Below are 57,671 nucleotides of genomic sequence, written 5' to 3' on the forward strand. Positions count from 1 at the left end.
TCAAGGTCACGGCGAAGGTACTGGAGGGCGGAACACCCCCGCCTGCGCGGGGAGCACTCAACGACCTCGATCGCCGGTTGATCCCAAGGCGGAACACCCCCGCCTGCGCGGGGAGCACTCGCCCTGCCCGATGTCACTGCCGTCCGGCTCCGGAACACCCCCGCCTGCGCGGGGAGCACGTCCAGTACCGCGCCTCACAGAACCCGTCGTCCGGAACACCCCCGCCTGCGCGGGGAGCACGACCAGTCCGGCCGCAAGGTCGGCGCCGGTCGCGGAACACCCCCGCCTGCGCGGGGAGCACGTGGTGGCGTTGTCCTCCAGCGCGGTGAACGACGGAACACCCCCGCCTGCGCGGGGAGCACGACTTCACGGGCGGTGTTGTCGTACAGGTCGGCGGAACACCTCCGCCTGCGCGGGGAGCACCCGGTGCAGGTCGTCCAGCATGTCCTTCAGGGCGGAACACCCCCGCCTGCGCGGGGAGCACGGTTCCGGACCCCTATCATCGCCGCTACCAACGGAACACCCCCGCCTGTGCGGGGAGCACGTTGTCGCGGACGCCGTCGCAAGGGTGTTCCACGGAACACCCCCGCCTGTGCGGGGAGCACCCTTCTCGACCTGCGGCGTTAGATCAGCTTTGCTGCTGCTTGACCATCGGTCGTCCTCATGCCTCCATGCTGTCAGAGGCGTGTGGTCGGTGGGGCCGCCTTGTCGTCGTAGCTCGATGGAATGCCCAATCGGATCGCTCGACAAGCCGCCGGCCAATCAACCCGGCCCACGCGGAGCAGAACCCCCGCCGGACACCGGTTCATGGCGCACGTTGCATGCGCCATGCATGTATATATGTTCAGGTATGTCCGGCTCGTCCGGCGGAAGCCGCGTGTTCGAAATATGATGGGGGTGAGGCTTGAGCGAGAGCCCTCTGTACTCCGTTGCGAGGAACAACTCACAGCGGTCCACCAACGGACGTACCTCGGAGCGGTGCATGACCCGGCGTCGTCCCGTCCGGTCGGCGAGCGCCGACGACCTGCTGACCACACTCGGCCGGCTCACCGCCCAGGCGCGGCGGCGGGTGGAGTTGCAGCATGCCCGGGTGGAGCTGGCGGAGGCCCTGCAACGTGCGATGCTGCCGCCTTTCCTGCCCGCCGTACCGGGGCTGCGGACCGCCGCCAGGTACGCGCCCGCGCGGGACGGGCTGGATATCGGCGGCGACTGGTACGACGGATTCGTGCTGCCCGACGGCGCGCTCGCGTTCTGTGTCGGTGATGTGCAGGGGCACGACGTCGAGGCGGCCGTGATCATGGGGCAGGTGCGGATCGGTCTGCGGGCGGTCGCCGCGGCGGCCGGTGACCCCGGGCAGGTGCTGAGCCGGGCCAACGATCTGATGCTGTCGGTGGACTCCACCCTCTTCGCGACCTGCACGTTCCTCCGCTTCGACCCCGTCACCCGGGTGCTGGAGAGCGCCCGCGCCGGCCATGTGGCCTCGGTGTGGGCCGCGGCGGACGGCAGCTCGGGTGTCGACGAGGACCCGGGCGGTCTGCCGCTGGGCATCCTGCCGGGGGAGACGTATCCGGTGATCCGCCGCCGCCTGACGGACACCGGGGCGTTCGTGCTGGTCACGGACGGTGTGGTCGAGGGGCCGTCCTTCCCGGTCGAGAACGGTCTCGGGCGGGTGGCCCGGCTGACCGCCGAGGCGGTCCTGGCCGCCGAGGACGCCCGTACCGGGGTGGACCCCGGCCAGCTGGCCGCCGAGGTGCTGAAGGTGGCCGAGCTGACCGGTCACTCGGACGACGCCGCCGTGCTCGTCCTCTGCCATGACTCCGTACCGGACGGCCCCGTCGGCGCGTACCCGTCGTGCCGCTGACCCGGAGGCCCGGCGTCCGCGCGTACGGTCCGGGGTGACGCGAGCCCTCCGGCAGTGCGTGTCACGGCGTACCCGGGCGGTGGGCGTTGTCTGATGGCTGATGTGGTGCGTACCGAGGAAGTCCAACGTCTGTCCCTGGCGGCTCTCCGGATTCTCGGCGTCGCCGTCGCCTACTACGGGGTCGCACAGCTCGGTCTGCTGAAGCAGCTGGTGATCGAGGGCGCGGTCGTGACGGCTCTCTGGCCGTCCACGGGCATCGCGCTGGCCGCGCTGCTCTTCCTGGGCCTCGGTGTCTGGCCGGGGATCACGCTCGGCGCCCTCTTCACCGTCGTGACGCTCGGTTCCGTCCACCTCTTCGACATCGGGATCATCGCGGCCAGCACCCTCGCCCCCGTCGGTGCCTGTCTGATGCTCCGGCGCGTGGGTTTCCGTACGGAGCTGGACCGGCTGCGGGACGGGGTCGCCCTGGTGTTCCTCGGGGCCCTGGCCGGGATGCTGATCAGCGCGACGCTGGGCGTGTTGATGCTGGTGCTCGGCGGCAAGCTGCGGCTGGCGGGATTCTGGCCGACCTGGTCGGCGTGGTGGGTGGGCGACGCCATGGGCGTGCTCGTGGTCACGCCGGTGCTGCTGATGCTCCGCAGGGCCCGGCGCCCGCGGGCCAGGGACTTCCGCCGCTGGCCCGAGGCGGTGGCCCTGCTGATCACCGCCGTCGTCGTGACGCCGCTGGCCACCATGAGCAGCCTCTCCCTGCTCTTCCTCGTCTTCCCGGTGCTGATCTGGGCCGCGCTGCGCTTCCAGCTTCCCGGGAGCGCGCCGTACGCGCTGTTCGTGACCGTACTGGCGATCTCGGAGGCGACCGACCTCGTCGGGGCCTTCGCCCATCACAACCTCATCCAGCGGATGGTCAGCCTCCAGGCCCTCAACGGGTCCGTCGCGCTGACCTCGCTGCTGCTGGCGGCGATCGTCACCGAGCAGCGGAACGTCCGGCTGAAGATCGAGGAGGCGTGCGTGGAGCTGGCCGATCTGGTGGCGCACCTCAGCCCGGTGGAGCCGCCGACAAGGTGGGGGCGGGACCGTGGGACGAACGCCAGGGGCGGCTGATCCCCGCCGCCCGGCCCCGCCCGACCACGGCCAGCCACGCCCGACCACGCCCGGCCCCCGGCCACGCCCGGCCCCCGTCGCCCTCGCGACCGCACAGCGCGCGGCGTACCGGCGTACGGCGTACGAGGCAACGATCCGGACGAAGCCCGGACAGGGCCCAGAGAGGTGAGGTAGCGCACCATGCCCCTGACAGGAGCGATGTTCCTCGGCGCCGAGCGGCGGACCGGCCGCGGACCGGTCGTCGCCTCGGTCGATCCCCGTACGGACACCCCGCTGGAGCCCGGCTACGGCTCCGGCACCCCCGAGGACGTCGCCCGCGCCTGCGAACTGGCCGAGCAGGCGGCCCCCGGCTACCGCGCCACCTCCCCCGAGCGGCGGGCGACCTTCCTGGAGCGGATCGCGGACCGTATCGAGGCGCTCGGCGAGGAGCTGACCGTCCGGGCCGTCGCCGAGAGCGGCCTCCCCGCGGACCGGGTCACCGGTGAACGGGACCGTACGACGGGGCAGTTGCGGCTCCTCGCGGCGGAGGTGCGGTACGGCTCCTGGGCGGAGGTACGGATCGACCGGCCGCTGCCCGACCGCGTCCCCGAGCCGCGGCCCGATCTGCGGGAGCGTCATATCGGCATCGGGCCGGTGGCGGTGTTCAGCGCGAGCGACTTCCCGCTCGGGTTCTCGGTGGCGGGCGGCGACAGCACCGCCGCGCTCGCCGCGGGCTGCCCCGTCGTGCTCAAGGCGCACAGCGCCCACCTGGGCACCTCGGAACTGGTCGGCTCGGCCGTGGCCGCCGCCGTACGCGAGAGCGAGCTGCCGGAAGGCGTGTTCTCGCTGCTCTTCGGCTCCGGCGCGGAACTCGGCAGGGCCCTGGTCGCCGACCCCCGGATCCGGGCCGTCGGCTTCACCGGATCACGGGCGGGCGGCGAGGAGCTGATGCGTACGGCCGCCGCCCGCCCGGAACCGGTCCCCGTGTACGCCGAGATGAGCAGCGTCAACCCGGTGTTCCTGCTGCCCGGCGCCCTCCGCGACCGGTCGGCCGCGCTGGTCGAGGGGTTCGTCGACGCGCTGACGGCGGGGGCCGGGCAGTTCCGTACCCGGCCGGGGCTGCTGGCCGGGGTCAACGGACCCGAGCTGGCAGAGTTCCTGGCGGCGGCCGGCCGGGAGGTGTCGACGCGGACCGCGCAGACGGTCCAGACCCGCGCCCTCCACGACGCGTACGAGAGCGCGGCGGCGGCGCTGACGGCGGTCGAGGACGTACGGGAGATCGCCGCCGGACAGCCGGGCGAGGGGGCCAACACCTGTGCGCCCCGGCTGTTCACGGTCCCGGCCGAGACGTTCCTGAGCCGGCCGGAACTCCAGGGTCAGACGTTCGGCGCCGCCGCGACCGTGGTGACCTGCCGTGACACGGCCCAACTCACCGAGGTGGCCCGTGCCTTGCGGGGCCAGCTGACGGCCACGGTCCACCACGGCCCGGGGGACCAGGACACCGCCGCCGCCCTGCTGCCGCTGCTGGAGACCAGGGCGGGCCGCGTGCTCTACGCCGGCTGGCCCACGGCGGTCGAGGTCAGCCACGCCATGGTGCACGGCGGTCCGTACCCCGCCACCTCGGACGTCCGCACGACCTCGGTCGGCACCCTGTCCGTCCGCCGCTTCCTGCGTCCGGTCTGCTACCAGGACGTCCCGGCCGACTTCCTGCCCGCCGATGTCTCCGACGGCAACCCCCGCGATCTGCCGCGCCGGCTGGACGGCGCCAGGGAACAGCGCTGAGCGCTTCCGCCGCTGCCGCCGCTTCCGCAGCGCCCGCCGCTTCCGCCGCTGCCGCCGCTTCCGCAGCGCCCGCCGCCGTCCGCCGCCGTCCGGACCCCGGCTCTCAGTGGTAGACGGGGAACGGCGTGGTCGCGGGGCTGATGAGGGCCGCGTACGGGTCCTCGTGGCGGCGATGACGGCCGGACTGGCCGCTGTCGGACGGCGGGGTACGCGGGGTGAGCAGCCCGTCGTTGGCCAGGGTCTGTACGCGGAGCAGCAGCGCCCGCAGATCCAGGCCCAGTTCGGCGGCGACCGTCTGGAGGTCGAGGCCGGACTTCCAGCTCCACAGCAGGACGGAGTCCATGCTGGCCGACCAGACCACGGACTCCTCCACGGCGGGGGTGTGGAAGACCGTGGGCGCGGCGGCGGCCGTCTGCGCGTCCTGGGGCATCGCGTCCGGCTGCGGGGGCATCTCGGCCCGGGGCTGCGGCAGCTGGACATCCGACACGGGGAAGGCGTCGGCGGCGGGATCGTGCATCGGCGGGTGCCCCTGCCCCGGTGCCTGCCCCTGCCCCTGCCCGTGCCCTTGCCCCTGTGCCTGCGGCGGGGGCGGCGGCGTCTGCGGTGGCTCCTGCGGGAACAGCGGTGCCAGCGGCGCGAGCGGTGGTGGCGGTGGCTGCGCTCCGCGGATCAGGAGTTCCTCGGCGACCGACCGGGCGTCCTCCCTGCCCACCGTGCGCCGCGCGACCCGCACTTCGCGTTCGTTCAGGCCCATCAGATCGGCCACCGCGCCGTCGTTTCCGACCGTCACGGAGAAGGCCGCGAGCGTCCTGCTCCGCTCGGCCTGCGCCTCGTCCAGCACTGACTGCGCCTGGCGCACACGGTCATCGCTGGCGCAGAACGCTTCGGCCAGGACAGTGTTCCGCTCCCAGAGTTCACGTGGATCCACGTGCGTAACAACGCCCGTGGCCCGGACAGGCATGGACTATGTGTTCAATTGCACCCAAAGGGCCTAAAGATAGAATAAGGGCCAGTTGGATCAGATCTCTCATGGAGATCTCATGGAATGACAATCTCCGGCAGCGCTTCGGTGGCGGTCCAGCCGGCGACTCAGGTCGACAGCCTGGCGGCGCGCGTCCGCAGATACCGTGCCTCGGGCACGCTGAGCGTACGCCCGGCGGCCAGCCGGTAGGCGGCTCGCGCGCCGTCGATGTCCCCCGATTTCTCCAGCAGATGCGCGCGTACGGCGTCGAGCCGGTGATGGCCCGCCAACCGGTCCTCCAGTACGGCGACCTCGGCCAGCCCCGCCCGGGGGCCGCGCACCATCGCGACGGCCACGGCCCTGCCGAGTTCGGCCATGGGCTCGGGCGCGCGGCGCACCAGAATGTCGTACAGGGCCAGGATCTGCGGCCAGTCGGTGTCCTCGGCGCGGGCCGCCTCGTCATGGAGCGCGGCGATCGCGGACTGCAACTGGTAAGCGCCGGCCGGGCCCTGGGACAGCGCCTCCGTCACCAGCGCGGTGCCTTCCGCGATCGCCTTCCCGTCCCAGAGGGAACGGTCCTGCTCGTCCAGCGGGATCAGTTCGCCCTCAGGGCCCGTACGCGCCGCGCTCCGGGCGTCGGTGAGCAGCATCAGCGCGAGCAGCCCGGTCACCGCGCCCTCCCGGGGCAGCAGCCGGCGTACGGCCCGGGTCAGCCGGATCGCCTCACGGGCGAGATCCGCGCGGTGCAGATCGCTGCCGGAGGTCGCCGTATACCCCTCGTTGAAGATCAGATAGAGCACCTGGAGCACGGGCGCGAGCCGTTGGTCCCGGTCCTCGGGGCCCGGCTGCCGGAAAGGCACCCCCTTGATCCGCCGCTTGGCCCTGCTGATCCGCTGCGCCATCGTCGCCTCGGGCACGAGATGGGCGCGGGCGATCTCGGCCGTGGTCAGACCGCCGACGGCGCGCAGCGTGAGCGCGATCTGCGCGGCCGGGGCCAGTGCGGGGTGGCAGCAGAGGAAGAGCAGGGTGAGCGTGTCGTCCTGGGACGGCGCGCGGCTCTCACCGGGCGGCGGCGCCGTGAACGCGTCGCGCGGTGCGAGCGCCGCGGCCGTCTCCTCGCGCAGGCGCCGTGCCTCGTCGGCGCGCAGCTGGTCCATGAGCCGCCGGGAGGCGACCCGGATCAGCCAGCCGCGCGGGTTGGCGGGCACCTCTGTCTCCGGCCACTGCCGCGCCGCCGCGAGCAGCGCCTCCTGTACGGAGTCCTCGGCCGCGCCGAAGTGTCCGTACCGGCGTACCAGCGCGCCGAGGACCTGCGGCGCGTGCAGCCGCAGCAGGTCCTCGATCTCCGTTCCGGGCCTCATTCCGTACGTCTCACACGTCGCCCCCGCCCATGTCCGGGATGGGCCGGATGATCACGGGGTAGACCGGGGAGCCCTCGGGCGCCGGGCACCGCAGGAAGCGCTCGGCGATCTCCGTCACGCGCTCCAGGCTCTCGCAGTCCAGTACCCAGTAGCCGGCGAGCAGTTCCTTGGTCTCGCCGTACGGGCCGTCCGTGATCACGGGCCGGCCGTCGTCGCCGACTCCGACGACGCGCGTGGCGGCGGGCTCGGCCAGACCGTTCCCGTCCACCATCTCGCCGCTCTCGGCGAGGTCGTTGTTGAGCTCTTCCATGTAGGAGAACATCGCCCGCAGATCGTCCTCGTTCCAGGCCGGGCTGTGGGCGGACGCCTTGCCCGCCATCGCGTCGTAGTCGGCCTGCGCGCCCTGCACCATCACCAGGTACTTCATGATGTCGTCTCCTCTGTTCCTCGGTGGACCGTCACCCCTCGTGGGCGACTCTCACAGGGGACGTCGGAGCGGGTCGCGCGTTCTCGACAGCTCACGGGACGGACTGGCGAAGATTTTTCCGCAACCCCTCTCACGGCGGAAGTCTTCCGGGGGCGGAACCGCTCCGGAACCGCTCCGGGACCGGAACCGCAGCGGTCAGCGGGCCGTCTCCCGCGCGGGAACGGCGCGGGACGTCTGCGAGGGGGTCCGGTCGGGCGCGTCGGGCGCGGTGTCCAGCGGCCGGCGGGCCCAGCGGCCCGCGAGGACCGCGCACACCATCAGCTGCACCTGATGGAAGAGCATGAGGGGAAGGATCACCGGGCCCGCCGAGGCCCCGAACAGCACCGCCGCCATGGGCAGTCCCGTCGCCAGGCTCTTGTTGGAGCCGCAGAAGACGATGGTGATCCGGTCCTCCTTGCTGAACCCCAGCCGTCGCGCGACGAACGAGGTCACCGTGAGGGCCACCGCCAGCAGAAGCACGGCCAGCGTCACCAGACCGGCCAGCCGCGCCGGGGTGATCTGCCGCCAGATGCCTTCCGCCATGCCCTGGCTGAAGGCCGTATAGACGACGAGAAGGATGGAGAACCGGTCCAGCAGGCCGATCTGCTTCTTGTGCCGTCCGATGAACCCGCCGATCCAGCGGCGCAGCAACTGCCCGGCGACGAAGGGAAGCAGGAGCTGGGTGGTGATGGCCACCGCCCCGTGGGCCGAGAAGCTGACGGTGGAGCCGATCAGCCACGCCGCGAGCAGCGGGGTGGCGACCATGCCGAACAGGCTGGAGTACGTACCGGCGCAGATGGCGGCCGGGACATTGCCCCGGGCGGTGGAGGTCAGCGCGATCGACGACTGGACGGTCGAGGGAACGACGCAGAGGAAGAGGAGGCCGGTGTAGAGCTGGTCGGTGAGGAGGAACGGTACGAGTCCGCCCACGGCCAGCCCGAGCAGCGGGAAGAGCGCGAACGTACTGGCCCCCACCACGAGGTGGAGTTTCCACTGCCGCAGGCCGTCGACCGCCTCGCGGGTGGAGAGCCGGGCGCCGTAGAGGAAGAAGAGCAGCGCGATGGCGAGATCGGCGGCACCGCCGACGGCCACGGCCGCCCGGCCGGTCGCGGGCAGCAGCGCCGCGAACACGACCGTGCCGAGAAGGGCGACGACATAGAGGTCGACCGCCCTTCCCAGCCGGCCTGGCCAGGCCATCAGCCAGGACGACGTCAGCCAGGACTTAGAGGTCACGTCATTCACCGTTCTCGCCTTGGTACGGCGGATGCCCGATCTGCCCGATCTGCTCGATCACACCACGTGAGCCGGAGCCCGCGCCGGAGCCCGAGCCGGAGCCGGAGCCGGAGCCGGTGCCCGCGCCCGAAGCCGCGCCCGAACCCGAGCCGGGGGACTGGCCGGAGGACGGGGCGGGCGACGCCTCGGAGCCGGAGGACGGGCGCGGACACGAGCAGGACCCGCCCGGGTCGCCGCTTCCGGTCCCGTTGTTCCCGGTCTGGACGTCGATGGCGCCACCACCCCCGTCGTGGTCGCTGCCCGCCGTGCCCTTGCTCCTGAACAGCATGTTGAGCGTCCGGTCGACCTCCAGCCACGAGTCGGCGTGGGAGTTGTCGACCACCAGCAGACCGACGTTGCGTCCGGCGACCGGCCCCGACTTCTCCGGCTCGTCGTCGTCGGCCTGTGCGGTGCCCGCACCGCACAGGACGCTCGTCGTCGCCGCGACGAGGACACTCGTCGTGGAGACTCCCCTCAGCAGGGGTGATTTCTTCGGAAGACGGTGCCGGCCGGTGCCGGACCGAAGGAAATGAGATGACAAGAGGGAATTCCCGTGGTCACACCGACACCGAAACGCGACTGTCGTGGTGTCTGCTGATGTTCTTTTCCAGCAATTCCGTCGATCCCTTGACCCCGATCGCCCCCGTCTCCCTGGTGTCCGGCAGTCGGCCGTCGGCCATTTTCAGATCGACCAGCGCGCCGTCGATCGCGCCGTGCGCGGCGAAAAGACACGGCGTGCTGTAGATGGCGAGATTCACGCCCAGGTCGGAGAGTTCGGAGAGGGAGAGCCTCGGCGACTTTCCGCCCGCGATCTGGTTGAACAGCAGCGGCTTGTCGCCGACGACCGAGCGGATCTTACGAATCCACTCCACGCTCCGCACACCGTCGACGAGGACGACATCCGCGTCCGTCTCCGCCAGCGCGGCGGCCCGCCGTACGATCTCCGACTCCTCCGTGGCGTCCGTACGCGCCACCACGAGCATCTCCTCCCTGCTGCGCAGCACCAGGTCGAGCTTGGCCAGGTACTCCTCCAGCGGCAGGATGAGCTTCCCGTCCGCGTGCCCGCACCTGCGTGGCCGCTTCTGGTCCTCCAGGATCACCCCCGAGGCCCCGGCGCGCTCCAGCCGCTGGACGACATGGCACGCGACCTCCGGGTCCACGTACCCGTCGTCGATGTCGACAAGCATGTGATGGCGTGGGAACGCCAGACGGAGCCGTTCCGCGAAGGCCACCATGTCGGGCCAGGCGATGAAACCGATGTCCGGCAGCCCGTAATGGGAAGCGGCGAATCCGAAGCCGGAGACAAAGAATCCGTTGTAGTGCTGGGCCGCGATCGAGGCCGAGTACATGTCGTAGATGCCGATGAGAGGTGTCGTACGAGGCGATTCGACCGCTTCTCGCAAGGCATTGCCGTAGCGCATGGTTCTCCCTCATTCCAGAACCCGCCCGGTCACGAGTTCAGGCGACGTGCTGACGGGCACACATTTACAGAAGACCAAGACTTCGTAAAACGACACACCGTGTCGTCGCCCGATCTGGCAAAAAATTCGGAGTGATCGATATGTATGACATTTCAACGAAGTGACGATTCCTCGTCCGGCGCGCGGGGCTCAGTGGGCGAGCCGGGTCTCCAGGCCGTCGAGTACGCAGGCGAGTCCGCCGTCGAAGCCGTCCTCGCGGGCACCGCCCATGTCCTGTCCGCGCTGGGCGGCGTACAGCCTGCGCAGGCGCGGGTACGGTGCCACGGCCCGCTCGGCGGCCGGCCACAGCCGCTCCGTCCACTCCCGCTCGCTCTGACCGCTGCGGGCGAGCATCGTCAGCCACGCGGCCTCGCTGGTGGACACCCCGATGACGAACGAGACCACGGTGTTCACGGCCTGGTCGGCCTCGGGCAGCGGGAAGCCCGCCTCCTCGAAGACGGTGAGCAGGCTCTCGAACAGCCGCATCATGTTCGGACCCAGGTAGGCCATCCCCACCTCACCGAGCACGGAGACGATCCACGGGTGCCGCAGGAACGCGCCACGCAGACTGTGGGCGCAGCGGGTGGCGGCCTCGCGCCACCGCTCCGGGTCCCCGGCGTCCGGCAGTTCGATCTCGCCGTAGACCTCGTCCACGACCAGCTCGATCAGCTCGTCCTTGTTGGCGACGTGCGAGTACATCGAGGTGGCGCCCGCGTTCAGCCGGGTACCGAGCTTCCGCATGCTCAGCGCGTCGATGCCCTCGGTGTCCAGCAACTGGAGGGCCGTGGCGACGATCTGTTCCCGGCTCAGGGCCGGCTGCTCCCGCCGCTGCCTGCGCGGACGGGTCCACACGGACGGGAACGGCTGGTCGTCGGCCGGCATACGCACTCCACTCTCGGTGCTTGGCACTCCTCCGGGTCCCCGGCGGCCCAGGATAGCCCAGGGCGCGCACGGCGTACGGTCCTGCGTACGGTGTGCGGACCGGTGATCGGTGATCAGTGGCCGGTGACTGGTGACTGGTGACTGGTGACGGTGATCGGTGGCCGGTGACCGTCCGGAGGGCCCGCGGCTATGCGGCGGGTCCTCCGGGGGAGACCAGGCCCGTCTCGTAGGCCAGGACGACGGCCTGGGCACGGTCGCGCAGGGCGAGCTTGGCGAAGATACGGGCGACATGGGTCTTCACGGTGGCTTCGCTCAGGGTCAGTCGGCGGGCGAGTTCGGCGTTCGAGAGGCCGCCGCCCATGAGGGTCAGGACCTCCAGCTCGCGAGGCGTCAGGGCGGTGAGATCGCGGTGGACGGCGGGGAGTTCGGGCGCGTGCGCGGGCCGGTCGCCGCCGGAGGCGAACCGTTCGACGAGGCGCCGGGTGATCGAGGGGGAGAGCAGCGCGTCACCGGTGCTGATGAGGCGTACGGCGGCGGCGAGGTGCTCCGGGGTGACGTCCTTCAGCAGGAAGCCGCTCGCGCCGAGGGCCAGGGCGGCGTAGACGTAACGGTCGAGGTCGAAGGTGGTCAGCATGAGCACCCGGCAGTCCGGGTTCTGCTCCAGTACGCGCCGGGCGGCCTCCAGACCGTCCATGTTCGGCATACGGATGTCCATGAGGACGACGTCCGGGCGCAGTCGGCGGGCCGCTTCCACCGCCTCGGCCCCGTCGACGGCCTCGCCGACCACGTCGATGCCGCGCATGGTGAGGATCAGCCGGAAGCCGGTACGGACCAGGGCCTGGTCGTCGGCGATGAGGACACGGGGGGCCGACTCGTTCGCGGGCGCGGGCGCGGGCGCGGGCTCGTTCGCGGGCGCGGGCGCGGGCCGAGGTGTGGGTCCGGGCGCGGGTGCGGACGGAGGCCGGGACGGCGGGGTGCCGGGGGCGGTGCTCATGGCCGGTCCAGCGGTATCGGCCGGTCCAGCGGTATCCGTGCCCGTACGCGGTATCCGCCGCCGAGGCGCCGCCTGGCGTCCAGCTCGCCCCCGTACACGGCGACCCGTTCCCGCAGCCCGAGCAGGCCGCGCCCCGCTCCGCCCCTTTTCTCCGGGGCCGGTTCCCTCGGCGCGGGCCGGTCTCCGGCGAGCACGCTCGGCCCGCTGTTCAGCACCTCCACCCGCAGACTGCGGTCCGCGTACCGCACCGTCACCTCGGCCTTCCCGCCGCCGGCGTGCTTGAGCGCGTTGGTCAGGGCCTCCTGGACGATCCGGTACGCGGTGAGATCGATCCCGGCGGGGAGCGTGCGCGGCTCTCCGGAGACGCGCACCTCGACGGGCAGTCCTGCGAAGGCGATCCGGTCGATGAGCGGGCTCAGCCGGCTCAGGCTCGGCTGCGGCGCGAGGGCGCCCGCGCTGTCGTCGTCCCCGTCCGCACCGTCCTGCGACGGTGCCAGCAGCCCCAGCAGATGGCGCAGTTCGGTCATCGCGTCACGGCCCGCGCCCTCGACGGCCAGCAGCGCCGCGGCGGCCTCGTCCGGCAGCGTGTCCAGCACCTCGCGGGCGGCTCCCGCCTGGACGACCATGACGCTCACGTTGTGGCTGACGATGTCGTGCAACTCCTGTGCGATCCTGGCCCGTTCGGTGTCCACGGCGGTACGGGCCGCGCTCTCCCGTTCGCGTTCGAGGAGCCAGCGCCGGTCCTCCAGCGCCTTGCGATGGAGCCCTCGCGCCCGTACGAGCGCCACGCCCAGCCAGCCGACGGCCGCACAGGCCGCCACGAGGGCGGCGATCAGTCCGCCCGTCCCGGATATCCCCACGGATCTCACCTTCGCAGACGGCCCCGTGGCACGCATCAATCCCCAGGTCCAGCACCGTACATCCGTGGGATGACGCGACCGGGAGGTTACCTCCAGGGAGGGACGTGCGGCCCGTACCGCTCCTCCAAGCTTCATGCCATGGCTACCGAAACCGAAGAGGACAGCAGACCGGCCGCCGGGGCGGCGGCCGTCGTCCGGCTCACGGACGTGCGCAAGGAGTACGGCGACACCACGGCGCTGAACGGCGTATCGCTGGAGATCGGCGCGGGGGAGTCGGTCGCGGTGATGGGACCGTCGGGCTGCGGCAAGTCCACGCTGCTCAATATGGTCGCGGGGCTGGACCGTCCGACGTCCGGGACCGTCATGGTGCACGGCGAGGATCTGGGGCGGCTGAGCGAGAAGGGGCTCGCGCTGTTCCGGCGCCGGCGGATCGGCATGATCTTCCAGTTCTTCAACCTGCTCGACGATCTGCCGGCGCTGGACAATGTCGCGCTGGCCGCGCAGCTGACGGGCGTACCGGCCTCGCGGGCCCGCAAGCGCGCACTGGAACTCCTCGACGAACTCGGCATCGCCGACCGGCGCAACGCCTATCCGGCGGTGCTGAGCGGCGGCGAGCGCCAGCGGGTCGCCGCCGCCCGCGCTCTGATGAACCGGCCGGCCCTGCTGCTCGCCGACGAGCCGACCGGCGCCCTGGACAGCCGCGCGGGGGAGCAGGTGATGGATCTGCTGCTCGACCTCAACCAGATAGGCCAGACACTGCTGCTGGTGACGCACGACGAGCGGATGGCGACCCGGTGCGCGAGCCGGGTGATCCAGGTCGCGGACGGCCGGGTGGCGGGTGAACGCGGCTTGGAGCGTACGGAGCGTGCAGTGCGCGCGGACCGCACGGAGCGTTCGGAGCGGGCCGTATGAGCGCCGTATGGCACGCTTCGCGCGCGGCCGTCCGGCGCCGCAGGCTCCAGACGGCCGTCATCGGTCTCGTCGTCTTCGCCTCCACGGTGGCGATCGTGGTGGCCCTCGGGCTGCTCGAAGCCGCCTCGGCGCCCTTCGACCGTGCCTTCGCTCAGCAGCGCGGCGCCCATGTCGTCGCGTCGTTCGACCGGGCAGGGGTCTCGGACGCCCAACTGGCGGCGACGGCGCGACGGCCGGGGGTGGAGGCGGCGGCGGGTCCGTTCGAGCAGGCCGTCATCACCCTCCCCGACGCCGGTGCCGCCGCTGACAAGGGATCCGCTGAGAAGGGACCCGCTGAGAAGGGATCCGCTGACAAGGGATCCGGGCCGCCGGCCGCTCCGCGCACGATCACCGGCCCCCTCACGGTCGTCGGGCGCGCCGATCCGGGCGGCCCTGTGGACCGGGTGCGCCTTCTGGCCGGACGCTGGGCCACCCGCCCCGGGGAGATCGTCCTGCACGCACTGGGCGCCGAACGGGATGTCGGTACGGTGATCAGCGTCCCCGGCGGTCCTCAACTCACCGTCGTGGGCTGGGCCAGCAGTCTGAGCCGGTCCGCCCAGGGCTGGGTCTCCCCCGGCCAGATCGCGGCCCTGCACCCGACCGCGGCGCAGATGCTCTACCGCTTCAGCGGCCCGTCCTCCAGCACGGACGGCCGGATCGAGAAGGCGCTGGCCTCGGCCACGGCGGACCTGCCGGTGTCGCCGCTCGCCTCGCAGTCGTACCTCGGCATCAAGCGGGACGTCGGCCGCGCGGCGGCGGCCTATGTGCCCTTCCTGCTGGCCTTCGGGGTCCTCGGTCTGGTGGTGGCGGTCCTGATCGTCGCCAATGTGGTGAGCGGGGCGGTCATCGCGGGGCTCCGGCACATCGGGGTCCTCAAGACGCTCGGTTTCACACCGAACCAGGTCGTCTCCGTCTATCTCGTGATGGTGCTCGTTCCGGGGGTCGTCGGCTGTGTCACGGGCACGGTCCTCGGCGGCGTCGCGGCACAACCCCTGCTGAAGAGCGTCTTCATGGGGATCGGGACCCAGGATCTCGTCGTGGGCATCAGCCCGTGGGTGTACGGCGTGACGCTGCTCGGGATGCCCGTGCTCGTCGTCCTCGCCGCGCTCGTCCCCGCGCTGCGCGCGCACCGGTTGTCCGCTGCCAGGGCGATCAGCGCGGGCAGCGCGCCGCGCGCCGGACGCGGGCGCCGGGTACAGCGCGCGCTCGCCGGCACCCGGCTGCCGCGCCCGGTCAGCCTGGGCCTCGGCCTGCCGTTCGCACGGCCGGGCCGTACCGCCCTGACTCTGGCGGCCGTTGTCCTCGGCGTGACCACGGTGACGCTGGCCACCGGACTGTCCAGCACGATGGCCGCGTACGGCGAGGCCGTGCAGCGGGTCGGATACGTACACACCGTGGTGTACGTGGGCAAGCCCCAGTTCGGCGAGCCCGCGCCGCGGCAGGGCGACGCCGGGACGGAAGCCCTGCTGCGCTCGCTGCCGGGCACGGTCCATGTGACCGCCGACGCGTGGATCGACGTCAAACTCGCCGGGTACGCCGAGAACATCAGCTGCCAGTTCTTCCGCGGCGATTCCGGCACCCTGGGCGAGACGGTCGCCAGGGGCCGCTGGCTGGAAGGGCCGGGCGAGGTGGTGGCGCCGCCGGCGTTCCTGAGGAAGCGCGGCCTGGACGTCGGTGACCGGGTCACCTTCACGCTGGGCGGCGAGAAGGCGTCGGCCACCATCGTCGGCGAGTCCATGGACGGCATGCCCGACCTGCTCCGGTCCAACTGGGAGACGCTGACCGCGTTCGCACCGGACCGCGAGGCCAATCAGTACGAGATCCGGCTCGCCCCGGGCACCGATGTCGGCGCCTACAACGCCGCGGTCAGGGCGGCGGACCCCGGGCTCAACCCCGTGGCCCTCCCGGAGACGAACCGCGACGCCGTCATCATCATCGGCTCGGCCTCGGCGCTGACGGTGCTCCTCGCGACGGTCGCGGCGCTGGGCGTCTTCAACACCGTCCTCCTCAACACCCGCGAGCGGAGGCGGGATCTGGGCACGCTCAAGTCCCTCGGGATGACACCGCGTCAGGTGAGCGTGATGGTGGTGACCTCGATGGCGGCGCTCGGCGCGGTCGGCGGTCTGCTCGGCATCCCGGCGGGCATCGGCGCGTACGGTCTGATCATGCCCGCCATGACGGACGCGGCGGGTGTCTCGCTCCCCGCTTTCATGACGGACGTCTGGCACGCCCCCGTACTGGCCCTGCTCGCGCTGACGGGTGTCGTGATCGCCGCCCTGGGCGCCCTGGTCCCGGCACGTTCGGCGGCCCGTCTGACGATCGCGAAGGTGCTGCACAACGAGTGAGGACGGTGGGGACGGTCATCGGCCCGAAGCGGCGTGCCGGCTCTCGGCGGGCGGTTCGGGAAGCTCGCGTCGCGTACGGACCGGGGAGAGGAAGGTCGGCAGAAACGCCCCGGCCAGGACGGCGCCGCCGATCCAGAGCGTGCTCTGTACGGAGAGCAGTTCGCCGAACAGGCCGGCCAGGGCGGAGCCGACGGCGAGCGCGCCGGTGAGGAGGAAGCGGAAGGTGGCGTTCATGCGGCCGAGCAGGGCGTCCGAGGTCATCCGCTGGCGCAGGCTCACGCCGAGGACGTTGTCCATGCCCGTCTTGAACATGGCCAGCAGATAGCCGGTACCCGCGAGCCACAGACCGGCGCCGTCGTCGATGAGCGGTACGAGGAGTCCCGCGGGGGCCAGCCACAGGCCGGCGACGGCGAGCGTGCGGCCGTGGCCGAGCCGGGCGGCGAGGGGGCGGGCGCAGCGGGCGCCCAGGAGCAGACCGGCGCCGCCCACCGCCCAGAACAGTCCCAGCGCACCGGCCGGAAGGCCGAGTTCGCGGATGAACAGCACCGGCAGCATGGTGTTGATGATCTGCGAGCCGAGGTTGGCGAGGGCCGCCGTGAGGGCGAGGGCGCGCAGTTCCTTGTTGCCGAGGACATGGCGCAGACCTTCCGCTATCCGGGCGCTCAGCCGGGTGGGCCGCCCCGGGGGCGGGGGAGGCGCCGGGGCGCGGCGCAGGGCGGTGAGCCGGAGAGCCGAGGCCAGATGGGCGACGGCGGTGCAGACGAGGGCCACGGGCGCCGTGAGCAACTGGACGAGCCCGCCGCCCGCGCCGCGTCCGCTCACATTGCCGACGGCGATGAGGGTCATCACGGCGGCGTTCGCCTGGACGAGCCCTTCGCGGCCGACCAGCCGCGGCAGCACACTCTGCGAGCCGATGTCGAAGAAGACGGTGGCGCAGCCGGTCAGTACGACGACCACGTACAGCTGCGTGAGCGTGAGGGCGTCGAGCCACCAGGCCACGGGAACGGAGGCGAGCAGCGCCGCCCGCGCCAGATCCGCGGTGATCAGCACGCTGCGCTGGCGCATCCTGTCCACCCAGGCCCCGGCGGGCAGTCCGATGAGGAGGAAGGCGACCGTGCTGAGGGTGGCGAGGGCTCCGACCTGGCCGGGGGACGCGTCGAGTGTGGTGACGGCGATGAGCGGGACGGCGACGTAGCCGATGTTCGTACCGAGCTGGCTGAGGGCGGTCGCGGTGAAGAGCGTGCGGAAGTCGGCCATCCGCCAGGGGGAATGGGGCTGCATGATCCGTTCTTTCGGTGGTGGGTCGGCGCGAGGCGGTATGAACATCGGGCCGTACGCGGGGTGGGCCGTGTGAGCATCGGGCCGTGTACGGGTCGGGCCGTACGCGGGTCAGGCCGTGCGCACGCGCTCCGCCGGGCCGCGTTCCCGGCCGCGCGTCATACCCACGCCCGTCAGCACGATGACCATGCCGGTGAGGACGCGGGCGCTCAGCTCCTCGCCCAGGAAGATCGCGCCGAGGGTCACCGAGACCACCGGCAGGAGATAGCCGACGGTGGCGGTCGTGGTGGGGCCCTCGGTCTCCAGGAGCCGGTAGTTGAGGTGGAACGTGACGCCCGTGCCCAGAACGCCCAGGATGACGACGGCGATCACCGCGCTGAGGGTGGGAGCGCCGGAAGCCGCCGGTGCCATGGGAAGCGCGAGGGTCGTCAGGCCCGTCGCGGCGAGGAGCTGGGCCCCGGAGAGGGCGAGCGGCGCGGTGTCCCGGCCCGTGAGATGGCGGGCCATGTAGGCGAAGGCCACCGCGTAGCCGGCGGCGGCGCCGAGCAGGACCAGGGCGCCCCAGCTGGTCAGTCCGCTCCGCTGCCAGGGCGCGAAGATGAGCAGGGTGCCTGCGAAGCCGAGGAGCAGACCGGCCAGCCGGAGCGGCCGGAGCCCGCGTTCCGTGCCGAGCCCGAGGCCGATCAGCAGGGACCAGAGGGGTGTTGTGGCGTTGAGCACGCCCGCGACGCTGGAATCCACGGTCTGTTCGCCGACGCCGAAGAGAAAGAACGGCAGGGCGTTGCAGAAGAAGGCGGCCACGATGAGATGGCCCCAGGTCCCGCGGTCGCGGGGGAGGCGCTGGCGGGCGGAGAACGCCAGGGCGAGCAGGACCGTGGTCCCGAGCGCACAGCGGATGACGGCGATGTGGAGGGGGGACAGGCCCCCGGTCAGGGCGACCTTGATCCAGAGGAAGCCCGATCCCCACAGCAGGGCGAGAACGGCCATGCGGAGAAGGGTGGTGCGTGAGCCGCCGAGCATGGTGCGCCTCCTGCGCGTCGGGACGGGACAGGACCGGACAGGACCGGACAGGACCGGACGGGACCGGATGGGTCGGGACGGGGGTGGGGCGAGGTGGGGGTTTTACGGTGTCCCAGGAGGCTGTCGTAAGACAAGCGAAAAGAACTGCACTCACCGTTAAGCTCTTCTGCATGCTTGATATGCGGCGCATGCAACTGCTCCGGGCGGTGGTGACCAGTGGTTCGGTCACCGCGGCGGCCCGGAATCTCGGCTACACGCCCTCCGCCGTCAGCCAGCAGATGGCGACGCTGGAGAAGGAGGCGGGGATCACGCTGCTGGAACGGTCGGGCCGGGGAGTGCGGCCCACCGACGCCGGGCGGTTGCTCACCGAGTACGCGGCTCTGATCGGCAGACAGGTCGCGGAGGCGGAGACCGCTCTGGCGGACCTGCGGGCCGGGCGGACCGGGCGGGTGGTGGTCCGCTACTTCGCGACGGTGGGAGCCACTCTGCTGGCCCCCGCGCTGGCGGAGCTGCGCGGTGAACACCCGGGCATACAGGTCGACTTGAGGCTCACCGGTTCCGACGATCCGCTGCCGGAGGTGAGGGAGGGCCGGGCCGATGTGGCGCTCGTGGTCCGGCCGAGGGGCGGGGCGTTCGTCGACGGCGTACGGTTCGTGCACCTTCTCGACGACACCTACCGTGCCGTACTCCCCAAGGGGCACCGGCTCGCCTCGAAGCGGGTGCTCGACCTGTCCGATCTCGCCGAGGAGCCATGGGTCGCCAGCGAGTGGCCGGGCCCGTGCCTCGACGCCATTCTCACCGCGTGCGGCGCGGCCGGCTTCAGCCCGGACTTCGTGGTGGAGAGCGAGGACTACGCCACGGCGCAGGGCTTCGTGGCCGCCGGGCTGGGCGTCAGTCTGGTCCCGGTCACGGGGCTGGCCGGCCACCATCCCGCCGTGGTCGTACGCAAGGTCAGGAACCCGGAACCGGTCAGGGCGATCTACGCGGCGGTACGGGGACCGGGCCCGGACCCGATCGCGCTGCGCGGGCTGCTCGACGCGCTGCGGAGGGCGGCGACGCCGTAACGCGCGGAGTGACGCCGTAACCCGCGGAGTACGGGGCCGTCCTCGCCGGATCCGTACCCCGTACCCTCACCGCGTGCGGCGCGTCGGACCGCCGGGTCAGACCGCCGGGTCTCCGACCAGCTGGTCACCCGGGATGCCCGCCTTGTCGGGGTGGTAGTAGTCCCTGATGGCCTCGGCCCAGGTCGCCCGCGCGATCCGGTCCGCGTCCGTGGGGCCGAACGCGTCGAAGAGGGCGTGGATGTTCGCCAGCCGGAAGCCGATGGCCGTCATGAGCGCGGCGAACGTGGGCCGGCGGATCAGTCCGTCGCCCTCCAGATCGCCCAGGGCGGTCAGTGATTCGGCGAATTCGGTGACCGCCTCGTCGAAGCGTTCCGGAGAAAGGACGCAGGCCGTGTACTCGTCGAAACCGACCTTGCCGTCGCGGTCGGCGTCCAGTTCGGCGGCCAGGGTCGTCCAGTAGGTCCGGAACGCGGCCACCATCGCGCTCTTCGCGGTCTCGTCGGCGCCGGGCACCGCCCGGATGACGCGGGTCGCCATGAGGTCGAAGTCGTCGGCTTCGAGGTGTCCGTTGCCATCGACGTCGAAGAGGGTGAAGACGAGCTTGACCCGGTTGAGTGCTTCCGTACGCATGGTGTCTCGTCCTCCGTGAGGCAGTGACCGGCGTGCATGCGTTTTCACTATGCGAGGCGGAGGGCGGTACGTCCGTAAAAGTATCCGTATTCATCAGATGGGGTGAACGCGACGTCTCAGAGGGTGAGTTGAACGTCCCTCGCCGCATCGAGCGCCGCTCGCGCGAAGACCTGGACGGCGCCGGTGTCGTTCCCGGCCCGCCACACCAGCCCGTACCCGATGGGGTCGGCGTCCGCGAACGGGAGGTAGGTGACACCGGGCCGCGCGTAGTACGTGGCGGAGTGCGCGGCCGCCAGCAGGGCCCCCTTGCCGCCGGCGACCAGCATGAGCGCCTCTTGCATCTGGGTGACGGCCGGGCCGCGGCGGATCGGTCTGCCGCCGGGCGTGCGCGCCGGCACGCGCTGCTCCAGCCGGTAGCCGGGGAGTTCACCGGCGATGGTCAGCAACGGCACGTCGGCCAGGTCTTCGAGCGACACCTTCCCGTCGGCGGACAGCGGATGCCCGGTGGGGACCGCCAGCACGCGCCCCTCCGTGAGCAGGGTGGGACCCCCGCCCAGATCGTCCTCGCGTACGGGGAACTCCGTGAGCTGGACATCGAACTCACCGCTGCGCAGCTGTCCGAACGGATCCGAGAGCGGCACCTCACAGATCTCCACGCCCAGCTCGGGGTGGCCGGCGCGCAGCGCCTCGGCGGCCTTCATCACGATCTCCCCGGCCAGCGGGGCGGAGAAGCCGACGTGCAGCACTCCTCCGATGCCCCGCGCGGTGGCGGCGGCCCGTGCGACGGCGGCCCCGATCGCGCGGTGGTGCGGTTCGAGATCGTCACGGAGCTGCCGGCCGAGGGCGGTGAGGGCGACGCGGCGGCTCGTACGGACGAACAGCGGGGCGCCGACGCGGCGCTCCAGGCGCTGCACGAGCTGGCTCACCCGGGCGCGGGACAGCCGCAGCCGGTCCGCCGTGCGGCCGAAATGCAGCTCCTCGGCGAGGATGAGAAAGCACTCCTGTTCAACGCGCTCCATGGATGCCCCCGGTTGATGAGCCTGCCGGATCGGTGAGCCCGCGGGATCGGTGAGCCCGCGGGATCGGTGAGCCCGCCGGATCGGTAAGCCTGGCTTGACGAACGTTGCGATCTTCGCCGTTGTTCCCCCGTAGCCCCTGATCGATGGTGGCTGAGCCAAGAACTTCCCTACACCATCGAGGAATTCAGATGAGTGCGCGTGACTGGGGCGTGCTGTTCGTCCTGTGCGGTGCGATCTTCCTGGAAGGCATCGACGTGGCCATGCTCAATGTGGCCCTTCCCGCCATCCGCTCCGAACTGGGTCTGTCCACCGGCGAGTTGCAGTGGATCATGAGCGCGTACGTCCTCGGATACGGCGGCTTCATGCTGCTCGGGGGACGGGCCGCCGACCTCTTCGGCCGGCGCAGGATGTTCGTCTTCTGGCTCACCGTCTTCCTGCTCTTCTCGGGCCTCGGCGGATTCGCCACCGACGGCTGGACGCTGATCGTCGCGCGGTTCGTCACCGGCGTCGCCGCCGCCTTCATGACCCCGGCAGGACTGTCGCTCATCACCACGAGCTTCGAGGAGGGCCCGCGGCGCGACAAGGCCCTGCTCGTCTACTCCGGCACGGCGGCGGGCGGCTTCTCGATCGGTCTGGTCGTGGGCGGACTGCTCACCGCGGTCGACTGGCGGTGGGTGTTCTTCGCGCCGGTCGTCCTGTCCTTCCTCGTCCTGACGGCGGCGCTCGCGCTGCTGCCCAGGCCGCCGCGGCCGGACCGGACCGGAGAGCGTGTCGACCTGGCCGGTTCGGTCAGCGTCACGGCGGCCATCGTGCTGCTCGTCCTCGGCGTCGAACGCGCCTCCCACACCGGGATCGGAGGGACACTCGGCACGCTCGCGGCGGGCCTCGCGCTCCTCGCCGTCTTCGTCGCCGTCGAGCGGCGCTCGGCCTCCCCGCTCGTACGCCTGGGCATCTTCCGCAGCGGACCGCTGGTGCGCGCCAACCTGTCCGCGCTGCTGTTCGCGGCCGGCTTCTTCGGATTCCAGTTCCTGGTGGTGCTGTACCTCCAGGAGCTGCGCGGCTGGTCGACGCTCCAGACCAGCTTCGCCATGATCGTCATCGGCATCGACGCGATCCTCTCGCCCACTCTCACGCCCAGGCTGGTGGCCAGGTTCGGCAACGCCAGGGTGATCTTCGGCGGGCTGCTGCTGGCCGCGCTCGCCTACGCGCTGTTCCTGCCGGTCGGCGCCGACTGGACGTATCCGGCGATGTTCCCGAGCCTGATCATCCTCGGGCTGGCCTTCGCGCTCGCGTACGGCCCCCTGACCATCGCCGCCACGGACGGTATCGAGGAGCGCGAGCAGGGTTTGGCCGGCGGTCTGCTCTACACCTCGTTCCAGTTCGGCGCCGCGCTCGGCCTCTCGGCGGTCACGGCCGTGAACGTCGCCGCCACCGACGGGGACGCGCCAACGGCCCTGCTGGACGGGTACCGGGCCGCGCTGGTCGTCCCGTTCGCGGCGGCTCTGATCGCGGCCCTCGTCAGCGCGTTCGGGCTGCGCTCGCCGAGGAGGGCGGCGGCGGTCGTCACACCAGGATCAGCACCCCGATGAGCACGGCGATCACGATCACGCCGATGCCGGTTCCCATCACGCAGCCCGGGTTGGTCGCCAGTTCGGACAGGCGGGTCGTGAGGGTGGGGGGCGCCGGGTGGCCGGGGGAGTGCGGCGGGGGTGTGGTGCTCCCGGGGACCGCCTGCGGCAAGCGGGGCAGCTGAGGAAGTTGCGGCGGCTGGGGTGGCTGGAGTGCCTGGTGGGTGACGGGTGGTGACTGGGGTGGCTGGGGCGGCTGGTGGGTGACGGGCGGCGCCTGGGGTGTGGCGGGTGGGGGCACCGGGGCCGTGTTCTGGCTGATGACATCGCGCAGGATCTGCTGCCAGACGACGGGGGGCAGATCGGGGGCCAGGCCGTTCCTGGGCGTGATGACGCTCTGCCAGAGCCAGTTGCCCGCCGTGGGGTGGCGGTCGCGGACCATGCGGTGCAGCAGTTCCTGGAGATCGCGCAGATAGCGTTCGTCGCGGGCCAGGGGGGCGACGGCCCAGGTGAACAGCTCGGCCGCCCGTCTGGCCATGGCAGTCCTCGAAAGAGGCTCCGTGTCCTGCCTGTTCGGCGTGGAGTACAGGCCGTTGCGGAGCACCTCCGCGCACAGCTCGTGCTGGACGCTCGTCCGGCGTACGCGGACGCGGTGGTCGCCTCCCAGCTCGTCCAGCAGCAGTTCCACGGAGTCCTGCGGCAGTTCGGGGGAGCGCAGCTCGTCCAGGAGCAGTTCGTCGGACAGCGTGCGCAACCGGTCGGCGAGCAGGCCGCGTTGTGTGATGTTCCCGCGCCGGTGGACGCGCAGCTCCGCGTGGAGCGAGCGCGCTTCGTGGGCGGTCAGCGGATGGCCGGCGGCGAGCGCGGGCTCCGACGTCGGCCTCGGTGTCGGTGTCGGTGAGCGTGTCGGTTCCGGTTCCGGTTCATGTTCCCATTCCCGCTCCCGCTCCCGTTCGCGTTCCCGTGCGGATACGGGTACGGGCGCGGGTTCCGGCACCGGTTCCGGTTCCGGTGCCGTCGGTGTGGGGGTGGGTGTGGGCGCGGCGGTCGCGGGCCGGGGCGGTTCACGGCGGTCGGCGTACAGGATCTCCTTCAGCAGGAGGCGCCGCCGCGCCCACTCCAGCCCCGCGCCGTCCCTGAGCCCGTCGATCAGCTGCGGTACTCCCGGGCCGTCCGCCGGGTGGGCCAGGACGTGGTCCACCAGCCGGGCCGCCGCCATGTGCTCGAACTGGGGGTTGGCCGGTGAGCGGCCCATGACCCGGGCCAGCGGACCCGATCCGCCCGCGTCCGGCTCCCAGCGCGGGACGGACGTCAGACGCAGCTGATGCGTGTCGACCGTGTCGTACGTGGCGAACGTCCACTCGTGGCCCAGCCAGGAACCGAAGAGCATGAACAGCCCCAGGTAGACCAGCTGCGCCGCGTCCTGGTCCGGCCAGCCCGGCTGCTTCCCCCCGTCCGTGAGCAGTGACACCCGCTGTGCCGGATCGCGCAGCCACTCCGCGGTGACCAGGATCAGCGCGTTGCGGACCGTCGGCAGCTGCTGCCGCATCCCGGGCAGCCGCTTGCGCGCCACCGCGTCCAGCGCCGCGGGCTCCACCGCGCGCAGCCGTCCGGCGGCGTTCTCGGCGGACTCCCTGCCGCCCCAGCCGCCGTGCGCCAGCCCGAGACACAGACGGGTCTTGAGGGTCTTCGGGTCGCCGATCAGGACATGGCTGACGGTGCTGGGCCGGCCGCCCCGGTCGGTGGTGGGCCAGCGCTGTACGAGCATGACGTCGCCGTCGCGGGACAGCACCCGTACGACGCTCTGCCGCGGGGCCGCCGTACCGGACACCCACAGCAACGGGCCCAGTTCCCGGCCCAGTTCCTCGGCGCGTCCGGCCGGGCAGGAGTGGGCGACGGCCGTCATTCCGGTGCCCTGGCGGCCCTGGTTGCCGTCCCACCGGAAGACCACCTGATGCACCGGGCCGGAGCCCGCGGCACCGCTGCCGCCCGCCCCGCTCATGCCGCCCGCCGTCCGCCGGGACGGCCGCTGCTCCTCGAAGTCGTTCACGTCACTTCGCTCCCTCTCTCACAGAGCCCACAGAGCCCACGGGGCCCGCAGAGCCCATGGCGGCCTCCAGCGATGTCGGCGCCGCCTCCATCGCGGGCGCCGTCCCCACGGCGAACTCCTCGGCGCCGCCCGGCACGTCGATCAGCCCGTGCATCGCCAGCAGCGACAGCAGCGGTTCGAGCACCCGCCGGGGTCCCGCCCCCGCCGGGTAGCGGCCGTGCTCCTCCTGGCCGCCGGTGGCCGACGCGACATGCAGGGTGCACCGGCGGATCGCGTCGAACGGCCGCAGCCACGCCTGACCCGCGTGCCGGCGCAGCAGCCCGTACACGTCCTGGCTCTCCTCGCGCATCAGCGCGGGGTCGAGCGAGGTGGCCGGCGCCGTGTCCAGCCATCGGTCCACGGGCGGCTGGAACCGCAGCAGATCGGCCTTGCCGAGCACCATCGCCGCCGCCACGTCCAGATACGGCCCGCTCTTCGGCAGCCGGTCCAGGACCGTGCCGAAGGCGAGATCGCCGTCCCGGTTCACCTCAAGTCCCCAGCGTTCCCTGGCGTGGTCCAGATGCGGCAGCGGGAGTGCCAGCGCCGGGTCGACGACGAAGATCATGGCGTCGACCCCGAGCAGGAAGCGGAGCGCCGCGTCGGTCCGTACGAGATCCTCGCCGCCGAGATCGAAGAAGGCGACCGGCCGTACCTGCCCGTGGACGTCGGTGATCAGCAGGGACTCCACGAAGCGGGCGAAGCCGTCCAGGCCGAGGGCGCCGGTGTGGTCCAGGACCTTGCCGTTGCGCAGCGGCTGCACCCGTTCCCGTACGAACCGCGCGTGCTGCTCCGGGTTGACGGACTGCCACTTCAGGCCGAAGGGCTCCAGACCGCCGTCGGTGATCTCCGCGATCATCTGGGTCAGCAGATGGCTCTTGCCGGTGGAGGACTGGCCGACCATCGCGACCGTCAGCGGCCGGCCGTAGGTGAGGTAGGGCACCGGGATGAAGTGCTCGGGGAAGTCCGGGTCCGCCGTGCACTTCTGGACGGCGCCGCGCATGACGTCCTGGCGGCGCAGGGAGTTGCCGATGCTCGAGGGGTCGAGCGGCTGGTACTGCATCCTGCTGTCGGTGACGAACAGCGATGTGAGGTCGAGCTGGATGGTTTCCAGGCAGTACGGGCAGAGCACCTCGCCGTTGGCGCGCCCGGCCGCCGGGTCCGGGCCGTCGGGGGATCCGGCAGCGGGCGCCAGCCGCTTGAGGCGCAGCGCCTGCTCGAACGCCTCCTGGTGCGGGCGCGTCTCGTCGGCGGGCACGGTGAGCGCGATACGCCGGGCCGCGCCCGGCGCCAGCAGGTCGAGCAGCCGGTCGGGGGTGGGCCGGTCGGCCGCCAGCGGGGCGAAGGCGCCCCGCAGGGTCTCGGCGAGCACCCGGTGTTCGCCGAGATCGGCGGGTGCCCGGTCGGCGGGCCCGGCCCGGCCGGTGGCCAGCTGGTAGAGCACCTGGGCCGCGCTCCACACCATGTCCCGGGAGTCGGCGAAGCCCTCGCCCCCGCGCTGTTCCGGCGAGCAGTAGGGCGCCCGGCCCCACCGGGTCCTCGGCCGGCCGGCGCGGGCCGCTCCCTCCAGGCCCCAGAGCTGGACCGACGTGCCGTCCCAGAGCACATTGGCGGGCGAGATGCCGCGTAACACCAGGCCCTGGCCTTCCAGCAGACACAGCGCCAGCATCAGGTCACGGGCGAAGCGCGGCTGGTCGGTCGCGGACATCACATGCGTGCGTACGGCGGGCTCGCCGCGCGGCGCGGCGTACAGCAGGAACGGCTCGGCCGTGTCCAGCTCGTAGCCGATGACCTTCGGGAAGAGCGCGGCGTACTCGGTGGTGTCGAGCACCCGGTGCAGATGCAGGGCGGTGCCCGCCTCCGCGTCCAGCAGCGCGCGCGCCGCCGGGTTCGCCGCGGCGGAGGCGGGCAGGCGCACCTGGAGGCACTGCTGTCCCTCGTCGTCGAGCAGGCCCTTGCGGATCCACTGGGGCAGCAGCGGATCGCGGCGGGATTCGCGGCCGAAGCGGACGGGGGCCGTGCGGCGGCGCCCCGAGGGGACGGTGAAGGAGAGGGTGGTGCTGGTCACCGGCGGTCGCCGTCCTTTCGTCGGTACATCCGCACCGGGCCCCGGTACGTGTGCGCTGAGCGGCTTGGGTGCGGGGTTCTGGTCACCAGCGCTCGCCGTCCTCTCGTCCGTACGCGTCTCCGCGTTCGTACGCGTCCACCCGGCCGGACCCGTGCGCGTCCTCCCGGCCGGACCCGTGCGCGTCCACCGGGCCCGACTCGTACGTGTCCTCGCGGTCGGACCTGTACGCGTCCTGCCGGTCGGACCTGTACGCGTCCTCCCTGCCCGACCTGTACGCGTCCTGCCGGTCGGACTCGGGGCTCTGGCGCGACCGGACCGTGTCCACCACCCCCATCCGCAGCGGGGTGAGCCGGATCAGACCGGCGTACCGGCCCGACGAGGTCCACAGCGCCTCCTCCGGCTGGCCGGAACCGCTGGTGCGCCAGGCGTTCTCGACCTCGCCGCGCACGGCCTCCGGGGCGAATCTGATCCAGACCGCCGCCGCCGGGTCGCGGCTCAGCAGTGCTCCCTGCTCGGGTGAGGAGAGTTGCACCACGATCCGCCGGTCGGCCTCCGCGCCGACCAGCTCCGCCACCCGGTGCGGGTCGGTGCCCAGCAGGTTCGCCGACGTCGTGCGGGTGCGGTGCGCGGCGGCGAACGGGGGCGGGGCCAGCACGCCGTTGCGCTGGAGGTGATGGCGCGCGGTCGACAGCAGCTCGCGGACCCGTGTCTCGGTGCGCCCGACGGCGAGCGTGCCGGCCTGGCCGCGTTCGACGGCGCCCCAGTAGGGCGCCATCGCGACCAGCGCCGCGTCCGTCAGATCGCCGGCCAGGGTGGCGACCAGCTCGGGACCGCCCTCGCCGCTCTCGCGGTCGAGCCAGCGCGGAACCCCGGCGGTGCGGTCCCCCCACGGGGCGGCGGACCGGGCGGCACTCTCCGTCTTCGCCGGCTCGTCCCAGGAGGACCCGTCCTCCCAGGCGTACGCACTCGCCCAGTCGGTGTCCTCGTCGTCGGCCGTACCGAAGGCGTCCGTCTCCAGGCCCGAGGCGCTGGTCAGCCAGTCGTCCTCGGCGGCCGGTTCGGCGCCGCCCGTATCCGCGACCGCGGGCCGGTCCGGCTCGGGCACCGCCTCGGCGTCCGCCGCGGCGGCCGTCGCCCGCAGCATCCCGGCGACGGACCGGGCCGCGTCGGCGCAGTACAGGCGTTCCTCGGCGGCCCAGTGTTCACGGACCGCCTCGGCCAGCAGGCCGTCGAGCCCCTCCAGGGCCCGGCGCAGTACGGCGGTGCCGTGGCCGGCGGCCCAGAAGTCGGCCGCCTCGCCCCACAGCCGGCGCGTCGTCTCCACCGCGACACCCAGGCCCACCAGCAGTCCCGCGGTGCTCAGCCAGAGCGGGGGTTCCGCGACGTACGCCACCACCACCCCGGCCACCGCGCCGACGACCGCCGCGACCCGGGGGCCCACGGTCCAGTGGCCCGGCCGCCCCGCGCCCCGCAGCCGGGCCGCGCCGAGCACCGCCACGGCGAGGAACACCAGCGGTACGACGACCGCCAGCGCCGCCAACGGCCCCTGCCACAGGGCCCCGAGCAGTCCCGCGGCCGCCGCCACCGGAACGACCACCGGGCCCGGCACCGCGACGCCGCCCGTCGGCACGCGCGGGGCCACCGCGTCCGCGGAGTGCCCGGCGAGCCTCGGCAGCAGCGCGGAACCGGGCACCGGTTCCACCCGCCCCGCCAGCCCGGTGAAGCGCTGGGCCACCGCGCGCAGCGCCAGCCCCTGCCCCAGCAGCTTCCCGGCGAACTCCCGCAGGCCCTCGCCGATCCGCTCGCCCACCCCCTCGGCCGAGGGCACCCGCAGACCGAGGGCCGCGAGCCGGGCCGCCGCCTCGGCGGCGGACGACGTCGCGCCGGAGCCGCCGCCGCGCAGGGCCGTGCCGACGAGATCCTGATACCCGTCGAGCGCCCGGCGGGCCTGGTCGAGGTCCGCCTCGAACGCCTCCCTGCGGGCGCCGCTCAGCAGCCCGGGGAGGGAACGCAGCCCGGCCTGCGCGTCCTCGGCGTCGGCGAGGGCGTCCGCGCAGGCGCGGTACGCGTCGTCCGCGACCCCGCCCGCCACCCGGTGCCGCTGGTCGGGGCCGCCCCGGCCCGTCACCAGGCCCCGCAGCGGCTCCGGCAGATCGACGGCGGACCACGCGGTCACCGGAAGGTCCGGTACGCGTCCGCCGCCGCCCGTGAGGCCGTCCCCGCCCGCGAGGCCGTCGTGGCCCGCGAAGCTGTCCCCGCCCGCGAGGCCGTCCTCGCCCGCGAACCGGGTGAGCGCGTCGCGCCAGGCCCGGTCGCGCACCTCGGGCGGCAGGTCCTGCTCCAGCAGCCGCACCCCGGGCGCGGCGACGGCGTCGGGCAGCGACCCGAGGTCGTCGAGCACCCGCAGGAAGACATCGGGTACCGACAGCAGATCCACCAGGACCGCCAGCGCGTCCGGGTCGTCGGGCGCGGGCTGTTCGAGCGCCGTACGGGCGGAGCGCAGATCGCCCGCCCACAGCAGGCCGATACCGGAGCCCCGCAGCAGCGCGGGGCGCAGCAGCCGCCGGTCCGGCTGGAACGCCTCGTTCTCACCGGCGTACGAACCGGGCGCGCTGCCCACCAGCAGGACGAGGATCCGGACCTCGCCCACGGCCCGGTAGGCGGTGATCAGTTCGTACTGCCGCTGATGGTCGGTCAGCCCGGCCGGGGTGTCGACCACCAGGAACAGCGGGTGGTCGGGCTCCGGCAGCCCGGCCAGACCCAGCTGTCTGGCGACCTTGGCCCGCAGGACCGGGGGGCCGTCGAGTTCCGCCGCCCCGGCGCGCAGGTCGAGATGGATGACGGTGGCGATCTCTTCTGGCGTGATCACTCCGCGTCACCGTCCCAGGGGTTGTGGCGGGATCCGTCGGGGGCGCGGTCGAAGCCGCCGTCGCGGTCTCCGCCGCGGGCGTCGGGGTCCGCGCCGGAGTACGGGCGGCGGGGATCGACGGGGTCGCCGGGGCCGCCGGGGCCGTCCCACGGCACGGAGGGCCGGTCCGCGCCGCTGGAACGGCCGTTGGCACCGTCCCCGGAGGCGCGCCGCGGACGATCGCCGTACGAGTCGCGATCGCCGTACGACTCACGATCGCCATACGAGTCGCGACCGCCGTACCCGTCGCGGCCACCGCCCGGGTTACCGCCGCCTCCCGGGTTGCCGTACGCCTCGCGCTCGCCGTATCCGTCGCGCTCACCGTTCCGGTCGCGGTCACGGTTGCCGTACGCCTCGCGCTCGCCGTGCCCGTCACCACCGCCGTGCCCGTCACCGCCGCCGTACCTGTCACCGCCGCCGTGCCGGTCACCGTTCCGGTCGCGGTCGCCGTGCGTCTCACGGCTGCCGCCCGCCGGGTACGCGTCGGCCGGGGCGCGCGGCGCGGTGCCCCAGTCGTCGTCATCGGCCACCGCGCGCCGGGGTTCCGGAACCTCCTTGCGGGCGCGCGGCTTCGGCGTCCCGCCGCGTACGTGCTCCAGCAGCGTCCGCAGCGTCGGCTGGATGGCGCGCTGGTCCCCGAACTCCGTGTCCAGCGCGGCGGGCAGCGTCTCCGCCCAGAACTCCCACAGCGGCCGTACCCATCCCTCGACCCGTTCGCCGCCGCGCTCCCGGCGGTCCTCCAGCAGCTCCAGCTGGCGCGGGGCGATCTTCTCGACCAGCTCGACGAAGAGCGGATGCGGATCGGTGCCGCTCCTGGCGAGACCGATCGGCTGAGCCCCCATCAGTTCGCGGCAGTAGTCCTCGACGGTCCGCTCGTCGTCCAGCACCGTCCAGCGTTCGTACGAGCGCAGCAGCTCCGCCCAGCTCGACACACCGCCGGGGAAGTCCCCCAGCCGCAGCCGTACGCCGGGCACGTTCTCGCCCGTCTCGGGGAACAGCCGCAGCCGCACCCGGCCCGGCGACGCGGAGTCGCCGTCGACCACGTCCACCTGGCCGTTCCACATGCAGCACAGCAGCCGGTGCAGGATGGTGCGGCGGTCGTCCTCGCTGCTCACCATCCAGCTGTCCCGGAAGCCGAGCCGCTGCCGCCATCGCAGCACGTCCTGGGCCTGTTCGGAGTCCTTCGCCCTGGCCCACTGCCTGAGCACCTTGCGGGCCTCGGGCACCTGCGTGAGGCTCATCTCGCTGCGGAAGAGGACCACGGTGATGGAGTCGCTCTCCACGCCCCGGTACTCCACGGAGTTCTTGGCGTCGGAGGGCAGTCGCAGGGCCTTGCCGAGGTACTCCTGCACCTCCTCCACGGCCTGCACGCGCGGGTAGGTGACGAGGGCCCGGAGCGGTCCTGTGCCCTCCGGGGTGAAGCCGACCGGCAGCAGTCCGGTCAGCTTGCGGCCGAACAGTTCCAGCGCCTCCTTGCTGACCTGGTCCGTGGCGTCCGTGTCGCCCGCGGCGGCGGCCAGCAGGGTACTCATGGGCGGCAGCAGCGGGCGTTCCTCCAGCTGTTCGCCGCTCTCCGCGAACAGCCGGGTGATCCGGCCCTCCAGCTGCGCCTTGACGACCGCCACCGCGCTGTCCGGGCTGCGGCGGCTGAGCGAGTGGACCCGCCGCCAGGTGTCCCCGTCGATCATCTTCAGCAGGAGGGTGGCCTCGTCGTCGTTCTCGCGCAGCCCCTCCCGGCGGATCATCCGGGTGACCAGGTCCTCGTAGAAGTGGTTGAGGGTGCGCTGCGGCGGCAGCAGATACGAGATGCCGGTGCGGTCCTCGTACAGTTCGAGGCCCTTCTGCGCGGACACCTTGCGCTCCCGGTCGGAGTGTTTGCGGAAGGAGTTCACCAGCCGCCCGAGGTCGGTGCCCGCCACCTCCGCCTGGGACTGCCAGCGCTGCTGCTGCTCCCGCCACGCCTCGTGCCACACGGTCCTGCTGCGCCACTGGTACCAGGTCTCCTGGTCCCTCAGGGCCGCCTGTACGTCGTCGTCGCCCCAGCGTGCCGGGGACATGCCGGCGAGACGGCCCTTGATCCGCGGGCTCTTGGGCGGCTGTTCCGTCACCCCCGGCGGGCGCTGGGGGGCGGTGGCGCGGCTGTTGAGCATGCCCAGGAAGCCGAGCCGGGCGATCGGTTCCTCGCTGTCCGGGACGCCCCTGACGACGCGTTCGGCCAGGAAGGGGTCCACGCTCTGGAGGAGCTTGTCGATGGCGGGGCGCGGGGCGAACCGGTCGGCCATCGTCGCGGCCTGGCGGTCGGCGATGGACTGGAGATCGGACAGCAGCCGCTGCATGTCCGCGATCCGCTCGCCCAGCGCCTGCTCGATGGCCCGGCTGCCGCGCGGCAGCGGATCGGGCTCGGGCACAGTCAACTGCTTGCGTTCCCACAGCTCTTCGAGGTACGAGTCGGTGAAGAGCTGACGGATCATCGGGACCGCCGTCTCGCGCAGCGCCGTGCGTGGCCGCTCCACGAGATCGGTGACCGCCTCCCGCAGCAGCCGGCCGGCCACCAGGTCGGCCAGCTGGTCCATCGGCGCGGTCATGGAGGCCACCAGACTGGTGGAGACGCCCTGCCTGCCGATGCCGGTGGGGGACAGGGCGCTGCGGTGCACGCCCCGGTTGATGAAGCTCGCGGCGAACGTCTGGAAGTCGTCGTCGGCGGCCGTCGACCGCCCCCGGGAGCGGCCGTCGCCCAGCTCGGTGCCGATCAGCGACATCACGAGCGAGACGATGGAGCGGCGCAGATCGTCCTGGCGGATGCCCGCGGTCGGGCTGAACAGGAAGGCCGTGGGCAGGATGCCGGTCCGCAGCCGGATCGGCTGCATGCCCGGGTAGTGGATGCCGAGCCCGGACTCATGGTCCAGGTCGCCGATCTCCGACCCCTCCGTCGGCGCGTTCTGTCCGTCCACCAGCCGGAACAGATCGACCAGGGCGCGGGCCGCGTTGAGTTCCGCCTCCCGGCCGCCGCCCGCGGACGAGGAGAACGAGGACGGCATCACGACCAGCGGGTAGATCTTGACCCCGTCGAAGCGGCGCAGCTGGAACGCGTAGTTGATCAGGTGCAGATAGTCCAGGAAGATCCCGGCGCCGGTGCCGCCGGCCACCGAGAAGGCGACGAACACATCGCAGCCGGTGACCTTTCCGCCGCCCAGCTCGCTCAGCTCGCCGGCCGACCTGGCGATCGCGTCGATGGCCTGGAGCAGGGGTTCGAGGACCGGGGCGAGGCTGTGCCGGAGCGTGGCGAACAGCGCCGCGCGCCCGACGGTGGGCAGCTGGCCCGCGCCGTTGTGCAGCGGGGTGACCTTCGGCTCGTCGATACGCGGCGGCAGCCAGTCGGCGACCTCGTCGCGCAGGCTCGCCCGCAGCATCTTGGTCACCTCCGGTGAACTGTCGAAGTTCGGCAGCAGGTTGTGGGTGGCCCGGGAGGTACGGGCGTACGCGGCCCGCAGCGACGGGTCCACGTTGAACTGCGGCAGCCGCTGGAGGTCGGACTCGCTGTAGTCCGCGTACACGAACTGGAGGCAGTCGGGCAGCTGGTAGGGGGCGTGGCCGCTCAGATGGCTGAGCGCGACACCGTCGGGACCGCACAGTTCGGCGCGCAGCTTGCGTTCCAGCTCGGCGCCGACCAGGCCACCGGTGCCGCCCAGGCCGACGAAGAGCATCGGCTGGAAGATTTTCATGAGGTTTCCTCCCGCTCACGGCCGTACCTGCGGCCGGTTCGTCCTCGGTGCGTCTGTGGATTCATGCCGTGTCACAGGTACGAGTCGTAGGTGCTCGAACTCCCGCCCTCACCGGTCGCGGGGGTGGTGGTGGGCGTGCTGGGCGTGGTGGTCCGCGACCGCGAGGGCCGCGGCCAACGGGTGCTGCGGGTACGGGTGGTGCGCGTACGGGGCGGGCGGATACGGGTCTCCTCGCCGAGCGCGAGGCTCAGCGAGTCCGTCAGCGGGACCTGTCCGCTGGCGGTCAGCCTGGTCCGCCGGCCGCCGCGCTCGCGCAGCACCGCGCCGCCTTCCGGGCTGCGCTGGACGGCGTACGGGCCGTGGTTGCGCCGCTCGATGCGCGGGCTGCGGTGGGGTTCGACGACGGCGAACTCGTACCACTGCTTGTGCCCGTGCCCGGCCGGGTGCTCGCCGAGGATGTCGCCCGTCTCGGAGACCAGGCGCAGCACCAGGCCGAACGGGTCCCTGCGGGTACGGCGCTGGCGCAGCCAGGCGAGGACCGCCAGGACGGCCAGGACGACCACGACGGCGGCGGTCAGGAACGCCCACCAGTACATGTCCCAGATCCCGGGTTCCGGCGTCACCCGTACCGAGAGCGGGGAGCGCACCAGCGTCCGGTCGTCGTCGGTGGTGTCGACGACCGTGACGGTGCCGCCGAGCCGCAGTCCGTCGTCGCCGAGGCGGTCGCCGAAGACGTCCTCGGGGGCGACCTCGACCGTCACCTTCCGGGTCCCGGACTCACCGGGCTTCACCTCGGTCTCCGCCGGGGTGACCGAGAGCAGCCCGTCCTGGAGGTCGGCGACGGACAGCCGCAGGGTGTGCGGGGTGTCGCTGGTGTTGTGGACGGCCAGGGTGCCGGTGACCGTGGAGCCGGGATGGGTGTCCGCGTCGGGCAGCGTGAGCGCGGCGGTGACGGGCAGCACGCCGGGCGCGACCTGGCCGGTCTCGCTGCGGGTGTCGGCGCTCAGCCCCGACGCCGTCAGGGTGCCGCTCACCTTCAGCGCGCCGCCGGCGCTCTTCGGGATCCGCACGGAACCGGTGAAGGAGCCGTCGCTGCCGTCCGGGTCGGCCCCCTTCCCGTCGTCGGAGAGGTCCAGCGCCACCGGGGCGAAGCCGTCGCCGGTCAGCTCACCGCGGACCTGCAGCCCCGCGTAGTCGTCCGGGTCCTTGATCTCGTAGCCCTCGCGGGTCTGCAACCGCATGGTCACCGTGGTCTTCTCGCCGGCCTGCGGCGACGGCGGGTCCATGGTGATGGAGCCGCGCAGCTCGCCCTGCCACAGCACGCTGACACCGACCGGCAGGGAGCGGTGCCCCTCGGGTGCCTCGGCCTTCACCTTCCAGATGCCGGGGACGGGGTCGACGATCTTCAGCGCCTCGACGGCGCCGCCCGCGCCCGCCAGTTCGAACCGCGATGCGCGGTACGTCCCGGAGGTGGGCACCTCGTGGCCGCTCGGGTCGAGGTAGGTGACCGTCACCTCGGGGTCGCCCTTGTCGACCACGATGCTGCCCACGGTCGCCAGCGGCGAGATGCCGATCTCCAGGGTGGCGGGCGGCCGGTTGCTGGGGCCCCGCTCGTAGCGCAGGCAGTGGGCGGCGGCGAAGATCTTCTCCAGCGTCGGGCCGACGTCCTTCGCTCCGGACACCTTGCTCGCCTTCGGACGGGCGGAGGGCAGCTCGACGCAGCCCTTCTGGAAGCCGCCCGCGGCGATCCGGTCGAGCTGCTTCCTGTCCGGGGCGGGACCGAACCCGAGCGGCCAGATCTGGACCTGCTGCTCGGCCGCGTTCTTCAGCTCCAGCTCCAGCTGGCGTTCGCCCTCGGCCTCGCGGTGCGCGGGATCGCCGTACTTGGGGCTGCCGCTGACGTCCATCTTCCCGTCGGTGAGCAGGAACAGCACGCGCGGCACCGACGGGTCGGTGCCGGTGCTGAGGTCGTGCACGCCCTGCCGTATCGCGCTCGGGAAGTCGGTGCCGGTGCCCTCGCTCTTCTTACGGCTGCGCAGCTTGTCCACGCACGCGCCGACCGACTCGCGCCCCGGCTTGTCCAGCGTGGTGCGCGGGCAGACCGGGTCGACCGCGCGCTGGCCGTCGGACTCGGCGGCGGCGAAACCGAAGACCGTGACGTTCGAGGACGAGGAGACGTCACCCAGCGCGATCCGGGCGGCGGCGGCCTTCTCGGCCTTCATGTCCTCGGGCGCGAGACTGGCGGACTCGTCCACGGCGACCGCGTAGTTGACGGAGCCGAAGGCCGGTTCCGACGCCGCCGCCGGCACCGGCCGGGGACCGGGCGGCGCCAGCAGGGATAAGAGCACGGCGGCGCCGCCCAGCGCGGAGACCGCGCCGCGGCGCGCCCAGCCCTTTCTTGTCCGCTCTCTTCCCCTGAGTGTTCCCACGGCCGTCCCCTTATTTCGTCTCTGCGTGGTCTGCGCGGTACGCGTGGTGTGCGCGGTGGTGTGTCGTGTGCGCGGTGGCGCGGTGTGCCGTCGTGGCGTGGTGCGCGGTGGCCCGCCGGCGCGGGTCAGCGCGCGGTCAGGCTCCAGATCAGTGCGAGCGCCGCCGCGGGGGCCAGCGTGCTCACTCCCCAGCGGATGGCCCGGTATTTGGCGGACAGGATCGAGCTGACGTCCACGGCCTGTATGAGCAGCCATCCGGCGAGGTCCCGCCCGGCCTCGGTGACCTCGGCGGACAGCCGCGTGAAGTCGTGCGGGGCCAGCAGATCGCCGAAGTACGTCACCCCGTCCTGGCGGCGTATCGTGCCCGTACGCGGCATGAGCGCCCGGACCAGCGCGGTCACCGCGATCGCCCAGAGCACGCCCGCGACGACCAGCGTGGCGTCGGCCACCCCGTGCCAGTCGGGCGCGCCGTGCCTGCTGATCAGGAACGCGGGCAGCGCCAGCGCCCCGGACAGCAGGACGCCGGCCTTCGAGTCGGCCCGGCCGAGGTCCTCCCTGACCGTGCTCAGCAAGCGTTCGGCGATACGTTCCCCCGCCCGGTCGTGCCCGTGCAGACCCCCGTCCGGCACGGGCCCGACCGGGTCGGGGGACGTACGCGCGCCGCCGTCGGCGGTCATCGCTCCTCCTCCGCCCAGGACCATCCGTCGTCCCGGCCGCGGCTCCGGCGGCGCGGCGGTACGGCGTCCCCGTCCTCCGGCGTCCCGGTCCTGTGCCCGGCACGGGAGGGCGGTTCGTCCACCCAGTCCGGGGTGAACCGGTCGCCCGGCGGCGGATCGAGCCGCGGGGTGTCGCGGCGGGCCGGCAGGGAGCCGATGGGCCCCTGGACGCCCCGGCGGCCCCGGTTGAGCAGCTCCAGCGCCTGCGTCTCCACGTCGTTGGACTGGATCTGGCCGCTGGCGACCATGTCGAAGAGCCGGTCGACGCGGTCCTTCTCGTCCTGCCTGCCCTCCTGGCGGATCTTCTCCAGGAAGTCCTTGGCCGCCTGCGGGTCGGCCGCCAGCATGTAGCTGAGCTGGTCCAGCTCCCCGCCCTGCAACATGGCCCGGAACCTGGTCTGGTGCACCCGTGTCACCTCGGCCGAGGCGTGCGCGTCCCGGATGTCGTCCATGTGGTCGATCGTCTTGTCGTCCACCCGCAGCCGGACGTACAGCCGTACCCGCAGGCCGAATTCGGCGCCCAGGTCGGCCCAGCGCCCGCCGGCGCAGTGCCGGGTGATGGCGCGGTCGGCCTGTTCCGCCTGGCTCACCGGGAACTCCGAGGAGACCTCGCGCAGCCGCTCCAGCGTCGGGGCGGTGAGCCGCTGCGCGACATCGGTCACCACCTGGGTGGCGACCAGATGGGGATCGGTCACCGTCCAGTGGATGTCCACCTCGGCCTTGAAGAAGGTGGTGCCGCCCGCGGCCGGCAGCTCCATCTGGAGCGTCGTCACGAATGTGCCGAGCGCGATCTCGCAGATGGTGTAGGGCCGGGCCAGCGCCCGCTTGTCGTAGTGCTGGACGCCGGAGACGGTGGCCACGCTGTAGCCGCCGTTCCGGTAGAACAGCACCGAGGCGGTACGGGCGCTCGTCTGCCGGAACATTCCCGTCGGCGCGTAGTCCCGCAGGAACGGGCCCGCGGGGCCCGAGCCGTCGGGCCCGCTCCAGTCCACCGCCACGTCCTCGTCCTCAGCCATGCCTCTCCTCCTCGCCCGTCCGGTCCGGCGACGGGACGGCGAGCCACCACAGGGAGCGCGCCTGCGCGTCGGGGAGCGGATTCTCCGGATCGTTCATCATGCGGCGCAGCAGCCAGTCCAGCCGCCGCCGGTCGTGCTCCTCGGCCGCCAGCGCGGGCAGCAGCGCCGCCAGCCCCGGCCGGGCCCACTCGGTGCCGTCCTTGCGCACGGCCGTACGCATCAGGGCCTCCAGCGCGTCCATCGCCACGTCCTTCGACCGCGGGGTGTTCAGCGCCGTCCACAGCAGATCGGCCATCGGGCCGACGAGTTCGGGCCGGGTGGCGGCGAGGGCGAGCGGGAGCGGCCAGTCGCCGCGGTCACCCAGCGGGGAGCCGGGCTCGGCGGCCGGTACCTCGTCCACCCCGGTCAGCGCCATACGGACGGTGGTCACCAGACCGAGGTCCTGGTACGCCTCGCGCCGGTGGTGGGTCCAGTCCGCCATCCGCCGCAGCACCGTCGCGACATCCGGGAGCGCCAGCAGCCGTACGACATTGAACGAGGCCGCCGCCAGCTGGTCCCCGTCGTCACGGACCCCGATCCGGGCCAGCGCGTCCAGCGCGTCGTCGGTCGTGGCCGCGGCGTTCCCGTATCCGAGCGCCATCGCCGCCGTCCAGCGCAGCGACTTCGTCCCGAACCTGCTCCAGTCGTCGACCAGTTTGCGCACCGCCTTACGGTGCGAGGCATGGCCGGCCGCCTGGTCCATCGTGGTGGCCGCGAAGATCCTCCGGCGCGGGGTGGCCGCCTCGGCGAGCGGCCGGATCAGCTCCGCGTAACTGTGGTCGAAGTCCCGGACGGACAGCTCCCCGGCGGCCACCGCGGCGCGCATCCACACATGCGGGCGCGGGTCGTCCGACAGCAGCCGCAGCCAGCGCACGAGCGGCGCCCGTACGGGGAAGTGCCGGTCCCAGATCTCGGCGAGCACCGCGGCGGGCAGCGCCGAGCCCCGGTACCAGATCAGCCGCGCGCCCACCTCGGCACCGGCCACCTCGACCCGGCCGTCGGTCAGTTCGGCGCGCGAGAGCGCCAGATCGGATTCCGGGTCGTCGCAGAACAGCGGGCGGGCCGGGGTGTTGTCCGGATCGCTCTGTACGGACAGCTCCCAGGTGAGCAGATGGGCGGCGGCGGCCACGGTGCTGTGCGGGGTCCCGCCGAGTACGGCGAGCGCGATACGGAACGCCACCGGGTGGAACAGCGCCGCCGTACCCGACCGCCGCGCGCCCCCGTCCGCGGCGGCGGCCGGGAGCGCGGCCAGAGCCCGGTCCACCCCGGCGAACCACTCCTGGGCCTGGCCGGCGGCGAGACTCCGGCAGCCGGACAGCAACTCGTCGTAGGAGAGGTCCCCCAGCAGATGCCCGGCCAGCAGCGACGCCTGCAACTCGGCCTCGGCGGGGCGCAGATCCTTGAGCCCGACCGCGTCGCGGACCTCCGCGCGCTGTGCCAGCTCCTCGGCGGCGGTGAGCAGCTCGTCCAGGCGGGGGCCGCTGTCGGGGCCGCTGTCGGGGGCGGCGGTGGTGTCGTCGGGGGCGGCGGTGCGGTCCGCCAGCTCCTCCCGGCGCTCCTCCAGCTTCTCCCGCAGCCGGGTGGTGAGCAGTTCCTGGGTGGGCGCGGGCGGGCAGATCATCCCGTACCGCCCGGTGAGCAGCGGGTTCGCCGCCGAGCCGAGTGTCACGACGATCACCGCGAAGGCCCCGCACCCGTCCAGCGCCGCGGCCAGCCCGTCCAGGTCCATCGCGTCCGGCGGCAGCGAACCGGGCCTGGTGAGGGCCAGTTCCAGCAGATACCCGGTGCCACGCCGGTCCTCCGCGCCGTCGCCGCTCAGCAGACCGGCCAGCCCCCGCACACCACCGTCCGGATCGACCCGCGACACCCGGGGTCCCGCGCCGGGCTCCGCGCCCGCGCCGGACGTGACCTCGTCGAGGAGGGAGAGCGCGGTGCTGGTACGTCCGGTGCCGGGCGCGGCGCCGAGCACGAGTAATCGGCGGGCCACCAGCGCACTGCGCAGCCGCACATACCCCTGCGGTTCCACATGGACCCTGCGCAGCCCGCGCAGTTCGTCCTCGGGTACGGGGCCGCTGCGCATCCCCGCGCCGGACGGGCGGGAGTCCAGCCGCAGATGGATGTCGCCGATATGGGCGCTCTGGATGAAGGAACGGTCGAAACTGTTCAGGTCCCGGCCGGTGTCGAACAGCATCCGGGTGGAGTGGCGGGCCCGCGAGGCGGCGGCCAGATCGGTGGGGCCGTCGTCGCCCTGCTCCTCGGCGAGCGGGTCGCGCGTGTGCTCCTTGAAGCGCCCGCTGACGCGCTCCCGTTCCCGTTCCCGTTCTTCCTTCTCCCGCTCCTCCTTCTCCCGTTCCTCTCTGTCCTGCTCGCTCTGCTCTTCCTTCTCCTTCTCCGCGGCGTCGCTGCCGCCGGAGTCGCGGTCGCCGGCGGCGCGGCCCTCCTCCGCGCGGGGCCTGTTGTCCCTGGCCTTGGCCCGCTCGTCCCTGGCCCTGTTGTCCTGAGCCCTGTTGTCCTGAGCCCTGTCGTCCCTGGCCCTGTCCGCCTTGCCTCTGTCCGCCCTGGCCCTGTCGTCCTTGGCCCTGGGCTGGTCGGCGGGCTGGGGGCCGCGTTCCGGGGATCCGGCCGCCTGCTGTTCGTCGGACATGTCGGGTCAGTCCTTCCGCGGCCGGGGCGAATCGGTGATCCGGCCGATGTGCACGGGCTGCTGGTAGACGTTGTCGGAGTGCTGGGACATGTCGCCGTGGACGGTGTAGTGGGCGCGGGGGGTACGGGGCCGGTCGTCGGCGTCGGCGTCGGCGTCGGCTTCGGTGTCGATGTCGATGTCGGTGGCGTCGTCGTCAACGCGCGTATCCGCGACGGGCGATGCGTCCGCGGCTGTCGGTGGATCACCGGCCGGCATCACCGGAGCGGGCCGCCCGGGAAGGTGGAACCAGGCGTTGACATCGCCCTCCTTGATCTTCAGCCGGGCCAGGGCGTAGTGCGCGGGCTCGATGAACTTGCCGCCGCTGCTGACCACGTCCTCGTACAGCGCGTCCGACACCACCAGCACGAGATCGGCCCGCTCGGCGTCCAACAGCCGCCGGGCCACGGGGGAGTCGGCCAGCCGGCAGGCGAGATCGACCGCGCGCCCGCTGATGCCCCGGTCGTCGTGGCGTACCGGGCCGACATGCATGCCCACCCGCAGCCCCAGCGGTACGCGCAGCGCGCGGTTCTCGTCCCGCAGCTTCTCGTGCACCTCCACCAGCCACAGCCCGAGCAGCCGGGTCACCGCGATCCGGCCGGCCACCGACAGCAGCACCCCGTCGCCGCGGTCTTCCATATGGACGGCGTCCCGCCCCACCTTGGCGTGGGTGAAGGCCGTCTCCAGGACCCGGTAGATCCGCGCGCGCATACGCGGCTTGTCCACGTCGTCGTACTCACCGGAACGCCGCGCGTCGACGCTGATCACCAACTCGTAGCGCGCCTCGGCGACATCCATCGCGTCGTCGTCCACCCCGTGCCCCCTGTTCTGTCCGCCTGCCGTCCCCCATCAGCCTCGCGGCCGGGACGAAAGGCGTCTGTAGCCGTTTACACACGCCGGCCCGGTTTCTCTCCCCCGTTTCCGTTACTCCTGATGGCCGTCCGCGAGGAGGGCGAGCAGAGCGGGGTCGAGGATCTCCACTCTTCGGTTGCCCGTGCGCACGATCTGCTGGCCGCGCAGCAGCCGCAGGGCCTTGGCGACGGCTTCCCGGGTGGCGCCGACGGTGGCGGCCAGTTCGTCCTGGGCCAGATGCACGACGGTGCCCGCGGACGGCGTCCCCGTGGCGGAGAGGGGCGCTACGGGGACCGGTGCGTACGGGCCGGAAGGTTCGCCCCGTGACAGCTCGATGAGCCGGCTGGCCAGACGCTGGAGGACCGTGAGGGACGCCAGCGCCGACCGCTCCTGGTCGGCGCTGCGGAGCCGGAACGTGAGCTGGCGTATCACCAGACCGCTGACCCGTGGATGCAGCGCGAGAAAGCGCCGGAACGCGTCCCCGGAGATGACCTGGGCCTCGATGGGCCCCAGCGCGCGCACGGTGGCGCTACGGGGATGGCTGTCCAGCGCGGCCATCTCGCCGAGCAGCTCACCGGGGCCGCGCAGCCCCAGGATCAGCCGGGTGGCTCCCCGGTCCGTGGCCACGGAAACGGTCACCCACCCCTGAAGTATGATCATGATGTGAGTGGAGCGGTCGCCCTCCGTCAGGAGATGGGCGTCGGCCGCGAAGCGCTTCCGGTTCCCGAGAGCCATCACGCTCTCGTTCTCCCGGTCGGTCAGCGCACGCGCGAACGCCAACTCATCGCCGAGCAGCCCCATGGCCACTCCCCCCACGGCAGTCAGGACGCTGATTTTCGTTGGCGTTGATGGTCGCAGAGTGACGTTCTGGTTGGAGCAAAACGCGCCACCTTGCCCATACTGGCCGGTAAGTGCCGAACTGCCAGCTAGACCGCACGGGCGCCGCGCGCCCCGGTCACCCCGTCATCCCCGGAACCCCCGAGCGGCCCCTACCCCCTCCGTCCGCCCCGTCTCCCGGTCCCGCCGACGACCCGGAGGTCAGGTCCCCCCACATGGGCGAACCGGGCGCTTCGACGGGGCAAACGGGCAGGAAACCCGGACTTGGCGGAAACTCGGGTTTCCGGCGCCGACACGGCGATTCGGCGCCGGTGAAGGGGGGCCTCGAATGCCCCGGCCTGGCGGGGAGTTGAGCCTCGGACGCGTCGGACGCGTCGGACGCGTCAAACGCCTGGGGACGCCTGGGTCACTTGGGACGCCTGGGATACCTGGCACGCCTCAGGCGGGCCGGGCCCCCGGGGACGGCTGCCAGCCCAGAGCCGGGCCGAGCTTGGTGGCCATGTCGGTGAGGATCTGTACGTAGTCCTCGTGGTCGAAGGTGAACGGGAGCGCGAACGCGACCTCGTCGATCTCCCGGAACGCGGCGTGGGCATAGAGCTGTTCCGCCAGTTCGGCGGAGCTTCCGACCAGATCCGGCGCGAACATCAGCCGGGCCGGCCCCTGCGGCGTGGCGGTACGCGGCAGCCGCTGCCGGGCGTACTCCTCGTACTTCGCGCGCTGCTCCGGCGAGGCGCTGTCGGTGGGGATGACGACGAGCCCCTGGGACACACGGGCGCGATCGCCGTCCGGGTGATGGGCGCGGAAGGTGCGGACGTGCGACAGCTGGGTCGCGGCGAAGTCCTCGGACTCCTCCGCCTTCACGACGCTGCTGGTCAGGAAGTTCATCCCCTGCTCGCCCGCCCAGCGCGCGGATCGCAGACTGGCCCCGCCGTACCACATACGGCTCGCCAGACCGGCGGCGTGCGGCTGGACGCGGTCGGAGAACGCTTCGATGCCCTCCGTACCCCTGAACTCGCTGGCCGCCTCCCCGCGCACGAACGCCAGCAGCCGTCGCACGCGCTCGTAACTGAAGTCCTCGGCATCGGCGGTGTCGGGATAGAGCGCTTGCTTCACCCGCTCGTACTGCATGGGCGGACCGACACTGACCCCCGGATTGAGGCGGCCTCCGGACAGGATGTCGACGGTCGCCAGATCCTCGGCAAGTCGCAGCGGATTCTCCCAGCCCAGCGGGATGACGGCGGTGCCCAGCTGGATACGGCTGGTGCGCTGGGAGGCCGCCGCCAGCACGGCGACGGGGGAGGAGATGCCGTACTGGAGATGCCGGTGCCGCAGCCACGCGCTGTCGAACCCCAGCCGCTCACCCAGCTCGATGACGGCGAGCGTCGACTCGTGGCCCCTCCCCGGGTCGGCCTCGTCGAACAGCCCGATGGTCAGAAACCCCATACTCCGCAACGGCTCGGACGTCGTCGGCACGGAATCCCCCCTCGTCCACGGCACGGCGCGCTCAGCCGTACACCAGCGTCCCTCCGATTGTCGCAGGGCGCGCCCTGCGACGGCCGGGGCGTCCAGGCCACAGCGGACAGCTCCAGGGTGGCGACGGCCGGCGCGGTCCCTCACGAGGCGGTCGCACAATCGGACGTACGTACTGCGGGTGAATCTGCGGAGAGTGCGATACGCCCGTGCCGAGGTACCGGCACTCTGCTGAGGGTCCATTTCAGCGGTGCTCGCGGCGGGGAGCGAGTCTCGTGGCGGGGAGTGAGTGGTGACGGTCCGGGGGAGCACAGGTGACGGCTGACGGAGACCGCGGCACTTCCGCCCCTGCGACGGCTCCCGCCCCTTCGATGGGTCCCGCCCCTTCGACGGCTCCCGACCCTTCGACGGCTCCCGCGCGTCACCCGGCCGGTGAGAGCCGTCAGCGGGGCGTGCCGCGCCATGTCGCCTGCGTGATGGACGGGAACGGCCGGTGGGCGGCGCAGCGGTCCTTGCCGCGTACGTCGGGCCACCGCGCCGCGGAGACAGCGGTGATCGACGTCATCGAGGCGGCGCGCACAGCGGGGGTGGAGTGGCTGAGCCTGTACGCGTTCTCCACCGAGAACTGGCGGCGCCCGAGCGGCGAGATCGACTTCCTCATGCGACTGGTGCGTCGTGTGGTGCGCAAACACGCCGCGCTGCTGCACGCGCGCGGCATCCGCTGCCGGTTCCTCGGGGTGGCGGACCCGCGGATCCCCGCACCGCTGGCCCGGGACTTCGCCGACCTGATGACGCTGACCGGCGCCAACCGGGGCATGACGCTGACCGTGGCGTTCGACCACGGCGGACGCAGGGACATCGTCGAGGCGGCACGATCCCTCATCCGCAGAGGGGTGTCCGCCGATGCCGTCGACGAGCGGTACTTCGCGGCCCATCTGCCCTTCCCCGACACCCCCGATGTCGACCTCGTCATCCGGACCTCCGGTGAACAGCGCATCTCCAACTTCATGCTCTGGCAGGTGGCCTACGCCGAGTGGATCTTCCCGCCGGTGCTCTGGCCCGACTTCCACGCGCCGCACTTCCTGGAGTGCCTGCACACCTACCGGCAGCGCGACCGCCGCTTCGGCGGCGTGATTCCGCGAGCGAACGGAGAACCCCACCCGTGACGGACACCGGCGGCAGCCGCCCCCAGCACCCCCGTTCCGAAGCCGCTGGTCACGACGGTGACCCCGCGCGGCCGGCCTCGACCCCGGATCCGACCCAGACCCCGCCCCCGACGCCGGATCCGGATCCGGGGTCGAGGCCGGCTCCTGGGACAGAACCCGGAGCGCTGTTCGGCCCCGACTCGCAGTTCCACCGCTTCTTCAACGATCCGCGCTGGGCACTGGCCGTACTCCGGGCCACGGTGCTGGAGGCCGCTCACCCGCAGATCGGCGCGGCCCTGATCGACAACTCGACGTTCGTGGCACACCCGTGGCGACGGCTGCGCAACACCCTCGTGAGCCTGCAACGCATGTTCGGCGCCGATGACGAGACCCGGCACAGGGAGGCGGCGCGGCTCAACCGCCTGCACGCGCGGCTGAGCGGTACGGACGCACAGAACCGGCCGTACGACGCGATGGACCCCCAGGTCCGCGCGTGGGTGGTCGCGACGCTGTTCGAGAGCTCCGTCACCATGTGCCGACTGAGCGGGCAGCCGCTCGACCGGATCACCATGGAGCGGCTCTACGCCGAATTCCAGGCGTTCCTGGCGGTCCTGGGGGATCAGGCCGGCCATCTGCCGCCCACGTTGAAGGAGTTCTGGCAGTACTACGACCACATGGTCCAGGAGGAGCTGGAGGACACGGAGGCCCTGCGCATCATCCTCTACAAGCTCTTCGACCATCTCCCGGCGCCGCCTCTGCTGGACGGCCTGCCCACCGTGTGGGCGGCGGGTCGCGCGCTCGCCGGACCGGTCCTCGGCACGATCACCGTGGCGTCCCTCCCCGAACCCTTCCGCCGCCGGGCCGGTCTGCCCGAGACCCCCGGGGCCCAGGCGCTGATGCAGAGCGTCTACACGGCCGCCGGCCTGGCACGCTTCCTGCCCGACAACTGGATCCAGGCCGAGAACGTCACCAGCCTGCTCTTCCTGTCCCCGGACAGCGACGACCCCCACGCCGCGGCGCTCACCGCACTGCGCGGCCGGATGAAGAGAGCGGGCGCGCTGTTCCGGCTGGTCACGCCCTTTCCCACGCAGCCGGAGCCGACGGAGGGCGCCGGACCACAGCGGGATGCGGAAGAGTTCTTCACGGCGGTGCTGGACCAGACCGGGGACGGCTATCTGGACTGGCCCGATCTCGCCGCCATGGCACGGGAGTTGTCCTCCCGCCTCGATCTGGACGAACCGGCGGAGACCAGGCTCTACCACGCGTACGCCGAGTGGTGGAAGGAACTCCAGGCGGCTCTGGACGCGGACGGCGACGGCCGTATCAGCAAGGAGGAGTACGCCGCCGGTGTCCCCTCCCTCGCGGGGCCCGCGCTGATCAGGGTCGCCGAGGTGCTCTTCAGCGCCACCGACGCGGACGGTGACCAGTCCATCGACGCGGACGAGTACCGGGCCCTGTTCCGCACCGCGTTCCGGCGGACCGTGGCCGGCACCGGCACCGGGACTGGCGCCGGCGTGGGCGCTGACGCCGACACTGGCGCCGGCCAGGGTGCGCGGTACTCCCGCAGCGCGTTCGTGAAGGACTTCCTCTCCTTCATGTCGGGTCGTTCACGCTCGACCGCTTTCGACCCGCTGCTGGCCGAGGCGTAGGCGAAGCGCCGCTTCCGGACCCCGGAAGCGGCGCCCTGCGGCCTGCGAGGCCGCGCGACTACGCGGCGGATCCGGCCTGACGGCGACGTACGACGAACACGGCCCCGGCACCCATGGCGACCGCGGCCCCACCGACGGGGGTGGGCTCGCTGCCGGGGGTGACGATCCTGAAGTCGAACTGGCTGATGTCGTCGAAGCCGCACTGTCCGTCTTCGCCGTACGAGTGGCCGGTGGTGAAGAAGTAGCCGGTTCCCGCCTTGGCCCGCTCGCCGACCTTGAGGCGCATCTCGGCGTCCGCGTACTCGCCCGGTGCGAGGGTCCCGACGGTGGCGAACTCCTCGTTGTCCAGGACGTCGGCGCCCTCGCCCTCGATGGCCTTCCACTGTCCGGTGGCCGAGTCGAACCACTCGACCGTGACGCCCAGTTGGGCGACATCGTCGATCTCCGGGTCGCCGGTGCCGAGGTAGAGGGAGACATCGGTCTCCATCACCTTGATCGTGGACACGTTGGTCACGCGGTAGGTGAACGCGTGCCAGCCGGACCCGGCGACGATCGTCTCCGGCAGTCCGCGCAGCGACGTCTTGCCGCGCTCCTCGTCCGGGATGCCGGAGCAGAACGCCGGGCGCGTATACGTCGGGGACGGCTCGGCGCTCGGCTTCGCCGACTCCGACGTCGCGTACGCGGCCGGGGCCACGAACAGGGCTACGGGGCTGAGGACGGCCGTGACTGCTGCGGTTGCCAGAACGCGGTGGAGCTTCATGAAACCCTCCCAGGGGAACCCGGTGGAGCCCGGCCGTACGGCAGCCGCCCGGCGGGACGAGGGCGAGCGTGACGCAGCCGTGCGTGCGTACACCGGTGTGATCGGCCGGGCCGTCAGAAGGTTGCGCGGCAGCCGGGCGTTGCCCTTGTGATCCCCCTCACGACCCTCACAACCCTCACGACCTCACCCGACCAGGACAGCTACAGCCGCAACGCCGTACTCGCCCGGTCCGGCCTCCCCGCCGCCTGGACCCCGTCCGCCGCCTGGACCCCGTCCGCGTCCTGACCCGCCCCCCGGATCCGCCCCTCCTGATCCACCCAGCGGCGGGGTGGCGGCGGCTGCGGAGGGACGGGACGTGCGTACCGCGTGTCCTGCGGACCCCTTCGACGAGGCGAACGGTGCCCCCTGGCTAGGCGGCTGTTTCCGGCGGCGTTCCATGCTCCAGGTAGGCGGTCACGCCGTTGGCGCGGGCCTCGACCCCGGCGGTGATACGGCGTACGAGGCGGGGAATGGTGAGCTCCGGCAGCTCTCCGACGTCGTGGAAGGCGTAACCGCGGAGCTCGTCGGCCTGTAGCGCGATGCGCTGGCACTCGTCCGCGGTGAGGCGGCCCCCGTCGAAGAGATGGAGGACCTTGTCGCCCTCTCCCGGGTTCGGCGCCCAGTCCACGACGAGCAGGCGGCCGATGGCGGGCTCGATGCCCAACTCCTCGTGGACTTCGCGCACGCAGGCCCGCAGGGGCGACTCCCCCTGCTCGACGTATCCACCGGGGATGTCGCGATAGTCCTTGTACGAGGGGCCGACGAGCAGAACTCGGTCGGCGTCATCGAAGAAGAGGGCGCCGGCGGCCATACGAGGGCGGGCCATCCTCGCTTCGTGCTCGTGCTCGTGCTCGCTCACGGAGCGGACTCTAGCCGCCTCCGCCGAGCCCGCGCTGTCGCCCGAGCCTGCGCCGTCGCCCGAGCCCGAGCCCGCGCTGTCGCCCGAGCCTGCGCCGTCGCCCGAGCCCGAGCCCGCGCTGTCGCCCGAGCCTGCGCTGTCGCCCGAGCCCGAGCCCGCGCTGTCGCCCGAGCCTGCGCTGTCGCCCGAGCCCGAGCCCGCGCCTCCGCGACGCCGAGCCCGCGCGCCACGACTGCCACGGCGGGTTTCCGCCTGCGGGCCGTCGCGCGGTCGTCGGCATGGCCGGCTGCTGTGCCTCTGTGCCTCGCCGGAAACCTCCAGTACCGCCGCTGGCAACGAGGTGTCGCCCGCCCCCCTCCACGCTCGTCCGGCCGCCGCCCTCCGCGGTGACCTCGTCTACCGTGGAGGTTGTGGCTCCCTCCACCAGTTCCCTCAGCTCGCTCGGCGACTTCCTGCATGCGCGGCGGGCCCTCGTACGGCCCGAGGAGGTGGGTCTCACCGCCTCGCCCCGCCGGCGGCTGCCGGGGCTGCGGCGGGAGGAGGTCGCCGCGCTCGCCGGGATCTCCGCCGCGTACTACCTGCGCCTGGAGCGCGGCCGGGACCGGCGCCCCTCACCCGAGGTGACCGACGCGCTCGCCCGCGTCCTGCGTCTCGACGCCGATGCCCGCGTACACCTCCACGCCCTCGCCCGGGGCCGCCCCGCACACCCGGCGCCGTACGCCCCGGAGACCGTCCCCGAGCCCGTACGCCACCTCGTGCTCAGCCGCACCGACACCCCCGCCTTCGTCCAGGGCCGCTACCACGACGTCCTTGTCGCCAATCCCCTGGCCACCGCGCTCTCGCCCAGCTACCGCACCGGCGTCAACCTGCTGCGCGCCACCTTCCTTGGCGACCGCGTCCGCGCGCTCTACGACGACTGGGACCGCGTCAGCGCCTCCGTCGTCGCTTCCCTGCGCGCCCAGGCGGGACCCGCGCCGACCGATCCGCGCTTCGCCGGGCTGATCGCCGAACTCCGCTCGGGCAGCGAGGAGTTCAGGCTGCTGTGGGACCGGCATGACGTGCGTCCGCGCACCGCGGGCGGCACCCGCCTGATCCACCCCACGCTCGGTGTTCTGGACCTCTCGTACGAAAAGCTGACCCTTCTGCCCGACAAGGGACAGGTCTTGGTGGTCTACCACGCCCCGCTCGGCAGCAGGGAGGCCGCACTGCTCGCCTCGCTCGACGTCACGGCCCCACGCTCCGACGTCACAGCCCTACGCTCCGATGTCACCTCCCCACCCTCCGAGGCGACCTCCCCACCCTCCGAAGGGGCCTCCTCGTGACGGCCCCGTCGCCCGCGCTCGGCGCCTTCCTGCGCACCCGCCGCGACGCACTCGACCCCGATCGCGCCGGAGTACCGGCCGGCCCCGGCCGCCGCCGTGTGCCCGGCCTGCGTCGCGAGGAACTGGCCGGCCTCGCCGGGATCAGCGCCGACTACTACACCCGCCTCGAACAGGGCCGAGACCGCAACCCCTCACCCGAGATCCTCGACGCGCTCGCCCGTGCCCTGAGCCTCGACCCCGCCGCCACCCACCACCTGCACCGCCTCGCCGGTCAGCTGCCCCCGGACGACCCGGCCGGGCCCGGCGACACGGCCGGCCGGCTGCCCGCGGGGCTGCGACAACTGCTCACCGTGTGGCGCGACGTTCCGGCGGTCGTGCAGAACGCCTACCTCGACGTGCTCGCCGCCACCCCGCCCGCCACCGCTCTCGCCCCCTTCTACCGCCCCGGTGTCAATCTGCTGCGCGCCGCCTTCCTCGGTGACAGCGTCCGCCGCCGCTACCGCAACGCCCCCGAACTCCTCGCCCGCGCCGTCGCCTCACTGCGCGCCTTCGCCGACGAGGCCCCGGACGATCCGCGCCTGCGAGCCCTGCGCGACGAACTCATGGCGGCCTCACCGCAGTTCCGCGCGCTCTGGAAGCGGTACGAGGTGAGCCCACCGCCCGGCGGCACCATGGAGATCGACCACCCGTCCGTCGGCTCCCTGAGTCTGGAGTACCGGCGCTTCGCCGTTCCTGGCCTGCCCGGCACCCTGCTCGTCGTCCACACCGCGGACCCGGGCACCCCGTCTGCCGCCGCGCTGGACCGTCTGGTGCGAGAGGTGACGGCGAAGCCCTGAGGCCCGTCCCCTCCTGAGCGAGGCCGACGGAGCCCGACGGATCCCGACGGATCCCGACGGATCCCGACGGATCCCGACGAAGGCCGACGGAGCCCGACGGAGGTCATGTCCCCGGCGCTCAGAGGGCGATCAGCTCCTCGGCCGTACGCCACAGCCGCGCCGCGTTCTCCGGGTCGAGGGCGTACGGGGCGACGCCGCCCGACCCGAGGGCCCCGCTGCTCTCGGCCACCGGCGACTGCGCGCAGTCCTCGAAGTACCGTCCGCCGACGCCCTCCAGCAGGGGCGACGCGGCGAGCAGGACGCTGGTCGCCGCGCCCTGGGGGACGGTCTTGCGCAGGTGCTCGGGGGTGCGCAGGCCACCGGTGTGCTGCTGGAGATTGGTGGCGATGGCGCCCGGGTTGAGGGCGTTGGCGCGGATGCCCTCACCGGACCAGCGCCGGTCCGCGCCGACGGCGAGCAGGATGTCGGCGGTCTTCGACTGCCCGTACGCCGACCAGGGCTCGTACGGCCGGAAGCGGAAGTCGAAGTCGTCGAAGACCACCGGCGACATGAGGTGCGCGAGGGAGCTGACGGACACGATGCGCGCACCCCCGGCGGCGGCGAGCGCCGGGTACAGCCCCTGGGTGAGCGCGAAGTGACCTACGTAGTTCGTGCCGAACTGGAGCTCGCGGCCCTCGGGGGTGCGCCTCAGCTCGGGGAGCGCCATGATTCCCGCGTTGTTGACGAGGATGTGCAGCGGGCCCGTCCAGGTCTCGGTGAAGGCACGGACGGAGCGCAGGTCGGCGAGATCAAGGGCACGGGCGCTGACCCGCGGATTGCCCGTCGTACGCGCGATCTCGGCGGCAGCCTCGGCGGCGGCCGTGGGCCGGCGGGCCGCGAGGACCACCTCGGCGCCTGCGGCGGCGAGCGCGCGGGCGGTCTCGGTGCCGAGGCCGGAGGTGGCTCCCGTGACGACGGCCCGCCTGCCGGTCAGCGTGACGCCCTTGAGGACGTCCTCGGTGGTGGAGGAGAAGCCGAAGGGGGTCTGAAGAGGCTGGTTCATGGAAGTGCCCTTGTTCTATCCAGGTACAGAAGCGGGAGCACGGGCGGGCTCAGGCGCCGACCGCCTTCGCCGACAGGTCCCACAGCCGCGCCGCGTTCTCCGGGTCGAGGGCGTACGGGGCGACGCCGACCGGCTCCGCCACCTGCCCGATGAGCACGGGGTCGATGACGGGCGCCTCGTTGGAGTTCTGGAAATACCGGCCGCTGACGCCGTCGAGCAGCGGGGACGCGGCGACCAGGACCGCGGTGGCGGCGCCTTGGTCCGCGCTGCGCCATGGGTAGTTGTCGTACACGGCGCGGGCCTCGTCCGACATGTCCTCGCCGAAGGCGTGCTTCTGCAGAGGGGACTTGATCCCGCCGGGCATGAGTGCGTTGGCGGTGATCCCGTCCGCCGCCCAGCGCCTGACGACCTCGGCCGCGAAGAGGACGACGGCCGACTTCGACTGCCCGTAGCCGAGGAAGGGTTCGTACGGCCGCTCACGGAAGTTGATGTCGTCGAACACGACAGGGGAGAAGAGATGACCGCTTGAACTCACGGCCGCGATCCGGCCGCCCTCGGCGGCGAGCGCATCGTGCAGCCCGGTGGCGAGAGCGAAGTGGCCGAGGTGGTTGGTGGCGAACTGGCGCTCCCACCCATCAGAAGTGAGGTCCAGCTCCGGGAGCGCCATGATTCCCGCGTTGTTGACCAGCATGTGCAGCGGGCCCTCCCAGGCGCGGACGAGGCCGCGCACCGAAGCGGGATCACTGAGGTCGAGCGTGACCGCGCTCACGGCCCCGTTACCGGTGTCCGCCGTGATCTCGGCAGCCGCCTCACGTGCCCGGCCCAGGCCCCGGGCGGCGATCACGACCCGGGCCCCGGCCCTGGCGAGCGCTCGGGCGGTCGCGGTCCCGACCCCGGAGGAACCGCCGGTCACCAGCGCGGTACGACCGTGCAGGTCAACCCCCGCGAGCACCTCGTCAGCGGTGGACTCACGGTCGAAGGGGGTGGTGAGAAGAGCCATGGAACATCCCTGAAGTCGTGGTCGGGAACGTGCTCTTCCACCCTCCGCCGGGCCCACGACCGGGGCCAGTACTCCCCCGAGAGGGGCAGCGCCGGGGCCACCCGGGGAATAAAACACGGCCCGCCTCCAGCACCGACCCGCCCGCCGCATCCATCGCGTTTCCGGATGAAATGCACACGGCTGAACGACGGAAATGTAATAGCACTTATCCTTTCCGCGCCTTGGTCAATGAATCCACGGCGACAATTTCACTTTCATCGCGTGATGATCATCCCGGTTCCGATTCGCAGAAGAAGAAATGTTTCTTCTGAATTCACGGGGAGAGGAAGCGTCGATCCGCCAAGTCTGGCAAGCCATGGGCCCGTTTGGCTCACGCCACGCCCGAGGGTGCTTTCCTCGAATAGAGGCTGAATAGCGAATTCGCGTAGATCACCCATATGCGCCGTATCGCCGCGCACTTGTCGGTGTTGTATCCCAACGACAGAAAAAAGACGGGCTGTGCAACCCGGGAAGTGCCCGCTACGCCACCGTCCCACTCAGGAGTTGGTCTCTCGATGACGTTGAATCTTCCTGTCGTGACGCTAAGACGCACGATGTCGGCCTGGGCCTGGTCGGTACTCACCGTGGTGCTCGCCGCCACGGTGATCGCCGCCACGTCGACGAGGGCGAATGCCCTCGCCACTCCCGTGCCACTGGGTACGGCGACGAGTTTCGCGGTGCTGGCCGGTCAGTCTGTCACCAACACCGGTCCCTCGGTGATCACCGGGGACCTCGGCGTGAGTCCGGGAACGGCGATCAGCGGGTTCCCTCCGGGTCTGGTGAACGGGGTTCAGCATTCCGCGGACGCGGTTGCCCTTCAGGCCAAGTCGGACCTCGTCGCGGCGTACAACAACGCCGCCGGCCAGGCCACGGACGCGGCCCTTCCGGCGGACGCCGGTGGTCTGACCCTCGTTCCGGGCGTCTACACCGCCTCGTCGACGCTCGGGCTCACCGGCACCCTCACCCTTGACGCCCAGGGCGACCCCAACGCTGTCTGGGTGTTCCAGGTCGGTTCGGGTCTGACCACGGCGTCCGCCAGCCGGGTGCTCCTGATCAACGGCGCTTCGCCGTGCAATGTGTACTGGCAGATCGGCAGCTCGGCCACGCTGGGCACCGGCACCACCTTCGTGGGCACCATCATGGCCCTGACCTCCATCTCGGTGACCACGAACGCGAGCATCGACGGCCGGGCTCTGGCCCGTAATGGTTCGGTGACGCTGGACACCAACAGGATCACCCGCCCGCAGTGCGGCACCACCACCGGGGGGACCACGACCACCGGTACCACCACGACCGGCACTACCACCACCGGGACCACTACTGGAACCACCGCTGGAACCACCGCTGGAACCACCACCGGAACCACCAGCGCCGGTACATCGGGCAGCGCCACGAGCGGCCTGCTCGGCGGGGTTCTCGGTGGCCTGACGACGGGTGGCGTCACCAACGGCGGCCTTCTGGGAGGTGCCCTGACGGGCGGCATCGTCGCGGGCAACACGGCCGGCAACATCACCGGTGGGAACGTCACCGGCGACATCACGGGCGGGAACGTCACCGGCGGCAATGGCGGCGAGCACGGGAAGCCGCCTCACCACGGCGACCATGGTGACCACGGCGACCACGGCAAGCCTCCCCACCACGGTGACCACGGAAAGCCCCCTCACCACGGCGACCACGGTGACCACGGCAAGCCGCCTCACCACGGTGACCACGGCGACCACGGCAAGCCCGACCACGGCGACCACGGAAAGCCCGAGCACGGCGACCACGGCGACCACGGCAAGCCGGAAGGCTGGGAAGGCCACCAGGGCTACGGCGATCAGCCGGACATGTCCGGTGACCAGGGCCATGGTGACCAGCCTGGCGAGCCCGAGGGCTTCAACGGCTAAGAGTGCGAGCAGGACCGGTGGCGCGCGGCGGAACGTCGTCCTCGATTCCGTCCCGCGCCACCGGTGAAGGTCCAGGAAATACGCAGGTGAGCAGCCGAGTTGGAAGGCCGGGTGGGGCTGTGCCGGGTGGCTTTGAATCAGTGAATGTGAAGGACCGGGAGCAGACAGGTGCGGGGCCGGCCTCACCAGGATCGTCCGGGGAATCACCCGCGGCCCGTGGTCCGTCAAGGCCGACTGGTCCGTTGAAGGCGGGGCTGGGCGCGGCCGTGGTGCTGTGCCTGGCGGTTTCTCTGATCCATGTGCTGATGGTGTTTCTGCATGTGGCACCTCCCAACCCGGTTTCCCAGCAGTTCAGTCGGCAGGTCACCGCGTGGGTCTATCCGTTGTTCGAGCAGAACTGGCGGCTGTTCGCGCCGGAACCCGAGTCGATCAACCGGCAGATCTCGGCGAGAACCGCGCACCTGACCGCGGACGGCACCGTGCGGGTGAGCACATGGTTCGATCTGAGCGGAGTTGATGATTCAGCGGTCGAGCACAACGTTTTCCCGAGCCATACGACACAGAACATGCTGCGCCGGGCCTGGACCTCTTACACCGAATTGCACGGCAGCGATGACGAGCCGCGTTCGGAACGCGCCGTAATGATCCAGAAGTATCTGCGCAATATCGCGGCGGACCGTGTCGCCGCCCATCGCCGTGGTGCCTTCGAGTCCATTCAGCTTCGCGTCACCAGTCTGCCCATCGCCCAGCCCGCCACAGCGAACGGCGGCCGCCCGGCGGCCAGGACCGCACCGGCGCCGAGCGACATCCGTGTCCTCCCCTGGTGGAAGGTGACCCCCGATGGGAACTGAACAAGAGCCGGTCACGGCATCCGTACCCCGTCCCCGCTCCCGCCCACGAGGGCGCACGGACGACTCGGGGCTTCTCCGCCGGGCCGGTGCTCTCTCGGCCACACTGACCGGGCGGCCCGTGTCCCTGTACGCCGCGGCGGTGCTGCGCATCGGGTACGGCCTGCTCTATCTCGTCTTCCTGCTGCGTGAGTTCCCCCACCGCGACGAGATCTGGGGGCCGGGTGCGGCGTGGACGCCGGCACTGGCGAAGCAGTTGCTCGACCAGACGGAATGGGCGAGCATCCTGACGCTGTCCGACAGCAGGGCGTACTTCGAGGTCTGCTACGCGCTGGCCGTGGTGACATCCGCGCTCTTCATGCTGGGCTGGCGGACCAGAGCCGTGTCCCTGCTGTTCGCCGTGGTGGTCTCCTCGTTCCACGCCAGGTCGATCTTCATGACGGACGGAGGAGACAACCTCATCCTCCTCATGACCGTCTACCTCGTCCTCACCGCGTGCGGCCGGCGCTGGTCCCTCGACGCGCGCAGGGCCCGGCTCCGAGCGTCCCGGGACGGGGCGCCGAAGCGGCCGGCCGACTCACGCGGAACCGGACGTACGGGCCAACTCGGCGATGCGCGCAAGACGTTGGTCACCGTCCTGCACAACTGCGGCATGTTCGTCATCGCCGCCCAGATCTGCATCCTCTACGGCTCCGCCGGCCTGTACAAGGTGCAGGGAGCCGTCTGGGGCAACGGCACGGCTCTCCACTACGTACTGAACCTCGATCTGTTCCGGCCCTGGCCCGCCCTGTCCCTCATGGCGGACGGCCACGTGATGCTGATCGCCATCGTCGGCTATCTGACCGTTCTGCTACAGGTCGCCTTCCCGTTCGTCCTGTTCGGTCGGCTCAAGTACCCCGTCCTGACCATGCTGCTGGGCATGCACATCGGCATCGCGGTACTCATGGGACTGCCGCTCTTCTCCGGCGCGATGATCATCGCGGACGCCGCGTTCCTCCCGGACCGCTTCTACCGGTCCCTGGGGCGGCTGTGGCGGCGCACTGCGCGTCTGACAGAGACCGTCGAGCCGGGCTCATCAGGTGAGGGCACCGCGACCGTCCCGGCGCAGCCCGGCCCCGCCGTCGTACAGAGAACAGGCTGATCACCGGCTACCCGGTACCTCTCCGTCCGCACCGGCCGTTGACCGCGTCCTTCCTGAGCTTCACTGGGCCCTCGCAGTAACCGGCCGTGTGCACCCTCGTTGAACCGCACGTGTCGAAATCCAACCCGGCCTCTGAGCCCTGGGTGAGGGTTGGCACGGCCGCGGTGTAAGCGGGCCGACCGTTTCCCGTCAGGGGCGGTTCCCGTCAACCCTTGCCGTTACGACAAGCGCCGGGGGCCCTGTCCATCTCCTTGCAGGGCCCCCGGCCCCACGTCACCGCCGAGCTTCGCCGGCTCCCCCGCCACACCCATCCCACCGGCCTCCCGGCCCCAGCACACGTGACACGGCCACCTACCGTCAGCTTCTGGCCGACACCGAGCCCGGCTTCCACAGCATCGTCGCGCTGATCTTCGCGTATCAGGAAGGGCGTTGGACGGGGACTGCCTGGACGTTCCACAGCCAGTGCGTCACTCCCGTGGAACTCACCACCAGCCGGCTCGCACCGAAGGGCCCACCGCGCTCATCGCGGTCCGCACCTGCGCGATCCGTCCCATCGTCTCCGGGGGCGGTTCCGGCTCCCGGGCCAGACCCGCGACAAAAAATCCACCGAGTCCCGAAGCCGGCGAGGCCGGGACGGAACCGCGACGACGAACGTCGAAGGCCCCCGCAGCAAGCTGCGGGGGCCTTCGACGTATTGCCCGGTGAGAGCAATGGCGGAGGATACGAGATTCGAACTCGTGAGGGGTTGCCCCCAACACGCTTTCCAACTGTGCGCGCGGCCGTACGGGGTCGTCCATAGGCGTTCACTGGGCAGGTCGGACGGGAAGCGCGTACGGCGGTGAACCGTGGCGTCCGCCAGTGCACTGGACAAAGACCAGGACAACCGGCCAGGCCGGGCGAGGCCTCAATGCCAGTCGTCGGTGCCAGCAGGAACCCTGCCAACCGCCAACAGGTGAGAGCTGGCAGCGAGGAGTTCCGGGTACGGCTCTGCCAGTCGTGCTGCGTCCATGGCTGAGGCAAGCAGCTCATCCGTGGGGCCCTCGCCCGGCTGCTGTTCCGCTGTTTTCACAAGGGACCAGGCGGGCCCTTCGATGCCGAAGACCTGCACGTCTGTCAGCCCAACGGCGACCAGTTCCGCCACAAGCTCTTCGGCGCGGTGGAAGTACGACAGGGTGAACCCTCGTGTCCCGTCGTAAACAGCCGTCTCAAGAATCTTGGAGACGGAGTCATGGATTCGATCGGTGTGCAGGTGGGCGTACGTAACGTGCTCGAAGAGCGACGCATAGCGATTGATCGCAGCCGCGGCGACCAGTCCGCCCGGCCTGGCCACACGGAAGGCTTCCGTGAGCGCCCTATGCCGATCGGCGGGGTCGGGCAGGTGGTAGAGCGGCCCGAGGAGCTGCACAACGTCGAAACTGTCGCTCA

General features: G+C 72.0%; 43 protein-coding genes and 1 CRISPR repeat array (1 of these 44 cut by a window edge). Of the genes, 14 read left to right on the forward strand and 29 right to left on the reverse strand.

What is annotated here, in order from left to right; translation table 11 throughout:
* The first annotated feature begins 28 nt into the window (after positions 1–28).
* Positions 29–605: direct repeats of the CRISPR family, unit length 29 nt; unit sequence CGGAACACCCCCGCCTGCGCGGGGAGCAC.
* A 377-nt stretch (positions 606–982) separates the two neighbouring features.
* From ACIOGX_RS14540 to ACIOGX_RS14550, 3 genes are all read left to right on the forward strand, one after another.
* Complete coding sequence (locus ACIOGX_RS14540; RefSeq protein WP_401913089.1) at positions 983–1,861, forward strand: PP2C family protein-serine/threonine phosphatase; 879 nt, start codon at positions 983–985, stop codon at positions 1,859–1,861.
* Between the two features lie 102 nt (positions 1,862–1,963).
* Positions 1,964–2,962 carry an MASE1 domain-containing protein gene (locus tag ACIOGX_RS14545; protein WP_356509430.1) on the forward strand — a complete coding sequence of 333 codons (999 nt, stop codon included), beginning with the start codon at positions 1,964–1,966 and terminating at the stop codon, positions 2,960–2,962.
* Between the two features lie 180 nt (positions 2,963–3,142).
* Entirely contained in the window at positions 3,143–4,723 is a 1,581-nt protein-coding gene (locus tag ACIOGX_RS14550) for an aldehyde dehydrogenase (NADP(+)) (protein ID WP_401913092.1), read from the forward strand.
* A gap of 103 nt (positions 4,724–4,826) precedes the next feature.
* Here ACIOGX_RS14550 and ACIOGX_RS14555 read toward each other — a convergent pair whose 3' ends face one another.
* The 9 genes from ACIOGX_RS14555 to ACIOGX_RS14595 form a co-directional block, all read right to left on the reverse strand.
* Complete coding sequence (locus ACIOGX_RS14555) at positions 4,827–5,651, reverse strand: hypothetical protein (protein WP_401913095.1); 825 nt, start codon at positions 5,649–5,651, stop codon at positions 4,827–4,829.
* 161 nt (positions 5,652–5,812) lie between these two features.
* Positions 5,813–7,045, reverse strand: coding sequence for an RNA polymerase sigma factor (locus ACIOGX_RS14560; protein ID WP_401913098.1), 1,233 nt, complete (start codon positions 7,043–7,045; stop codon positions 5,813–5,815).
* Positions 7,046–7,055: 10 nt separating this feature from the next.
* Positions 7,056–7,472, reverse strand: coding sequence for a YciI family protein (locus ACIOGX_RS14565; protein WP_356509187.1), 417 nt, complete (start codon positions 7,470–7,472; stop codon positions 7,056–7,058).
* Between the two features lie 195 nt (positions 7,473–7,667).
* Positions 7,668–8,708 carry a bile acid:sodium symporter family protein gene (locus tag ACIOGX_RS14570; protein ID WP_401913429.1) on the reverse strand — a complete coding sequence of 347 codons (1,041 nt, stop codon included), beginning with the start codon at positions 8,706–8,708 and terminating at the stop codon, positions 7,668–7,670.
* Between the two features lie 37 nt (positions 8,709–8,745).
* On the reverse strand, positions 8,746–9,324 hold the full coding sequence (locus ACIOGX_RS14575) for a hypothetical protein (protein ID WP_401913101.1): 579 nt from the start codon (positions 9,322–9,324) through the stop codon (positions 8,746–8,748).
* Between the two features lie 16 nt (positions 9,325–9,340).
* Entirely contained in the window at positions 9,341–10,204 is an 864-nt protein-coding gene (locus ACIOGX_RS14580; RefSeq protein WP_129767413.1) for an oxaloacetate decarboxylase, read from the reverse strand.
* A gap of 189 nt (positions 10,205–10,393) precedes the next feature.
* The gene (locus ACIOGX_RS14585; RefSeq protein ID WP_401913104.1) at positions 10,394–11,125 is read right to left on the reverse strand and encodes a TetR/AcrR family transcriptional regulator; all 732 of its coding nucleotides are present in this window, start codon (positions 11,123–11,125) and stop codon (positions 10,394–10,396) included.
* A gap of 187 nt (positions 11,126–11,312) precedes the next feature.
* Complete coding sequence (locus ACIOGX_RS14590; protein ID WP_401913107.1) at positions 11,313–12,119, reverse strand: response regulator; 807 nt, start codon at positions 12,117–12,119, stop codon at positions 11,313–11,315.
* Complete coding sequence (locus tag ACIOGX_RS14595; protein ID WP_401913110.1) at positions 12,116–12,979, reverse strand: sensor histidine kinase; 864 nt, start codon at positions 12,977–12,979, stop codon at positions 12,116–12,118. The genes ACIOGX_RS14590 and ACIOGX_RS14595 overlap by 4 nt, the downstream gene beginning before the upstream one ends.
* A 138-nt stretch (positions 12,980–13,117) precedes the next feature.
* Here ACIOGX_RS14595 and ACIOGX_RS14600 point away from each other — a divergent pair, with 138 nt between their 5' ends.
* The gene (locus ACIOGX_RS14600; protein ID WP_401913113.1) at positions 13,118–13,891 is read left to right on the forward strand and encodes an ABC transporter ATP-binding protein; all 774 of its coding nucleotides are present in this window, start codon (positions 13,118–13,120) and stop codon (positions 13,889–13,891) included.
* Complete coding sequence (locus ACIOGX_RS14605; protein ID WP_401913116.1) at positions 13,888–16,275, forward strand: FtsX-like permease family protein; 2,388 nt, start codon at positions 13,888–13,890, stop codon at positions 16,273–16,275. The genes ACIOGX_RS14600 and ACIOGX_RS14605 overlap by 4 nt, the downstream gene beginning before the upstream one ends.
* A gap of 15 nt (positions 16,276–16,290) precedes the next feature.
* Here ACIOGX_RS14605 and ACIOGX_RS14610 read toward each other — a convergent pair whose 3' ends face one another.
* Entirely contained in the window at positions 16,291–17,556 is a 1,266-nt protein-coding gene (locus tag ACIOGX_RS14610; protein ID WP_401913119.1) for an MFS transporter, read from the reverse strand.
* Between the two features lie 108 nt (positions 17,557–17,664).
* A complete protein-coding gene (locus ACIOGX_RS14615) occupies positions 17,665–18,540 on the reverse strand; it encodes a DMT family transporter (RefSeq protein ID WP_401913122.1) in 876 nt (291 codons plus the stop codon).
* Between the two features lie 203 nt (positions 18,541–18,743).
* Here ACIOGX_RS14615 and ACIOGX_RS14620 point away from each other — a divergent pair, with 203 nt between their 5' ends.
* Entirely contained in the window at positions 18,744–19,637 is an 894-nt protein-coding gene (locus ACIOGX_RS14620) for a LysR family transcriptional regulator (protein WP_356509203.1), read from the forward strand.
* 96 nt (positions 19,638–19,733) lie between these two features.
* Here the strand turns inward: ACIOGX_RS14620 and ACIOGX_RS14625 are convergent, their stop codons facing one another.
* Positions 19,734–20,267: an EF-hand domain-containing protein gene (locus tag ACIOGX_RS14625; RefSeq protein WP_356509204.1), complete on the reverse strand. Its 534-nt coding sequence runs from the start codon at positions 20,265–20,267 to the stop codon at positions 19,734–19,736.
* A gap of 116 nt (positions 20,268–20,383) precedes the next feature.
* The gene (locus ACIOGX_RS14630) at positions 20,384–21,286 is read right to left on the reverse strand and encodes a LysR family transcriptional regulator (protein WP_401913126.1); all 903 of its coding nucleotides are present in this window, start codon (positions 21,284–21,286) and stop codon (positions 20,384–20,386) included.
* A 188-nt stretch (positions 21,287–21,474) separates the two neighbouring features.
* Between ACIOGX_RS14630 and ACIOGX_RS14635 the strand changes: the two genes are divergently transcribed.
* The gene (locus ACIOGX_RS14635) at positions 21,475–22,875 is read left to right on the forward strand and encodes an MFS transporter (RefSeq protein WP_401913129.1); all 1,401 of its coding nucleotides are present in this window, start codon (positions 21,475–21,477) and stop codon (positions 22,873–22,875) included.
* On the opposite strand, the gene ACIOGX_RS14640 is transcribed toward ACIOGX_RS14635, so the two are convergent.
* The 11 genes from ACIOGX_RS14640 to ACIOGX_RS14690 form a co-directional block, all read right to left on the reverse strand.
* Positions 22,850–24,904, reverse strand: coding sequence for a hypothetical protein (locus ACIOGX_RS14640; RefSeq protein WP_401913132.1), 2,055 nt, complete (start codon positions 24,902–24,904; stop codon positions 22,850–22,852). The two genes, ACIOGX_RS14635 and ACIOGX_RS14640, sit on opposite strands and share 26 nt — an antisense overlap.
* 1 nt (position 24,905) lies before the next feature.
* On the reverse strand, positions 24,906–27,008 hold the full coding sequence (locus tag ACIOGX_RS14645; protein ID WP_401913135.1) for a hypothetical protein: 2,103 nt from the start codon (positions 27,006–27,008) through the stop codon (positions 24,906–24,908).
* 82 nt (positions 27,009–27,090) lie between these two features.
* Positions 27,091–29,877, reverse strand: coding sequence for a hypothetical protein (locus ACIOGX_RS14650; protein ID WP_401913138.1), 2,787 nt, complete (start codon positions 29,875–29,877; stop codon positions 27,091–27,093).
* On the reverse strand, positions 29,874–33,638 hold the full coding sequence (locus ACIOGX_RS14655) for a tubulin-like doman-containing protein (RefSeq protein ID WP_401913141.1): 3,765 nt from the start codon (positions 33,636–33,638) through the stop codon (positions 29,874–29,876). Before ACIOGX_RS14655 ends, ACIOGX_RS14650 begins: the two co-directional genes overlap by 4 nt.
* 71 nt (positions 33,639–33,709) lie before the next feature.
* Positions 33,710–35,986, reverse strand: a complete 2,277-nt coding sequence (locus ACIOGX_RS14660) for a VWA domain-containing protein (RefSeq protein WP_401913144.1) — start codon at positions 35,984–35,986, stop codon at positions 33,710–33,712.
* Positions 35,987–36,192: 206 nt separating this feature from the next.
* Positions 36,193–36,744, reverse strand: coding sequence for a Pycsar system effector family protein (locus ACIOGX_RS14665; RefSeq protein WP_356509220.1), 552 nt, complete (start codon positions 36,742–36,744; stop codon positions 36,193–36,195).
* The gene (locus ACIOGX_RS14670) at positions 36,741–37,799 is read right to left on the reverse strand and encodes a hypothetical protein (RefSeq protein ID WP_356509222.1); all 1,059 of its coding nucleotides are present in this window, start codon (positions 37,797–37,799) and stop codon (positions 36,741–36,743) included. The genes ACIOGX_RS14665 and ACIOGX_RS14670 overlap by 4 nt, the downstream gene beginning before the upstream one ends.
* Positions 37,792–40,482, reverse strand: coding sequence for a hypothetical protein (locus ACIOGX_RS14675; protein ID WP_401913149.1), 2,691 nt, complete (start codon positions 40,480–40,482; stop codon positions 37,792–37,794). The genes ACIOGX_RS14670 and ACIOGX_RS14675 overlap by 8 nt, the downstream gene beginning before the upstream one ends.
* Positions 40,483–40,488: 6 nt before the next feature.
* The gene (locus tag ACIOGX_RS14680) at positions 40,489–41,331 is read right to left on the reverse strand and encodes a hypothetical protein (RefSeq protein WP_401913152.1); all 843 of its coding nucleotides are present in this window, start codon (positions 41,329–41,331) and stop codon (positions 40,489–40,491) included.
* A 111-nt stretch (positions 41,332–41,442) separates the two neighbouring features.
* Positions 41,443–42,171 carry a Crp/Fnr family transcriptional regulator gene (locus tag ACIOGX_RS14685; RefSeq protein WP_383965586.1) on the reverse strand — a complete coding sequence of 243 codons (729 nt, stop codon included), beginning with the start codon at positions 42,169–42,171 and terminating at the stop codon, positions 41,443–41,445.
* 474 nt (positions 42,172–42,645) lie between these two features.
* On the reverse strand, positions 42,646–43,680 hold the full coding sequence (locus ACIOGX_RS14690) for an LLM class flavin-dependent oxidoreductase (RefSeq protein ID WP_401913155.1): 1,035 nt from the start codon (positions 43,678–43,680) through the stop codon (positions 42,646–42,648).
* A gap of 368 nt (positions 43,681–44,048) precedes the next feature.
* Here ACIOGX_RS14690 and uppS point away from each other — a divergent pair, with 368 nt between their 5' ends.
* On the forward strand, positions 44,049–44,843 hold the full coding sequence (gene uppS, locus ACIOGX_RS14695) for a polyprenyl diphosphate synthase (protein WP_401913158.1): 795 nt from the start codon (positions 44,049–44,051) through the stop codon (positions 44,841–44,843).
* A 164-nt stretch (positions 44,844–45,007) separates the two neighbouring features.
* Positions 45,008–46,471, forward strand: a complete 1,464-nt coding sequence (locus ACIOGX_RS14700) for an oxygenase MpaB family protein (RefSeq protein ID WP_401913432.1) — start codon at positions 45,008–45,010, stop codon at positions 46,469–46,471.
* 58 nt (positions 46,472–46,529) lie between these two features.
* Here ACIOGX_RS14700 and ACIOGX_RS14705 read toward each other — a convergent pair whose 3' ends face one another.
* On the reverse strand, positions 46,530–47,231 hold the full coding sequence (locus ACIOGX_RS14705; RefSeq protein WP_356509234.1) for a hypothetical protein: 702 nt from the start codon (positions 47,229–47,231) through the stop codon (positions 46,530–46,532).
* Between the two features lie 409 nt (positions 47,232–47,640).
* Complete coding sequence (locus tag ACIOGX_RS14710; RefSeq protein WP_401913434.1) at positions 47,641–48,096, reverse strand: NUDIX domain-containing protein; 456 nt, start codon at positions 48,094–48,096, stop codon at positions 47,641–47,643.
* Between the two features lie 443 nt (positions 48,097–48,539).
* Here ACIOGX_RS14710 and ACIOGX_RS14715 point away from each other — a divergent pair, with 443 nt between their 5' ends.
* Complete coding sequence (locus ACIOGX_RS14715) at positions 48,540–49,451, forward strand: helix-turn-helix transcriptional regulator (RefSeq protein ID WP_401913161.1); 912 nt, start codon at positions 48,540–48,542, stop codon at positions 49,449–49,451.
* Complete coding sequence (locus tag ACIOGX_RS14720) at positions 49,448–50,287, forward strand: helix-turn-helix domain-containing protein (RefSeq protein WP_401913164.1); 840 nt, start codon at positions 49,448–49,450, stop codon at positions 50,285–50,287. The genes ACIOGX_RS14715 and ACIOGX_RS14720 overlap by 4 nt, the downstream gene beginning before the upstream one ends.
* A gap of 118 nt (positions 50,288–50,405) precedes the next feature.
* Here ACIOGX_RS14720 and ACIOGX_RS14725 read toward each other — a convergent pair whose 3' ends face one another.
* The gene (locus ACIOGX_RS14725) at positions 50,406–51,329 is read right to left on the reverse strand and encodes an SDR family NAD(P)-dependent oxidoreductase (protein WP_401913167.1); all 924 of its coding nucleotides are present in this window, start codon (positions 51,327–51,329) and stop codon (positions 50,406–50,408) included.
* 49 nt (positions 51,330–51,378) lie between these two features.
* Positions 51,379–52,329 (reverse strand): SDR family NAD(P)-dependent oxidoreductase, encoded by a 951-nt coding sequence (locus tag ACIOGX_RS14730; RefSeq protein ID WP_401913170.1) that lies wholly within the window; start codon positions 52,327–52,329, stop codon positions 51,379–51,381.
* A 575-nt stretch (positions 52,330–52,904) separates the two neighbouring features.
* Here ACIOGX_RS14730 and ACIOGX_RS14735 point away from each other — a divergent pair.
* The 3 genes from ACIOGX_RS14735 (at position 52,905) to ACIOGX_RS14745 (ending at position 56,246) form a co-directional block, all read left to right on the forward strand.
* Complete coding sequence (locus ACIOGX_RS14735; RefSeq protein WP_401913173.1) at positions 52,905–54,257, forward strand: ice-binding family protein; 1,353 nt, start codon at positions 52,905–52,907, stop codon at positions 54,255–54,257.
* A gap of 242 nt (positions 54,258–54,499) precedes the next feature.
* Positions 54,500–55,108 carry a DUF5819 family protein gene (locus ACIOGX_RS14740; RefSeq protein ID WP_401765967.1) on the forward strand — a complete coding sequence of 203 codons (609 nt, stop codon included), beginning with the start codon at positions 54,500–54,502 and terminating at the stop codon, positions 55,106–55,108.
* The gene (locus tag ACIOGX_RS14745; RefSeq protein WP_401913176.1) at positions 55,098–56,246 is read left to right on the forward strand and encodes an HTTM domain-containing protein; all 1,149 of its coding nucleotides are present in this window, start codon (positions 55,098–55,100) and stop codon (positions 56,244–56,246) included. The genes ACIOGX_RS14740 and ACIOGX_RS14745 overlap by 11 nt, the downstream gene beginning before the upstream one ends.
* Before the next feature lie 904 nt (positions 56,247–57,150).
* Here ACIOGX_RS14745 and ACIOGX_RS14750 read toward each other — a convergent pair.
* A protein-coding gene (locus ACIOGX_RS14750) for a class I SAM-dependent methyltransferase (protein ID WP_401913179.1) crosses the window boundary here: on the reverse strand, positions 57,151–57,671 show its 3' portion. It continues 307 nt past the right edge of the window; 521 of the gene's 828 nt are visible here — the last part of the coding sequence; the start codon falls outside the window, past its right edge; it ends in the stop codon at positions 57,151–57,153.

This window comes from Streptomyces sp. NPDC088147 (assembly GCF_044741565.1).
GTDB lineage: Bacteria > Actinomycetota > Actinomycetes > Streptomycetales > Streptomycetaceae > Streptomyces.

Excerpts from the sequence above, each read along its gene's own strand:
- ACIOGX_RS14540 (WP_401913089.1), top strand. The coding sequence starts at position 983 with ATGACCCGGCGTCGTCCCGTCCGGTCGGCGAGCGCCGACGACCTGCTG.
- ACIOGX_RS14550 (WP_401913092.1), top strand. The coding sequence starts at position 3,143 with ATGCCCCTGACAGGAGCGATGTTCCTCGGCGCCGAGCGGCGGACCGGC.
- ACIOGX_RS14560 (WP_401913098.1), bottom strand. The coding sequence starts at position 7,045 with ATGAGGCCCGGAACGGAGATCGAGGACCTGCTGCGGCTGCACGCGCCG.
- ACIOGX_RS14565 (WP_356509187.1), bottom strand. The coding sequence starts at position 7,472 with ATGAAGTACCTGGTGATGGTGCAGGGCGCGCAGGCCGACTACGACGCG.
- ACIOGX_RS14570 (WP_401913429.1), bottom strand. The coding sequence starts at position 8,708 with ATGGCCTGGCCAGGCCGGCTGGGAAGGGCGGTCGACCTCTATGTCGTC.
- ACIOGX_RS14580 (WP_129767413.1), bottom strand. The coding sequence starts at position 10,204 with ATGCGCTACGGCAATGCCTTGCGAGAAGCGGTCGAATCGCCTCGTACG.
- ACIOGX_RS14585 (WP_401913104.1), bottom strand. The coding sequence starts at position 11,125 with ATGCCGGCCGACGACCAGCCGTTCCCGTCCGTGTGGACCCGTCCGCGC.
- ACIOGX_RS14590 (WP_401913107.1), bottom strand. The coding sequence starts at position 12,119 with ATGAGCACCGCCCCCGGCACCCCGCCGTCCCGGCCTCCGTCCGCACCC.
- ACIOGX_RS14600 (WP_401913113.1), top strand. The coding sequence starts at position 13,118 with ATGGCTACCGAAACCGAAGAGGACAGCAGACCGGCCGCCGGGGCGGCG.
- ACIOGX_RS14605 (WP_401913116.1), top strand. The coding sequence starts at position 13,888 with ATGAGCGCCGTATGGCACGCTTCGCGCGCGGCCGTCCGGCGCCGCAGG.
- ACIOGX_RS14610 (WP_401913119.1), bottom strand. The coding sequence starts at position 17,556 with ATGCAGCCCCATTCCCCCTGGCGGATGGCCGACTTCCGCACGCTCTTC.
- ACIOGX_RS14615 (WP_401913122.1), bottom strand. The coding sequence starts at position 18,540 with ATGGCCGTTCTCGCCCTGCTGTGGGGATCGGGCTTCCTCTGGATCAAG.
- ACIOGX_RS14620 (WP_356509203.1), top strand. The coding sequence starts at position 18,744 with ATGCTTGATATGCGGCGCATGCAACTGCTCCGGGCGGTGGTGACCAGT.
- ACIOGX_RS14625 (WP_356509204.1), bottom strand. The coding sequence starts at position 20,267 with ATGCGTACGGAAGCACTCAACCGGGTCAAGCTCGTCTTCACCCTCTTC.
- ACIOGX_RS14630 (WP_401913126.1), bottom strand. The coding sequence starts at position 21,286 with ATGGAGCGCGTTGAACAGGAGTGCTTTCTCATCCTCGCCGAGGAGCTG.
- ACIOGX_RS14635 (WP_401913129.1), top strand. The coding sequence starts at position 21,475 with ATGAGTGCGCGTGACTGGGGCGTGCTGTTCGTCCTGTGCGGTGCGATC.
- ACIOGX_RS14655 (WP_401913141.1), bottom strand. The coding sequence starts at position 33,638 with ATGAAAATCTTCCAGCCGATGCTCTTCGTCGGCCTGGGCGGCACCGGT.
- ACIOGX_RS14665 (WP_356509220.1), bottom strand. The coding sequence starts at position 36,744 with ATGACCGCCGACGGCGGCGCGCGTACGTCCCCCGACCCGGTCGGGCCC.
- ACIOGX_RS14670 (WP_356509222.1), bottom strand. The coding sequence starts at position 37,799 with ATGGCTGAGGACGAGGACGTGGCGGTGGACTGGAGCGGGCCCGACGGC.
- ACIOGX_RS14675 (WP_401913149.1), bottom strand. The coding sequence starts at position 40,482 with ATGTCCGACGAACAGCAGGCGGCCGGATCCCCGGAACGCGGCCCCCAG.
- ACIOGX_RS14685 (WP_383965586.1), bottom strand. The coding sequence starts at position 42,171 with ATGGGGCTGCTCGGCGATGAGTTGGCGTTCGCGCGTGCGCTGACCGAC.
- uppS (WP_401913158.1), top strand. The coding sequence starts at position 44,049 with ATGGGTCCCGCCCCTTCGACGGCTCCCGACCCTTCGACGGCTCCCGCG.
- ACIOGX_RS14705 (WP_356509234.1), bottom strand. The coding sequence starts at position 47,231 with ATGAAGCTCCACCGCGTTCTGGCAACCGCAGCAGTCACGGCCGTCCTC.
- ACIOGX_RS14710 (WP_401913434.1), bottom strand. The coding sequence starts at position 48,096 with ATGGCCCGCCCTCGTATGGCCGCCGGCGCCCTCTTCTTCGATGACGCC.
- ACIOGX_RS14725 (WP_401913167.1), bottom strand. The coding sequence starts at position 51,329 with ATGAACCAGCCTCTTCAGACCCCCTTCGGCTTCTCCTCCACCACCGAG.
- ACIOGX_RS14730 (WP_401913170.1), bottom strand. The coding sequence starts at position 52,329 with ATGGCTCTTCTCACCACCCCCTTCGACCGTGAGTCCACCGCTGACGAG.
- ACIOGX_RS14745 (WP_401913176.1), top strand. The coding sequence starts at position 55,098 with ATGGGAACTGAACAAGAGCCGGTCACGGCATCCGTACCCCGTCCCCGC.